Source organism: Streptomyces sp. NPDC052023 (genome assembly GCF_044548465.1).
In the GTDB taxonomy this organism is placed as follows: domain Bacteria; phylum Actinomycetota; class Actinomycetes; order Streptomycetales; family Streptomycetaceae; genus Streptomyces.
In genome coordinates, this window is record NZ_JBIUBW010000001.1 from 794964 (window position 1) to 851518 (window position 56555).

General features: G+C 70.3%; 53 protein-coding genes and 1 pseudogene (2 of these 54 cut by a window edge). 17 read left to right on the plus strand and 37 right to left on the minus strand.

Annotated features, from left to right (window positions below; translation table 11 throughout):
- The 5 genes from rsfS to ACIHCM_RS03700 form a co-directional block, all read right to left on the minus strand.
- A protein-coding gene (rsfS, locus tag ACIHCM_RS03680) for a ribosome silencing factor (RefSeq protein ID WP_393112441.1) crosses the window boundary here: on the minus strand, positions 1-322 show its 5' portion. The gene continues 125 nt to the left of window position 1, outside the view; 322 of the gene's 447 nt are visible here — the first part of the coding sequence; its start codon is at positions 320-322; the stop codon falls past the left edge of the window.
- A gap of 70 nt (positions 323-392) precedes the next feature.
- Complete coding sequence (locus ACIHCM_RS03685) at positions 393-2105, minus strand: LCP family protein (RefSeq protein ID WP_399888472.1); 1713 nt, start codon at positions 2103-2105, stop codon at positions 393-395.
- Positions 2106-2121: 16 nt separating this feature from the next.
- On the minus strand, positions 2122-2748 hold the full coding sequence (nadD, locus tag ACIHCM_RS03690) for a nicotinate-nucleotide adenylyltransferase (protein ID WP_385382452.1): 627 nt from the start codon (positions 2746-2748) through the stop codon (positions 2122-2124).
- Positions 2749-2780: 32 nt separating this feature from the next.
- Positions 2781-2945, minus strand: a complete 165-nt coding sequence (locus ACIHCM_RS03695; protein ID WP_399888476.1) for a hypothetical protein — start codon at positions 2943-2945, stop codon at positions 2781-2783.
- Between the two features lie 110 nt (positions 2946-3055).
- Positions 3056-3205, minus strand: a complete 150-nt coding sequence (locus ACIHCM_RS03700; protein ID WP_399888479.1) for a hypothetical protein — start codon at positions 3203-3205, stop codon at positions 3056-3058.
- 124 nt (positions 3206-3329) lie between these two features.
- Between ACIHCM_RS03700 and ACIHCM_RS03705 the strand changes: the two genes are divergently transcribed.
- Positions 3330-4496: a M48 family metallopeptidase gene (locus ACIHCM_RS03705; protein WP_399888737.1), complete on the plus strand. Its 1167-nt coding sequence runs from the start codon at positions 3330-3332 to the stop codon at positions 4494-4496.
- 6 nt (positions 4497-4502) lie between these two features.
- Here ACIHCM_RS03705 and ACIHCM_RS03710 read toward each other — a convergent pair whose 3' ends face one another.
- From ACIHCM_RS03710 to ACIHCM_RS03740, 7 genes are all read right to left on the minus strand, one after another.
- Entirely contained in the window at positions 4503-5573 is a 1071-nt protein-coding gene (locus ACIHCM_RS03710; protein WP_399888481.1) for a hypothetical protein, read from the minus strand.
- 111 nt (positions 5574-5684) lie between these two features.
- Positions 5685-6320 carry a hypothetical protein gene (locus ACIHCM_RS03715; protein WP_399888484.1) on the minus strand — a complete coding sequence of 212 codons (636 nt, stop codon included), beginning with the start codon at positions 6318-6320 and terminating at the stop codon, positions 5685-5687.
- A 31-nt stretch (positions 6321-6351) separates the two neighbouring features.
- On the minus strand, positions 6352-7638 hold the full coding sequence (locus ACIHCM_RS03720; protein WP_399888487.1) for a glutamate-5-semialdehyde dehydrogenase: 1287 nt from the start codon (positions 7636-7638) through the stop codon (positions 6352-6354).
- Between the two features lie 72 nt (positions 7639-7710).
- The gene (locus ACIHCM_RS03725) at positions 7711-8226 is read right to left on the minus strand and encodes a hypothetical protein (protein WP_399888490.1); all 516 of its coding nucleotides are present in this window, start codon (positions 8224-8226) and stop codon (positions 7711-7713) included.
- A 136-nt stretch (positions 8227-8362) separates the two neighbouring features.
- Positions 8363-9469, minus strand: coding sequence for a glutamate 5-kinase (proB, locus tag ACIHCM_RS03730; RefSeq protein WP_399888740.1), 1107 nt, complete (start codon positions 9467-9469; stop codon positions 8363-8365).
- Between the two features lie 166 nt (positions 9470-9635).
- The gene (locus ACIHCM_RS03735) at positions 9636-11711 is read right to left on the minus strand and encodes a hypothetical protein (protein ID WP_399888493.1); all 2076 of its coding nucleotides are present in this window, start codon (positions 11709-11711) and stop codon (positions 9636-9638) included.
- 66 nt (positions 11712-11777) lie between these two features.
- Complete coding sequence (locus tag ACIHCM_RS03740) at positions 11778-13277, minus strand: SDR family NAD(P)-dependent oxidoreductase (protein ID WP_399888496.1); 1500 nt, start codon at positions 13275-13277, stop codon at positions 11778-11780.
- A 699-nt stretch (positions 13278-13976) separates the two neighbouring features.
- Between ACIHCM_RS03740 and ACIHCM_RS03745 the strand changes: the two genes are divergently transcribed.
- The gene (locus tag ACIHCM_RS03745) at positions 13977-14264 is read left to right on the plus strand and encodes a hypothetical protein (protein ID WP_399888757.1); all 288 of its coding nucleotides are present in this window, start codon (positions 13977-13979) and stop codon (positions 14262-14264) included.
- Here the strand turns inward: ACIHCM_RS03745 and ACIHCM_RS03750 are convergent.
- The 7 genes and pseudogenes from ACIHCM_RS03750 to ACIHCM_RS03780 form a co-directional block, all read right to left on the minus strand.
- Positions 14231-14838: pseudogene (locus tag ACIHCM_RS03750) on the minus strand (alkaline phosphatase D family protein); the annotation flags it as partial. The gene ACIHCM_RS03745 and the pseudogene ACIHCM_RS03750 overlap by 34 nt on opposite strands.
- A gap of 236 nt (positions 14839-15074) precedes the next feature.
- The gene (gene obgE / locus ACIHCM_RS03755) at positions 15075-16511 is read right to left on the minus strand and encodes a GTPase ObgE (RefSeq protein ID WP_399888499.1); all 1437 of its coding nucleotides are present in this window, start codon (positions 16509-16511) and stop codon (positions 15075-15077) included.
- Between the two features lie 106 nt (positions 16512-16617).
- Complete coding sequence (rpmA, locus tag ACIHCM_RS03760) at positions 16618-16872, minus strand: 50S ribosomal protein L27 (protein WP_014672692.1); 255 nt, start codon at positions 16870-16872, stop codon at positions 16618-16620.
- Positions 16873-16886: 14 nt separating this feature from the next.
- Positions 16887-17207 (minus strand): 50S ribosomal protein L21, encoded by a 321-nt coding sequence (rplU, locus tag ACIHCM_RS03765; protein WP_004931419.1) that lies wholly within the window; start codon positions 17205-17207, stop codon positions 16887-16889.
- Positions 17208-17741: 534 nt separating this feature from the next.
- Complete coding sequence (locus ACIHCM_RS03770) at positions 17742-22082, minus strand: Rne/Rng family ribonuclease (RefSeq protein ID WP_399888503.1); 4341 nt, start codon at positions 22080-22082, stop codon at positions 17742-17744.
- Positions 22083-22330: 248 nt separating this feature from the next.
- Positions 22331-23170, minus strand: a complete 840-nt coding sequence (locus ACIHCM_RS03775) for a TIGR03936 family radical SAM-associated protein (protein ID WP_399888506.1) — start codon at positions 23168-23170, stop codon at positions 22331-22333.
- A gap of 48 nt (positions 23171-23218) precedes the next feature.
- On the minus strand, positions 23219-24328 hold the full coding sequence (locus ACIHCM_RS03780; RefSeq protein ID WP_399888509.1) for a hypothetical protein: 1110 nt from the start codon (positions 24326-24328) through the stop codon (positions 23219-23221).
- A 121-nt stretch (positions 24329-24449) separates the two neighbouring features.
- Between ACIHCM_RS03780 and ACIHCM_RS03785 the strand changes: the two genes are divergently transcribed.
- The 13 genes from ACIHCM_RS03785 (at position 24450) to ACIHCM_RS03845 (ending at position 33481) form a co-directional block, all read left to right on the plus strand.
- The gene (locus ACIHCM_RS03785) at positions 24450-24737 is read left to right on the plus strand and encodes a gas vesicle protein (protein ID WP_399888512.1); all 288 of its coding nucleotides are present in this window, start codon (positions 24450-24452) and stop codon (positions 24735-24737) included.
- The gene (locus ACIHCM_RS03790) at positions 24734-25201 is read left to right on the plus strand and encodes a gas vesicle structural protein GvpA (RefSeq protein WP_399888515.1); all 468 of its coding nucleotides are present in this window, start codon (positions 24734-24736) and stop codon (positions 25199-25201) included. Before ACIHCM_RS03785 ends, ACIHCM_RS03790 begins: the two co-directional genes overlap by 4 nt.
- A 3-nt stretch (positions 25202-25204) precedes the next feature.
- Positions 25205-25918 carry a GvpL/GvpF family gas vesicle protein gene (locus tag ACIHCM_RS03795; RefSeq protein ID WP_399888518.1) on the plus strand — a complete coding sequence of 238 codons (714 nt, stop codon included), beginning with the start codon at positions 25205-25207 and terminating at the stop codon, positions 25916-25918.
- A gap of 42 nt (positions 25919-25960) precedes the next feature.
- On the plus strand, positions 25961-26215 hold the full coding sequence (locus ACIHCM_RS03800) for a gas vesicle protein GvpG (RefSeq protein WP_399888521.1): 255 nt from the start codon (positions 25961-25963) through the stop codon (positions 26213-26215).
- Positions 26212-26805, plus strand: a complete 594-nt coding sequence (locus ACIHCM_RS03805; RefSeq protein WP_399888524.1) for a hypothetical protein — start codon at positions 26212-26214, stop codon at positions 26803-26805. The genes ACIHCM_RS03800 and ACIHCM_RS03805 overlap by 4 nt, the downstream gene beginning before the upstream one ends.
- Complete coding sequence (locus ACIHCM_RS03810) at positions 26798-27928, plus strand: SRPBCC family protein (RefSeq protein WP_399888527.1); 1131 nt, start codon at positions 26798-26800, stop codon at positions 27926-27928. Before ACIHCM_RS03805 ends, ACIHCM_RS03810 begins: the two co-directional genes overlap by 8 nt.
- Before the next feature lie 43 nt (positions 27929-27971).
- Entirely contained in the window at positions 27972-28463 is a 492-nt protein-coding gene (locus ACIHCM_RS03815) for a gas vesicle protein (RefSeq protein ID WP_399888530.1), read from the plus strand.
- Between the two features lie 3 nt (positions 28464-28466).
- Entirely contained in the window at positions 28467-29288 is an 822-nt protein-coding gene (locus tag ACIHCM_RS03820; RefSeq protein WP_399888533.1) for a GvpL/GvpF family gas vesicle protein, read from the plus strand.
- Complete coding sequence (locus tag ACIHCM_RS03825) at positions 29285-29542, plus strand: gas vesicle protein (RefSeq protein WP_399888536.1); 258 nt, start codon at positions 29285-29287, stop codon at positions 29540-29542. Before ACIHCM_RS03820 ends, ACIHCM_RS03825 begins: the two co-directional genes overlap by 4 nt.
- On the plus strand, positions 29539-29955 hold the full coding sequence (locus ACIHCM_RS03830) for a gas vesicle protein K (protein ID WP_399888539.1): 417 nt from the start codon (positions 29539-29541) through the stop codon (positions 29953-29955). Before ACIHCM_RS03825 ends, ACIHCM_RS03830 begins: the two co-directional genes overlap by 4 nt.
- Positions 29956-30083: 128 nt before the next feature.
- The gene (locus tag ACIHCM_RS03835) at positions 30084-30782 is read left to right on the plus strand and encodes a DUF899 domain-containing protein (protein WP_399888542.1); all 699 of its coding nucleotides are present in this window, start codon (positions 30084-30086) and stop codon (positions 30780-30782) included.
- Positions 30783-30879: 97 nt separating this feature from the next.
- On the plus strand, positions 30880-31710 hold the full coding sequence (locus ACIHCM_RS03840; RefSeq protein ID WP_399888545.1) for a class II glutamine amidotransferase: 831 nt from the start codon (positions 30880-30882) through the stop codon (positions 31708-31710).
- 196 nt (positions 31711-31906) lie between these two features.
- Positions 31907-33481 (plus strand): recombinase family protein, encoded by a 1575-nt coding sequence (locus tag ACIHCM_RS03845; protein ID WP_399888548.1) that lies wholly within the window; start codon positions 31907-31909, stop codon positions 33479-33481.
- A gap of 412 nt (positions 33482-33893) precedes the next feature.
- Here ACIHCM_RS03845 and ACIHCM_RS03850 read toward each other — a convergent pair whose 3' ends face one another.
- The 14 genes from ACIHCM_RS03850 to ACIHCM_RS03915 all read right to left on the minus strand — a co-directional run bounded on the left by ACIHCM_RS03850 (position 33894) and on the right by ACIHCM_RS03915 (position 50469).
- Positions 33894-34277, minus strand: coding sequence for a DUF6879 family protein (locus tag ACIHCM_RS03850; protein WP_399888743.1), 384 nt, complete (start codon positions 34275-34277; stop codon positions 33894-33896).
- A gap of 73 nt (positions 34278-34350) precedes the next feature.
- A complete protein-coding gene (locus tag ACIHCM_RS03855) occupies positions 34351-34497 on the minus strand; it encodes a hypothetical protein (protein ID WP_399888760.1) in 147 nt (48 codons plus the stop codon).
- 169 nt (positions 34498-34666) lie between these two features.
- A complete protein-coding gene (locus ACIHCM_RS03860) occupies positions 34667-34828 on the minus strand; it encodes a hypothetical protein (RefSeq protein ID WP_399888551.1) in 162 nt (53 codons plus the stop codon).
- Between the two features lie 29 nt (positions 34829-34857).
- Positions 34858-36783: a TIGR03960 family B12-binding radical SAM protein gene (locus ACIHCM_RS03865; protein WP_399888554.1), complete on the minus strand. Its 1926-nt coding sequence runs from the start codon at positions 36781-36783 to the stop codon at positions 34858-34860.
- Between the two features lie 98 nt (positions 36784-36881).
- Positions 36882-38384: a CHAD domain-containing protein gene (locus tag ACIHCM_RS03870; RefSeq protein WP_399888557.1), complete on the minus strand. Its 1503-nt coding sequence runs from the start codon at positions 38382-38384 to the stop codon at positions 36882-36884.
- 66 nt (positions 38385-38450) lie between these two features.
- A complete protein-coding gene (gene rodA / locus ACIHCM_RS03875) occupies positions 38451-39650 on the minus strand; it encodes a rod shape-determining protein RodA (protein ID WP_399888559.1) in 1200 nt (399 codons plus the stop codon).
- Positions 39647-41923: a penicillin-binding protein 2 gene (gene mrdA, locus ACIHCM_RS03880; RefSeq protein ID WP_399888562.1), complete on the minus strand. Its 2277-nt coding sequence runs from the start codon at positions 41921-41923 to the stop codon at positions 39647-39649. The genes rodA and mrdA overlap by 4 nt, the downstream gene beginning before the upstream one ends.
- A 116-nt stretch (positions 41924-42039) precedes the next feature.
- Positions 42040-42717 carry a rod shape-determining protein MreD gene (mreD, locus tag ACIHCM_RS03885; protein WP_399888565.1) on the minus strand — a complete coding sequence of 226 codons (678 nt, stop codon included), beginning with the start codon at positions 42715-42717 and terminating at the stop codon, positions 42040-42042.
- 14 nt (positions 42718-42731) lie between these two features.
- Positions 42732-43766, minus strand: coding sequence for a rod shape-determining protein MreC (gene mreC, locus ACIHCM_RS03890; RefSeq protein WP_399888568.1), 1035 nt, complete (start codon positions 43764-43766; stop codon positions 42732-42734).
- A 165-nt stretch (positions 43767-43931) separates the two neighbouring features.
- On the minus strand, positions 43932-44951 hold the full coding sequence (locus ACIHCM_RS03895; protein WP_393110170.1) for a rod shape-determining protein: 1020 nt from the start codon (positions 44949-44951) through the stop codon (positions 43932-43934).
- Between the two features lie 323 nt (positions 44952-45274).
- Positions 45275-45688, minus strand: a complete 414-nt coding sequence (ndk, locus tag ACIHCM_RS03900) for a nucleoside-diphosphate kinase (protein WP_399888572.1) — start codon at positions 45686-45688, stop codon at positions 45275-45277.
- A gap of 68 nt (positions 45689-45756) precedes the next feature.
- Entirely contained in the window at positions 45757-46098 is a 342-nt protein-coding gene (locus tag ACIHCM_RS03905; RefSeq protein WP_399888575.1) for a DUF4233 domain-containing protein, read from the minus strand.
- An 8-nt stretch (positions 46099-46106) separates the two neighbouring features.
- Positions 46107-47627, minus strand: coding sequence for a bifunctional folylpolyglutamate synthase/dihydrofolate synthase (locus tag ACIHCM_RS03910; protein ID WP_399888578.1), 1521 nt, complete (start codon positions 47625-47627; stop codon positions 46107-46109).
- A gap of 217 nt (positions 47628-47844) precedes the next feature.
- Entirely contained in the window at positions 47845-50469 is a 2625-nt protein-coding gene (locus ACIHCM_RS03915; RefSeq protein ID WP_399888582.1) for a valine--tRNA ligase, read from the minus strand.
- A gap of 136 nt (positions 50470-50605) precedes the next feature.
- On the opposite strand from ACIHCM_RS03915, the gene ACIHCM_RS03920 reads away from it, so the two are divergent.
- Positions 50606-51523: a hypothetical protein gene (locus ACIHCM_RS03920; protein WP_399888585.1), complete on the plus strand. Its 918-nt coding sequence runs from the start codon at positions 50606-50608 to the stop codon at positions 51521-51523.
- A 177-nt stretch (positions 51524-51700) separates the two neighbouring features.
- On the plus strand, positions 51701-52147 hold the full coding sequence (locus tag ACIHCM_RS03925; protein ID WP_399888587.1) for a hypothetical protein: 447 nt from the start codon (positions 51701-51703) through the stop codon (positions 52145-52147).
- Between the two features lie 88 nt (positions 52148-52235).
- On the opposite strand, the gene clpX is transcribed toward ACIHCM_RS03925, so the two are convergent.
- From clpX to tig, 4 genes are all read right to left on the minus strand, one after another.
- Entirely contained in the window at positions 52236-53522 is a 1287-nt protein-coding gene (clpX, locus tag ACIHCM_RS03930; RefSeq protein ID WP_399888590.1) for an ATP-dependent Clp protease ATP-binding subunit ClpX, read from the minus strand.
- Positions 53523-53712: 190 nt separating this feature from the next.
- Positions 53713-54393, minus strand: coding sequence for an ATP-dependent Clp protease proteolytic subunit (locus ACIHCM_RS03935; RefSeq protein ID WP_399888593.1), 681 nt, complete (start codon positions 54391-54393; stop codon positions 53713-53715).
- A gap of 76 nt (positions 54394-54469) precedes the next feature.
- Positions 54470-55078, minus strand: a complete 609-nt coding sequence (locus tag ACIHCM_RS03940; RefSeq protein WP_030779489.1) for an ATP-dependent Clp protease proteolytic subunit — start codon at positions 55076-55078, stop codon at positions 54470-54472.
- Positions 55079-55281: 203 nt separating this feature from the next.
- Positions 55282-56555, minus strand: partial view of a trigger factor gene (gene tig, locus ACIHCM_RS03945; protein ID WP_399888596.1) — the 3' portion only. The gene runs 142 nt beyond the window's last position; the window shows 1274 of its 1416 coding nt (coding positions 143-1416); its start codon lies off the right edge, out of view — the gene reads right to left on this strand; the stop codon is at positions 55282-55284.

Sequence of the window (56555 nt, forward strand, 5' to 3'; positions counted from 1 at the left end):
GCCGCTCCAGGGCGTAGAAGACACGCTCCTCGCTGTGCTGCACGTGCACGACGATGTCGACGTAGTCGAGCAGGATCCAGCGGGAGTCGCGGTCGCCCTCGCGGCGCACCGGCTTGGCGCCCAGCTCCTTCTGGAGCCGTTCCTCGATCTCGTCGACAATCGACTTGACCTGGCGGTCGTTGGGCGCGGAGGCGAGCAGGAACGCATCCGTGATCGACAGCACGTCGCTCACGTCGTACGCGATGACGTCGTGCGCGAGCTTGTCGGCGGCCGCCTGGGCGGCGGTGGTGATGAGTTCGAGGGAGCGGTCTGTTGCGGTCACTACGCGGCTTTCCGTCGGCGGTCACTTGTATCACCAGGGTCTCACGGACCGCCGACGGCGCCTTCACGCATTACCCGGCGGGGGCCGGCTCGTAGTCCTGGCCGAGGACCACGGAGACGTTCGCGTTGGCGGAGACGTCTCCCTCGGCCACGGCGCTCTCGGGCAGGCCCAGCGTCTTGGCGACCTCGGTGGCGTTCTCCTTGTCGGCGGCGTCCGCGTAGGTGACCTCGGACGAGGGCCGGGCACCGCTCGCCGCGCCCCCCTCCAGGAAGGTGAAGCCTCCGTTGAGGAGCACCACGCGCGCCTTCTCGGTGTTGTCCTTCACACCACTGGCGTTCTGCACCGAGACCCGGACGGCGGCGTCCTGGTCGGGGCTCTTCGCGGTGCCGCCGAGGATGTCCTTGACCACGCCGGCGCCCGCCTGGGCGCTAAGCGTGCCGTCGGTCTGGACCGGCAGCACGGCGGTCTTGTAGTCGCCGCTCTTGGCGAGGTCGGACAGCTTGGCGAGGAAGGTGCCGAGGTCCTTGTCGGTCAGCGACGGGTCGAGGATCTGCGCCAGTGTCTGGACGGTGGTCGTGGCGGCCTGCGGGTCGGACGACAGCTTGCGCAGCACCCCGTGCATCACCTGCCCGAACCGCTCCAGCTGGGCGTTCTGGTCCTCGCCCGGGGCGCGGTAGGTGGCGTAGGCGACGGCCATCTTGCCGCTCAGGGTCTGGCCCTCGCCCTTGCTGACCAGCGGCGCCTCGCCCTTCTTCTTGGCGGCCGGGTCGGGCACGTCGGCGTCGGTGTCGACCTCGACGTTGCCGACGAGGTCGACGAGGTTCTGCAGGTACGGGGTGTCCAGGCGCCAGGTGCCCTGGATGGAGGTACCGAGGACGGTGTCCAGGGCCTCCCGGGTGCCGGAGGAGCCGTCGTCGTCGACCGACTTGGCCAGTGTGGTCGTACCGTCGTCGCCGGACAGCCCGAGCGCGTTGGGCAGCAGGACGGTGGTGCCCTGCTGGGTGGTGGCGTTGTCGACGAGCAGCGCCGTGGAGGTGCCGCCCTTCTTGGTGTCATGCAGGTGTACGACGATCACGTCCCGCTTCTGCGCCGCGGAGGACGTCGTACCGCCCTTGCTGTCCTCGGGCGAGGACAGGCCCGGCAGCTTTCCGGCGTACCAGAGGTAGCCCACCCCTCCGGCGGCGACCAGCGCGAGGACGACGACCAGGGCGACCAGGCGGCTGCGGGCGCGGCGCTTGGCCTCCTCGCGGCGCTCGGTGCGGTTCTCGGTGAACGCCAGCCAGTCGATGACGTCCTCGGAGTCCTGGTCGGGCTCCTCGACGAAGGCGAACTGCTCCGTCCGGTAGTCGCGGTCGTGGTGGCCGTCATTGCCGTCGCGGCCGTCCCCGGGGCCGGAAGCGCCTCGCGCCTGCTCCTGGCGCTGACCGGGATCGGCCGGCCGGGCCTGCTGCGGGATGTACGCGGTCTGCTCGGCGACGCGGGGCTGCTGGCCGCTGGTGGCGGTCTGCCCGTAGGGGTCGTACGTCTCGTAGGAGTCGTACGAGGTCACGGGCGGCTGCTGGCCGGTGCCGTAGGGGTCGTACGGCGGCACCGGCTGCTGCCGGCCGGTGGCGTACGGGTCGTAGCCGTAGCCCTGCTGCTGCGCGTAGGGGTCGTAGTGCTGCTGGGCCTGCTGCTGGGCGGGCACCTGCCGGTACACCGGCTGCCCGTACTCGTCGTAGCCGACGAGTTCGTACTGGTCGGCGCCGTATCCTGCGGCCCCCGCGTCGTATCGGTCGTTCACCGGTGCCCCTCTCGGCTCACTCGCCGCGGTACAGCTGTCGCTTTGCGATGTAGCGCACGACTCCGTCCGGCACCAGATACCAGACGGGGTCGCCCTTGGCGACTCTCGCACGGCAGTCCGTGGAGGAGATGGCGAGGGCGGGAACCTCGACCAACGAGACGCCGCCCTCCGGAAGCCCGGCGTCGGTCAGGACATGGCCCGGCCGCGTGACCCCGATGAAGTGCGCGAGGGAGAACAGCTCCTCGCTGTCGCGCCAGGTCAGGATCTGGGCGAGGGCGTCCGCGCCGGTGATGAAGAACAGGTCCGTGTCGGGATTGAGGGAGCGCAGGTCACGCAGGGTGTCCACGGTGTACGTGGGGCCCCCGCGGTCGAGGTCGATACGGCTCACCGAGAACTGCGGGTTCTCGGCGGTCGCGATGACCGTCATCAGATAGCGGTCCTCGGCCGGGGAGACGCTGCGGTGGGTCTTCTGCCAGGGCTGCCCGGTCGGTACGAACACCACCTCGTCGAGGTGGAACTGGGCGGCGACCTCGCTGGCCGCCACCAGGTGCCCGTGGTGGATCGGGTCGAACGTCCCGCCCATGACGCCGAGCCGGCGCTTGGCCGGGGTCGACGGGCCGGTAGGCATGTCCTGCTCTCCCATGCGTGCAGACCCTACCGGCCCTGACCGTGGAGTCAGCGGTCGCGGTTGAAGCGGGTGGTGATCCACAGCAGCAGCATCAGGGCGATGAACGCGCCGCCGCCGGTGAGCAAAGGGCTGAGGCTCTCGTGGTTGCCGCCGTGCTCCTCGCCCTCGGCGGCGAGAGTGACCAACTGGGCAGCGGCGCTGTGGAAGCTCATCTTCGGCAGAACCTATCGCGTGTGGGCGGGATAAAGACGTCGGCTCATCGTAAGCGGGGGCCTCGGCCGCGCTCACGCCGACTCCGCCGTCGAGCAACCTTCCCGGGCCCTCAGTCGTCCTTCCGCCTGTAACCCCGAAGCAGCAACCATCCCGTCAGCACACAGCCGACGACCATCACGATCAGCACGACCCGGAGGAGATTCCCCGCCCCCTGCTCCGGTGCGGCGCTGAGCCAGTCGGTCGCGGCGATGTGCTCCATGGTGCGGGACTCCTTCGTCGTACTGCCCGTCCACGGTATCTCCGCCTAGGCTGGGGCTGGCTTCGGGGGCGTACAGGAAAGCGCGAAGCGAACACCAGGCACACCGACGCACATGGGGGACCACATGTCCGACGACGGCCACCAGCAGGACGGGCACGAGAGGGTGCCGAGCAGGCAGCGCAGGCGCTTCCCGGAGATCTCCTCGCGCGCGTACGAGCACCCGGCGGACCGCTCCGCGCTGGTCGCGCTGCGCAAGCTGAGCGGCTTCGACACGGTCTTCAAGGCGCTCAGCGGCCTGCTGCCCGAGCGAAGCCTCAGGCTGCTGTTCCTGTCCGACTCGGTGCGCGTCTCAGACCGTCAGTTCGCCCATCTCAACGACATGCTGCGCGACGCCTGCTACATCCTGGACCTGGAGAAGGTCCCGCCGATGTACGTCAACCAGGACCCGCTGCCCAACGCGATGTGCGTCGGTCTGGACGAGCCGATCATCGTCGTGACCACGGGGCTCGTCGAGTTGCTCGACGAGGAGGAGATGCGGGCGGTGATCGGCCACGAGGTGGGCCACGCCCTGTCCGGCCACTCCGTGTACCGCACGGTGCTGCTGTTCCTGACCAACCTCGCCCTGCGGGTCGCGTGGATCCCGCTGGGCAATGTCGCGATCATGGCGATCGTGACGGCGCTGCGCGAGTGGTTCCGCAAGTCGGAGCTGTCCGCCGACCGCGCCGGGCTGCTGGTCGGGCAGGACCTCCGGGCCTCGATGCGCGGACTGATGAAGCTCGCCGGCGGCAACCATCTGCACGAGATGAACGTGGACGCCTTCCTGGAGCAGGCCGAGGAGTACGAGGCGGGCGGCGACCTGCGCGACTCCGTGCTGAAGATCCTCAACGTGCTGCCCCGCTCCCACCCGTTCGCCACGATCCGCGCCGCCGAGCTGAAGAAGTGGGCGGCCTCCCGCGACTACCAGCGGATCATGGACGGCCACTACCCGCGGCGCGGCGAGGACAAGGACACCTCGGTCACCGACTCCTTCCGCGAGTCGGCGGCGAGCTACGCGGGGCAGGTGCGGAACAGCAAGGACCCGCTGATGAAGCTGGTCAACGACATCGCGGGTGGCGCGGGGGACCTCGGCAGCCGGGTGCGGCGGGGCTTCGGCGGCTTCGCGGCCGGCGGCGCGGGTTCCGGTGCGGGTGCCGCGGGCGCGCCGGGCTCCGCGGGCACGACGGGCTCGACGGGCACCAATGGTTCGGGCGGCTCCACCGGGTCCACGGAGCCGCCGCGCGACGAGGACTGACCCGCTTCAGGCCCTCGGCTGCGCGCTGTCCGCCAGCGTCCCGCACAGCGCCGCCGTGCCCTGCGGCGCGTACGGGTCGGTGCCGGCCGGGCCGCCCGCCTTGGGGGTCTGGCCGGCGAGCAGCGGGCGCAGGTGGCCGGTGGCGTCGTCGGCGCAGGACAGCGGCCCGGCCTGGAGCGAGGAGCCGACCAGCTCTGCCTGGTGCAGCCGCAGGTCGTCGCGGTCGAAGCGGAAGTGGAGCTCGCGCCGGACGGTGAACAGGGAGACCTGGGTGCGCTCACCGGCGCCGGCCGGTCGCAGCGCGTACACGAACGTGTGGTCCGAGGTGACCTCCAGGGTGGAGGTGTCGGCCTCGACGGCCTCCAGCGAGCCCTGCACCCGGATCTTGCGGTCGGCGAGCTCGGCCCGTGAGGGGTCGAAGCGCACCAGCCAGCCGATGGGGGCGTGCCGGCCGTCGGCGGCCGGATGCGCGAAGCTCCGGTCGAACTGCTCGAGTTGGTCGGGGTCGAGCAGCACGCGCACGGGCCTGGTCTGCCCGCCGGTGAGCACGTCGGGGTAGAGCGAGGAGCGCACGAGGTAGTCCTTCGCCGTGGTCAGGGCGGTGACGACCTGGGCGTCGGAGAAGTTCGCGGTGCGCCGGGCGGCCGGGAGCGTGATGCCCTCGGCGCCGACACGGAACTGGGCGGCCGGACTGCCGGCGTAGAGCCGGTCGGCGTCGGCGCCGCCGGGGACCCTGCCCCGTGGCGTGAGCGGGATGACGGTCATTCTCAGCGGATCGGCGAGGCGGCCGGCCTGCGGGGTCTGGTAGGGGTGCCGTACGCCCATGTAGAGCGCGGTGCCGAAGGCGATCGCGATGAGGACGACCAGGAGCAACGCCTGCCGGGACAGGCCCCGGCGCGTGGGCGTGCGGCGGCGGACGGCGGGCGCGTGGTCGGCCAGGCGCTCCTGCGCGGAGAACTCCTGGAGAGGGGCAGCGCGGATGAACGACTCGTCGAACACGACGGATCGGTATTCGTCGTCCGCACCGTTGGAGGCGCCGTCGGGTGTCCCCTCAGGTGGTTCTCCAGGCCCGCCCATATCTTCAGAGTAGGTCTCCGGAAGCCCGGGTAAACGCCTCGCTGCACGACAACTTCTGACAGGTACTCACCAAGTACGGGAGCCTCTGTGCGGGCGGTCGGAACCGGCCTCTCAGGGGGTGCGCGGGACCGCCGAGACGGCCGGCCGGGAGTGGTCGGCGGAGGCGGAGGGCGCCGTCGGCGTGCCGTGCTCCAGGCCGGTCGAGGCGGGCGGCGGGACCTGGTCCTGGCGGTGGGACGAGGCGCCCCGGTAGACCGCGGCGAAGGCCAGAGCGATCATGCCGACGCCCATCAGGAGGGCGAGCAGCCAGGCCACGGGCCGGTGCCAGCGGACCTGTTTGCCGTACGCCCCGTCGTGGTCGTCGAGGACGTCGCATTCGTCCAGGTCGTCGAGGTCCGGGTCGCGGCCGAATTCGCCGGGGTCGTCGGGGCCGTACGCGTCGTCGTAGCGCTCGCGCCTGCCGTGCGCCCGGCGGGCCTCCGCCTCGGAGGCCTCGGCTCTGGCCTGCGCGGCGGCCACGAGGCGCTCGACTGCGGTCGGCTCGTGCACCGCGGCCGACCGTACGAAGGCCTCGTCGAAGACCACGGAGGCGAACTCTTCGTCCGACACCCCGTGGTCGTGGTCGTCGTCGGGCTCCCAGCCGTCAGGGAACGGCGTGCCCCCCACGTCCTCCGGCACGGATCCAGAGTAGACCTGGGGGGTCAATTTGGGCAGACGGTATGGAAATTCATCCGCCTGCGGGGACATCTCCCGGCCGCGCGCGCCGGGGGCGTGCGCCTCAGCGCCGTACGTGCCCGTCGCCGGTCACGATGTACTTCGTGCTGGTCAGCTCCGGCAGCCCCATCGGCCCGCGGGCGTGCAGCTTCTGCGTGGAGATGCCGATCTCGGCGCCGAAGCCGAACTGGCCGCCGTCGGTGAACCGGGTCGAGGCGTTCACCGCGACGGTCGTGGAGTCGACCAGCTGGGTGAAGCGGCGCGCGGCCTGCTGGGAGGTGGTCACGATGGCCTCGGTGTGGCCGGAGGTCCACAGCCGGATGTGCTCGACGGCTTTGTCCAGGGAGTCCACCACCGCCGCGGCGATGTCGTAGGACAGGTACTCCGTCTCCCAGTCCTCGGCGGTCGCCTCGACGACGGTCGCCTTGCTGTCCCCGGCGTACGCCATCACCCGCTCGTCGGCGTGCACGGTCACCCCGGCCTCCGCGAGGGCGTCCAGGGCGCGCGGCAGGAACCGGTCGGCGATGTCCCGGTGCACCAGCAGCGTCTCGGCGGCGTTGCACACGCTGACCCGCTGGGCCTTGGAGTTGATCAGCACCTCGACGGCCGTGTCCAGGTCGGCGTCGGCGTCGACGTAGACGTGGCAGTTGCCGGTGCCGGTCTCGATCACCGGCACGGTGGACTCCTGGACCACCGTGCGGATCAGCGAGGCCCCGCCGCGCGGGATCAGCACGTCGACCAGGCCGCGCGCCCGCATCAGCTCGCGCACGCTCTCGCGGCTGTCGCCGGGCACCAGCTGCACCGCGTCGGCGGGCAGCCCGGCGCCGCCGACGGCGTCGCGGAGCACCCGCACGAGCGCGGTGTTCGACTCGTACGCGGAGGCGGAGCCGCGCAGCAGGACGGCGTTGCCCGACTTCAGGCAGAGCGCGGCGGCGTCCACGGTGACGTTCGGCCGGGCCTCGTAGACGATCCCCACCACGCCCAGCGGGACGCGGACCTGGCGCAGGTCGATGCCGTTGGGCAGGGTCGAGCCACGGACCACCTCACCGACGGGGTCCGGCAGCGCGACGACGTCACGGACGTCGGAGGCGATGGCCCGCACCCGCTCCGGGGTCAGGGTCAGCCGGTCGACGACGGACTCGCTGGTGCCGGCCTCACGGGCCTTGGCCACGTCCTTGGCGTTGGCCTCGACGATCTCGCTCGTACGGACCTCCAGGGCGTCCGCGACGGCGAGCAGCGCGTCGTCCTTCACGGCCCGCGGCAGCGGCGCGAGGTCGGCGGCGGCGGCCTTGGCGCGGTAGGCGGCCTGGGTGACCGGGGTCATGGAGTCGTACGGCGAAAGCGTGGTCATGAGGGAAGGGTAGTGCGCGGCGCGGAGGGCTTCACCGGTCATCCCAAACCCCGAGACACGGGCGCAAACCTCTCAAAACGGGTGCACGCCCACGGGTGACGCGGGCGGCGGGCCGTATCCCTCGGAGATGCGCTGGTGGTAGGTGACCCGGTCGATGACCTCAAGGCCGACGATCTCCCAGGGCGGCAGCCCGGCGGTCTGCCGGTGCTCGCCCCACAGCCGCAGCGCGACAGCGGCCGCGTCGTGCAGGTCGCGGGCTTCCTCCCAGTACCGGATCTCCGCGTGGTCGTCGGCGTATCTGCTGGTCAGCAGGAAGGGATGGTCGTGGGCGAGCTGTTCGAGGGCACGCCGGACCTCCGGCAGCGGGGCCGCCTCGCCGGAGACGCTGAGGGTGACGTGCCACAGCCGGGGCAGGTCCTCGGGCTCCTCGCCCGGGTAGCGGTCACCGGCGGCGACGCTCGTGAGGGCGCGCTCCTCGCCCGCCGGGCGGGGGGAGGCTCCACCGGCACCGCCGCGGGACGCTGCCCCAGGGCGCACTCGTCTCACGACGGCCTCCTTTACACGATGGTCGAGCAGGGGTCGAGCCATGCTCGTGCGGAATCTGCCTGTGAAACAAAGTTGAGCAGGCCCCGCGGGATCGCGGGGCGGTTTTGCGGAACGTCCACCTCAGGGCGGCGGCATTTGCGGGGCGTTCCCCCTGTTTTCGGCCGCGCGCCAACCCGTGTCAGTGGTGCAGGATCACCAGATCGTCCCGGTGGACGACTTCACGCTCGTACGCCGGCCCCAGGTCGCGCGCCAGCTCCCGGGTGGAGCGGCCGATCAGCAGCGGGATCTCCTTGGCGTCGAAGTTGACCAGCCCGCGCGCCACGGCGTGACCCGTGCCGTCCCGCAGTTCGACCGGGTCGCCGGCGCTGAACTCGCCCTCGACGGCGGCGATTCCGGCCGGCAGCAGCGAAGTGCGGCGCTCCACGACCGCGCGTACGGCTCCGTCGTCCAGCGTCAGCGCCCCCTGCGGGGCGGAGGCGTGCTGGAGCCACAGCAGGCGGTCGGCGGAGCGCTTGCCGGTGGGGTGGAAGAACGTGCCGGTGTCCTGGCCGGTCAGCGCGTCGGCGGCGTGGACGGCGCTGGTGAGGACGACGGGGATGCCCGCGGCGGCGGCGATCCGGGCGGCCTCCACCTTGGTGACCATGCCACCGGTGCCGACACCGGCCTTGCCGGCGCTGCCGATCTCCACACCGGAGAGGTCGTCCGGGCCCCGTACCTCCGCCATCCGCGAGGTGCCCGGCCTGCTGGGGTCGCCGTCGTACAGGCCGTCCACGTCGGAGAGCAGGACCAGCAGGTCGGCGTGGACCAGGTGGGCGACGAGCGCGGCGAGCCGGTCGTTGTCGCCGAAGCGGATCTCGTCGGTGGCGACGGTGTCGTTCTCGTTGACGATCGGCAGGGCGCCCATCGCGAGGAGCTTGTCCAGGGTGCGGGAGGCGTTGCGGTGGTGGGCGCGGCGGCTCATGTCGTCGGAGGTGAGCAGCACCTGGCCGACGCGGACTCCGTAGCGGGCGAAGGAGGCGGTGTAGCGGGCGACGAGCAGTCCCTGGCCCACGCTGGCGGCCGCCTGCTGGCGGGCCAGGTCCCGGGGGCGGCGGCGCAGGCCCAGCGGGGCGAGACCGGCGGCGATGGCACCGGAGGAGACCAGCACGATCTCCTTCTCACCACCGCTGCGGATCTTGGCGAGGACGTCGACGAGCGCGTCGACCCGGTCCGCGTCCAGCCCGCCGGAGGCGGTGGTAAGCGACGAGGAACCCACCTTGACGACGATCCTGCGGGCCTCGTGCACGGCCTGCCTTGCCCCTGCCACCTTGCTGTCTGTCCCCTCGCGTAGGTCCGGTGCCCCGGAACCGCAATCTACGCGAAGCGGATCGTCCACCGCGCGCCGGTCCAGCGTCCGGGACAGGGGCGTGACGAGAAGGCGGGAAAGCCGGGCAGGCGGGCGCGGTGGTGTCTCAGACCGCCGGCTGTCCGGCGTCCTCCGGCTCGACCTCCTCCACGGCCCCGGCCGCGACATGCGACTCCTGGGCGAGGCTGCGGGTCCGGGCCTTCCGCGCCAGGTCCGCCACCGCCGCGTTGAACTGGTCGATCGGCCTCGGCTCGTCCGGGCCCAGCAGATACCGTTTCAGCTCCTCGCGGTCCCCGGCCAGCGGGTCGGCCGCCGGATCGCGGACCGCCGCCAGCAGGCCGTCCAGCTCGGCGGCGCCGTTGCCGAGGATCACCGCGGCGCGCACGGCGGTGTTCTGCCGCTTGAACTCCTCGGCACCGAGCTCGGCCGAGTCCGTCACCGCGTACGGCTTGCCGCTGGCGATGAAGTCGGAGACCACGCTGGAGACGTCGGAGACCATCGCGTCGGAGACGTTGAAGCAGTCGTACAGGCGCGGCTCGGCACCCGTGACGACGCGGTGCTCGTACGACGGGACGGAGCGCCAGTAGGCGTCGTTCCGCCCGGCGCGCAGCCGGGCGATCTCCTGGTGCCTGGCGAGGTCGGTCATGCCCTCACGGGTCGCCTCGGCCTCGTCGCCCCTCGCCGCGGCGGTCGTGCCGGACAACTGGGTGAGCCGCGCCTCGATCCGGGCCAGCTCGGCCTGGGCGGCGCTCCGCGCGGCGGCGTCGTCGGTGAAGGCCGGGTCGGCGGCGCGCTCCGCGGCCGCCTGCCCGACCAGGGCCGTGATCCGCCGGTGCGCGGCCTTGGCCGCGGCGCTGCGGGTGCCGGTGAAGGGGTGCGGCTTGTACAGGACACGTACCGGCGGGTCGGCCGTGACCAGGTGCCGCACGATGTTCTCGCCCGCGAGCAGGATCGAGGTGTTGCCGGGGTTGTCGTCCCAGCCCTCCCAGGTCGGGGCGTACAGCACCGTGGGCATACGCCCGTCCGGCACGCCCTGCCAGGTCCGGATCGGCGCCAGCTGCGGGCGGCCCACCTCCACGATGTCCTCGTCGCGGACACCGACGTCGGCGAGGGCGTAGCGGTCGCGGCCCGCCCGGCCGGCGGTCCACACCTCGTCGTACACCTTGCTGAACGGGTTGACGCTGGCCAGCTTGTCGCTGTCGCCGTGGCCGATGAAGACGTGCTTGATGGTCGGGACCCGCAGCATGTGGATGTTCTTGCCGACGTTCGCCGCGTACAGCGCGACCCGCACGGTGGACAGGTCCATGTTCATCAGGTGCACCCCGCCGGGCACGCAGACGACGGGGACCGTGGTGGGCGCCAGGTTCTGCAGGATGACCCGCTCCCGCAGGATGATCAGCGGCCTGGTGTCCAGCCGCTCCATGGTCTCCAGCCACATGTTGACCTGGTAGGCCGAGTCCTTGGAGCCGGAGAAGTACAGCACCGTCTCCGGACGGTACTCGCGCAGCCAGTCGTCCACCGCGGCCAGCACGGCGTCGGGGCGGGACGGCACCCGCCGGCCGCGCACGTACGGCATCAGCGCGAGGGCATAGCCGCAGCCCAGCACGAGGGTCACGGCGATGCCCGCGAACCCGGCGGCGGCCGAGTCGGTGGCCGCGGCGACGAGCACGCCGACGACGGCGGCGAGGTCGAGGTGCAGCATCTTCTCCGCCGAGCGGTGCAGCAGCCGGCGGGGCGGGGCGTCGGGGACGCGGACGCGCGACGCGAGGTCGACGTTGCGGGTGGCGACCGGCAGCCTGCGGCGGTTGCGGATCAGGGTGACCAGGGCGCCGTGCGGGGCCTGGAGGCCGTAGAAGGCGATGAAGCAGCCGACCGCGCCGTAGAAGAGCGGGTTGTCCGAGAGCGAGAGCCGGGCCAGCAGCAGGACCAGCAGCAACTGCCGGATCAGGAAGCGGATCGACAGACCGGCACGGACCTTGCTGAGCCGGTTGACCAGATAGCTGCCTCTGCGGTGCAGGTAGTGGTCCGCCAGATACGTCACGGCGGCCGCGGCCGCGAAGGCGGGGACGCTAGGGGCGAGAGCGGCGAGCATGAGGCAGGGATAGCCCAGCAGCATGAGGGCCGCCGCGGCCAGCTCGGCCGCGCTGCCCACCCGGGCGACGCGTATGGCGGTGGAAATCACGAGGAACCTGTTCTGTGGGAAGGGGACCGGTCTGGGCTGCGTCTCCGTACGGCTACCGGTGGGCGATCAGGCCACGTCGTCCTGGCGGTCGAGGACCCTGGCCAGCGCCTGCTCGAAACCGGAGGCCTGGCCGGCGCCCGCCGTCGGGTCCTGCTGGCGGACGTCGATGACATGACCGGTCAGCTCGGACAGCAGCACGTCGAGCGAGGTACGCGCCACCGCCTCGGACGAGAGCAGCGAGCCGGCGGGCTCGTCGCCGAAGGCCTTGGTCCGCATCGGTGTCGCGGTGCGCTCCGGGTTGATGCAGTTGACGCGGATGCCGTCGCCGGCCCACTCGTCGGACAGGGCCTGGGTGAGGTTCACCATGGCTGCCTTGGTCGAGGAGTAGAGGGAGTACTCGGCGCGGCCGCGGGTGTAGCTGCTGGAGGTGTAGAGCAGCAACTGCCCCTCGGTCTCGGCCAGGTACTTGTACGCCGCACGGGCGATCTGCACCGGCGCCAGATAGTTGACCTTCAGCGCCTCCTCGATGGCGGCGTTCCCGGTCTCGGCCAGCTTGCCGATGCGCAGTACACCCGCGGTGTTGACGACGTGGTCGATCCGGCCGGTCTCGGCGTACGCCTTGGCCAGCGCGTCGTCGACCTCCTCCGGGTTCTCGACATGCGTGCCGGTCGTGGAGCGGCCGAGGGCGTACACGTGCGCGCCGTAGGACTCGGCGAGTTCGGCGATGTCCTTGCCGATGCCGTACGAGCCGCCGAAGACGACGACGGTCCTGCCGGTCAGCAGTTCGCGGTAGTCGTCCGCGCCGATCTGCTCCGGCGCCGCCGTGGAGCCCAGCTGGAACAGCTTGTCGGCGATGAAGACGTCCACGGGCTGGGTGACCTTCATGTTGTACTCGTCACCCGCGACGACGTGGATGGGCACGTCCGGCAGATAGCGCAGGACGACCGAGCAGTCGTCCGTGGCCTGGAAGTTGGGGTCGCCGGCCGCCACCTCGTAGGCTCGCTTGATCGTGGAGAGCCTGAAGGCCTGCGGGGTCTGACCGCGGCGCAGCCGGGCCCGGTCGGGGATCTCGGTGATGAACTCGCCGTCCTCACCGTGCGTACGCGTGACGATGATGGTGTCCGCGGACGGGATGGCCACGTCGACCGCCTGGTAGCGGTCCAGCGCGCCCACGCACTCACCGATGACGCGCTGCGACAGCAGTGGCCGTACGGCGTCGTGGAAGAGGACGTTGAGGTCCTCGCCCTCCGCCAGGCCCTCGCCCAGCGCGGCGATGGCGCGCTCGGTCGTCTCGTTGCGCGAGGAGCCGCCCTCGATGACCCGGGAGACCTTCCTGAATCCGGCCCTGGCGACGATCTTCTCGACGTCGGGCACATAGCCCGGCGCCATCAGCACGATGACGTCGTCGATGGAGTCGGCCTTCTCGAAGGTGGTCAGCGTGTGCTCGATGACTGCCTTGCCGGCGATCTTCAGCAACTGCTTGGGGATCGACAGACCCACGCGCTGACCGGTACCACCGGCAAGGATCACTGCGGTGGTTCGGGGCTTGGCTATGTGCTGTGACACAGGTGACCTACCTCGTGGCGACTGGGAACTTGCAAAGGGTCGCACTTGCGGTTACCGCCATGCAAGGCGAAGGACCGCGGCCGAAAATGTACACGCAACCTGCCATTCACCTTGCATGACCCGCGGCCCTGGCGGACGTTTCGTGGACATGCGTGCAAATGTTGTGAGTAACCGCACAGGGATTTGCGATCGGCGGGTGAGGGGCGCCACTCCGCGTAAGTCCCGTATAAGTGAAGGCGTATCGGCCCGGCGCCGCCGGAGCCGTTTCACACAGCGCTTCCCGAGGACCTTCACCAATTCCCTGGAAGGCGCGTGAAGACGTGTGGTGCACCGTGCGGACGTGGTGGGCGCGGTGCGCCGCAAGGGCGCGGCGGCGACCAGCAGGGAGGAGTCCGTGAAGCGCGCGCACCGCGGAGTGCGGATCTTCACATCCCGCGAAGATGGGGTGCACGCGTTCTTCATATACGTCACGACACCACTGCGAACTAGTCTGGAATACGGCTCGCCAGGGCATCCTATTGCGCCGGAATTACCTGCTGGCATTCCGCGGCATTTCGGTCTTCGCGAGCGTGAGTGATCGATTCACCGTATCCCGGACAGGCGACGGCGAGTTCTCCGGATGACCGGGGAGTTTCTCAAACGTGCGTCTCCTGCCGTGCCGGCCACAGGCGTTCACAATCACAACCACTGGGCTCTCGCGTGACGGCCGGACGCGCGACGGGGCGTCACACCACCCGCACCCCGGGCCGCCCCGCGTCCACCCGCAGTCCCGCCGGCGTGCTCGGCGTGGCCCGCGGCTTCAGCACCGTGTCGATGATCCTCACCCGCGCGTCGATGCCGTCCGGGCGGATGTCGAAGGCGCGGGCGGGTCACGCATCCGTCGAGCAGCCACCGCTTCTGGCGGGCGCCGAGCAGGGTGAGCCCCGGGTTGTGCGCACCGGCCTGGCTGGTGGCCTGGTCGCCGCGGTACTGGGCGTGGACTCATAGATGTACTCGCCGACGAAGAGGACGACGGGGGTCCTGGGCCGGCATGTCGGCGTACGGCGTGAAGTAGCCGTGCTGCCAGTTCTGGCAGCACGCGAGCGCGACGCCCAGGGTGCCGCCGGAGCTGCGCGGTGGGGCGCGGTGCGGGCGCGGCCGACGAGCGAGAGCCTGCCACCGGCGCGGAAGCGGTACCAGTACGCGGCCCGGGCGCAGCCCTCGCTCCTCCACCTGAACGCTGTGCCCGTACTCGGGCCGGGCCTGCGCGACACCGCGCCGCAGCGGCCTTTCGAGCCGCTCGCTGTCGCCGATCTCGCACTCCCCCGGCACCGCGCGGCCGGGCATGCCGCCGCCGTTTCGCGGGTCGCGGCGCGAGCCGGGTCCACAGCACGACGCCGTCGGGGAGCGGATCGCCGGAGGCCACACCCAGGCTGAACACGCCCTCGGGCAGCGGTGTCCCGGCGGCCCGGGCGGCGGACGGCAGCGACGGCTGGGCGGAGGCTGCGACGCCGGCCACCGCGGCCGAAGCGGTCAGAAAACGGCGCCTACCGGGCGAAACGGGTCCGGTCACTTCGGTCATCCGGCGGAACCCCGTTGCCCCGGTGGCCCCTTGGACACTTCGGAAGCTCCACGCCCCGCTGGTCCGCCCGCTGCACTCAGGGACGCGCGCGCATGACAACCGGGCAGACAGAAACGGACCCGTTGCGGCACGGGAACGACGCGTCGAACGCCGCCTTGCCGCAACGGGTCCTGCAGATCATCAGGCGACTGCCGTCGCACCGACGTCCGCTATGAGGCCCGGTCCGTCCCGGCCGTCTAGAACGGCTCGAAGTCGTCGAACGCGTGCTCGATCTCGTCCCGTTCGGCCTGCCGGTCCCGGCGTCGCTGCACCGCGGGACGCTGCTCCTCCATGCGGTGGTCCTCACCACGGCGGCCCAGCATCTCCGCACCGGCCATGACGCTCGGCTCCCAGTCGAACACCACGGCGTTCTCCTCGGGACCGATGGCCACGCCGTCCCCGGAGCGCGCGCCGGCCTTCATCAACTCGTCCTCGACACCGAGCCGGTTGAGCCGGTCGGCGAGATACCCGACCGCCTCGTCGTTGTTGAAGTCGGTCTGCCGCACCCAGCGCTCCGGCTTCTCGCCCCGTACCCGGAACAGACCGTCGTCCTCACGGACGACCGTGAAGCCCGCGTCGTCCACGGCCTTGGGCCGGATGACGATCCGCGTCGACTCCTCCTTCGGCCGGGCGGCCCGCGCCTGCGCGACCAGGTCGGCCAGCGCGAAGGACAGCTCCTTCAGCCCGGTCCGCGCCACCGCGGACGCCTCGAACACGCGGTAACCGCGCTCCTCGAGGTCCGGCCGGACCATCTCCGCGAGATCCTTGCCGTCCGGCACGTCGATCTTGTTCAGCACGACGATCCGCGGCCGGTTGTCCAGCCCGCCGTACTCCCGCAACTCCGCCTCGATGACGTCGAGGTCGGAGGCCGGATCGCGGTCGGACTCCAGGGTGGCGGTGTCCAGGACGTGCACCAGCACACTGCACCGCTCGACGTGCCGCAGGAACTCCAGGCCGAGCCCCCTGCCCTGGCTGGCGCCGGGGATGAGTCCGGGGACGTCGGCGATGGTGTAGACGGTCGAACCGGCGGTGACGACACCGAGGTTCGGCACGAGCGTGGTGAAGGGGTAGTCGGCGATCTTCGGCTTGGCGGCGCTGAGCACGGAGATCAGCGAGGACTTGCCGGCGCTCGGATACCCCACGAGCGCCACGTCGGCGACGGTCTTGAGCTCCAGTACGACGTCCTGGAGGTCGCCCGGCTCACCGAGCAGCGCGAAGCCGGGCGCCTTGCGCCGGGCGGACGCCAGCGCGGCGTTGCCGAGGCCGCCCCGGCCGCCCTGCGCGGCGACGAACGAGGTGCCGTGCCCGACCAGGTCGGCCAGCACGTTGCCCGCCTTGTCCAGCACCACGGTCCCGTCCGGCACCGGCAGCACCAGGTCCTGGCCGTCCTTGCCGGAGCGGTTGCCGCCCTCGCCGGGCTTGCCGTTGGTGGCCTTGCGGTGCGGGGAGTGGTGGTAGTCGAGCAGCGTGGTGACCGACTGGTCGACCGTGAGGATCACATCCCCGCCGCGGCCGCCGTTGCCGCCGTCGGGTCCGCCGAGCGGCTTGAACTTCTCACGGTGGACGGAGGCACAGCCGTGGCCCCCGTTACCCGCGGCGACATGCAGTTCGACGCGGTCCACGAAGGTGGTCATGGTCTGGTGCCTCCAGTTACGTACGGGAATGTCTCTTGAGCAACACGCGAAAGGCGGACCCGCTTCCCCGTGAGGGAAGTGAGGTCCGCCTCGCGAAAGCTTCCGGTCAGGCGACCGGAACGATGTTCACGACCTTGCGGCCACGGTGGGTGCCGAACTGCACCGAACCGGCCTGCAGCGCGAACAGCGTGTCGTCGCCGCCACGGCCGACGCCCGCACCCGGGTGGAAGTGGGTGCCACGCTGGCGGACCAGGATCTCGCCCGCGCTCACGACCTGACCGCCGAAGCGCTTCACGCCGAGGCGCTGAGCGTTGGAGTCACGACCGTTACGGGTGGACGATGCGCCCTTCTTGTGTGCCATCTCTCCTCAGTCCCTTACTTCGCAGCCGCGGGGATCTCAGTGACCTTGATCGCCGTGTACTGCTGGCGGTGGCCCTGACGACGGCGGTAGCCGGTCTTGTTCTTGTAGCGCAGAATGTCGATCTTCTGGCCCTTGTGGTGGTCCACGACCTCGGCCTGGACCTTGATGCCGGCCAGCACCCACGGGTCGCTGGTCACAGCGTCGCCGTCGACGACGAGCAGGGTCGAGAGCTCGACCGTGTCGCCAACCTTGGCGGTGGAAATCTTGTCAACCTCAACGATGTCGCCGACAGCAACCTTGTGCTGGCGGCCACCGCTGCGCACGATGGCGTACAAGCGGATCTCACTCTCTCGCTCGGGAACGGCACCCCCGCAGTCCAGCCACCCGACATACGAAGCGGCCTCTCCGAGACGCCCGGCGTCCCGGAGGAAGAGGTTTACGGGGATGTGGCGCGCCACTCGACACGCCGACGGTCAAGGTTACGGGGCCCGGCTTGAGGGGTCAAACCGGGCCCCGCGCGGTGCCGACCACATCACCGCATTCACCTTCTCGATGGCTTGGTCTTGCCGTCGGCGAGCAGCCCTTCGTGCCGGGCAGGAAGCTGCGCTTCCCCGCGACCGGGCAGGAGCCGCTCTCCTCGTTCTTCCTGCGTTTCTTGCGCGCCTCGGCCGCCTATTTCTTGGCGTCCTTCAGCTTGGTCCTCGGCCTTCGAGAGACCGGCCCTGGCCTTGCCCAGCGCCTTGCTGGCGTACCAGAGGTCCCTGGCCCCGCCGATCGTGGCGAACGTCAGTCGCACAGCGCGCACGCACGAGCGCGGGGCACCCCGTGACATCGGGTGCCCCGCGCTCGACTGCTTGTCCGAGGGGCGGTCAGTCCTCGGTCGAGACCGACACGCCCGGCTGGGACTGCTCCGCCGCAGCCGTCTTCTTCGACGCCGTCTTGGCGGTCTTCGCGGCGGTCGCCTTGGCCGCGGTGGACTTCGCCGCCTTCTTGGCCGTCGCCTTCTTCGCGACCGTCTTCTTGGCCGCGGTCTTCTTGGTGGCGGCCTTCTTCGCCGTGGCCTTCTTCGCCGTCTTGCGGGCCGCGGTCTTCTTGGCCGGGGCGGACTCGGCCTCCTCGGTCCCGGCGACGGCCTCGTGGGCGGCCTCCCTGGCCTCCACGAGGGCCTGCTCGGCCTCGTGGGCGGCCTGCTCCGCGACCGGCGCCTGCGTCTCCGCCGACGGCACGACCGTCACGGCCTCCTCCTCGGACGCGGTCGGCGCGGTGGCCTTGCGGACCGCACGGCGGCGCGGACGGGCGGGGGCGGCTGCCTCGGCGGGCACCTCGGCCTGCTCCGGCTGCGCCGTCTCAGGCACCTCCGGCGTCTCCGGCACGGCCGGTGCGGTCTCGGCGACCGTCACCACGGCCGCCTCGGCCGACGCGGGCGAACCGGCAGGCGCGCTCACCTTGCGGGTCGCGCGACGGCGCGTACGGCCCTTGGGCGCGGCCTCCTCGGCGGGAGTCTCCGCCGGGGCGGCCTCGACCACCGGGTCCTCGACGGCCATCGGCTCGGCGTGGGCCGCCGCGGCCGGCTCGGGCTGCACCGGACGCGCGGCCTCCTCCTCGGCCGTCACGTCCTGGGCCGTGGGCACCGCCGTACCGGCTCCGTCCGCCTCGCTCTTCAGCGCGGGCGCGCCCGCCGGAGCGGACACCCGACGGCTCGACCGGCGCCGCGAACGACCGCCGCGGGAGGCCGCGGCCTCGGCCTCGGCGACGCTGCTGTACAGCTCCTCGTCCGGCGCGAACTCCGGTGCGGGCAGCGCCACCGGCTCGGCGACCTCGGCCGCGACCTCGGACTCGGTCTCCGCCTCCTCCTCGACGGTCTCGCCGGTCTCGACGATCGCGCCGGCCACCGTCTCGTGGGTGTGCTCCGGCTGCTCGGCACCGGCCCGCGCGCGCTTCTTGCGCTTGCCGCCGCCACCGATGGCGGCCGGCTGGTCCAGGTGCACGATGACGCCGCGTCCGTTGCAGTGGACGCAGGTCTCCGAGAAGGACTCCAGCAGACCCTGACCGACCCGCTTACGGGTCATCTGGACCAGGCCGAGCGAGGTGACCTCGGCGACCTGGTGCTTCGTGCGGTCCCGGCCCAGGCACTCCAGCAGGCGCCGCAGCACCAGGTCCCGGTTGGACTCCAGGACCATGTCGATGAAGTCGATGACGATGATGCCGCCGAGGTCGCGCAGCCGCAGCTGGCGGACGATCTCCTCGGCCGCCTCCAGGTTGTTCCTGGTGACCGTCTCCTCCAGGTTGCCGCCCTGGCCGGTGAACTTGCCGGTGTTGACGTCGACGACGACCATCGCCTCGGTCCGGTCGATCACCAGCGAACCGCCGCTGGGCAGCCAGACCTTGCGGTCCAGCGCCTTGGCGAGCTGCTCGTCGATCCGGTACGTGGCGAAGACGTCGACCTCGGAGGTCCACTTCTGCAGCCGTTCGGCGAGATCCGGCGCGACGTGCGAGACGTAGCCGTGGATGGTCTGCCAGGCGTCGCCGCCGCTGACGACGACCTGGGAGAAGTCCTCGTTGAAGATGTCGCGCACGACGCGGACGGTCATGTCCGGCTCGCCGTACAGCAGAGTCGGCGCGTTGCCGCTCTTGGCCTTCTTCTGGATCTCCTCCCACTGCCCCTGCAGCCGCTCGACGTCCCGGCGCAGCTCGTCCTCGCTCGCGCCCTCGGCGGCGGTGCGCACGATGACGCCCGCGTCCTCGGGGACGATCTTCTTGAGGATCGTCTTCAGCCGCGACCGCTCGGTGTCGGGCAGCTTGCGGCTGATGCCGGTCATCGAGCCCTCGGGCACGTACACGAGGTAGCGGCCCGGGAGGGAGACCTGGCTGGTCAGACGGGCGCCCTTGTGCCCGATCGGGTCCTTCGTGACCTGCACGAGCACGGACTGGCCGGACTTCAGGGCGGATTCGATGCGGCGCGGCCCGTTGGCCATGCCCAGCGCCTCGAAGTTGACCTCGCCGGCGTACAGCACCGCGTTGCGGCCCTTGCCGATGTCGATGAAGGCGGCCTCCATCGACGGCAGCACGTTCTGCACCTTGCCGAGGTAGACGTTGCCGACGTACGAGGTGGACTGCTCCTTGTTGACGTAGTGCTCGACGAGCACGCCGTCCTCCAGGACGCCGATCTGCGTACGGTCGCCGTGCTGGCGGACGACCATCACCCGCTCGACGGCCTCGCGCCGGGCCAGGAACTCGGCCTCGGTGATGATCGGCACCCGGCGCCGGCCCTGTTCGCGGCCCTCGCGGCGGCGCTGCTTCTTGGCCTCCAGACGCGTGGAGCCCTTGATGGACTGCACCTCGTCGGACGGCTCGCCGCCCTTCTCCCGCGCGGGCCGCGGCTCGCGGACCTTGACGACCGTGCGCTCGGGGTCGTCGGCGGACGGCTCGGCCTCCGTGCCGGAGTCCCCGGCCCGGCGGCGACGGCGACGGCGACGGCGGCTGCTGGAGGACGAGCCCCCGGAGTCCGCGGCGGACCCGTCGTCCTCGTCGGCGTCCTCCTCGACCTGCTCGGCGGTGTCCTCGGCGTCCTGCGCGGCCTGCTCGGCGGCGAGTTCCTCGCTGTCACCGTCGGCGTAGTCCCCGGACTCGCCCCGGCGACGGCGGCGGCCACCCCGGCGGCGACGGCGACGGGACCCGGACTCCTCGCCCTCGTCGTCCTCGACGGTGCTGCCGGCGGCCTCCTCGGCCTCCTCCGCCTCTTCGTCCACGGCGGTCTCGGCGGCCTGCGTCTCAGGCTCCTCCGCGGCTCCGGCACCCCGGCGCCGGCGACGACGCCGCGCACCGGCCGGCTCCTCCTCGGGGAACTCCTCGGCCTCGGGGGCCTCCTCGGCGGCCTCGGCGGCCGCTTCGGCGGCGGCCCGCTCGGGCGTCTGGAACCTCGGCTCGGTGAACACCGGCGGCTGGAACACCGCGACCGCGGGCCGTGCGGGCGGACGCACCGCCTCGCCCTCGGCGGCCTCGGACTGCGCGGGCGCGGCGAATCCGGTCGCCGCCTTGCGCACGACCCGGCGCCGCGCACGACGCGAGGCACCTCCCTGGTCGGCGGAGGCCTCGGCGGGCTCGATCGCGGCGGTCTGCTCGGGCTCGGCGGCCTGCTCGACGGCGGCCTGCTCGACGGCGGCCTCGGCGGACGCCTCGGCCACGGCACCCCGGCGGCGACGCGTACGACGCGGCGCGCCGGCCTGCTCATCGGTGGCCTCGGCGACCTGCTCACCGGCGGTCTCGGTGGCCTCCTCCGGGGCACTGTCCACCGTCTCGGCGGGTGCCGTCACCCGGCGCGTGGCCCGGCGGCGGGTCCGCCGCTCAGCGGCGTCACCGGCCTCCTCGGCGGCGCTGTCCGCGGGCGTCTCGGCAGCGGGAGCGAGCTCGTCCTGCGGCAGCGCCTCGGCGGCGGGTACGACGTCCTCCTGCTGCGCGGCCTCGGCGGCGGCCGGCGCAGCGGCCGGCGCGGACACCCGGCGGGTCGCCCGGCGACGCGTACGCCCGGCGGGCGCGGCCTCCTCGGCGGGCGCGACGGCGGCGGGCGCCTCCACGCTCACGGACGCGGCAGCGGCACTCTCGGCGGGTGCGGCACTCTCGGCGCCCTCCACGGTCACCGGCGCACCGGCGGGCGCGGACACCCGGCGCGTGGCCCGGCGGCGGCGCGGCGCGGCGGGTTCCTCGACGACGTGGGCGACGGGGCTCTCGTCCACCGGCTCGGTGGTGGGGGCGCCAGCCGGCACCACGGTCTCGGCGGCCTCGGCGGCGGCCGGCGCACCGGCGGGAGCGGACACCCGGCGGGTCGCCCGGCGACGCGTACGCCCGGCGGGCGCGGCCTCCTGGGGAGCCGCGAGCTCCTCGGCGGTCTCGTCGGTCTCCTCGGCGCCGGCGACCTCTTCCGCCTCGGAGGCCTGGACGGCCTCCTCGACATCACCTGCCTCCTCGGAAGCGGCGGAGGAGAGGTCGGTCGCAGCGAGGTCGGCGGCCTCGGCGGCCGGCAGATCGCCGGTGGCCAGGTCGGCGGCGTCGGCGGCCGGTATGGCCGGCTCGACCGTCTCCGCGGGCGCCGCGGACGTGGCGGCGGGCGGTCCCGCCGGCCGGGAAGCGGCACGGCGCCGACGACGCGGCGGCAGGGTGTCGCTGGGTGTATTGAGTTCGGAACCCTCGGTGGGTTCGATCGGCTCGAGCATGCGGGCGTTTCTCCCGTCAGGCTCCCGGGCGCCGCACCTGGTCCGGCAGTGATGCCGGTGACGTCCGCGGCTCGCGCGATGCGCTGCTGCCGCCGTCCGGGGCGCGGGCGCCGCACGGGAGCTCTCTGTTGTCCTGTCTCGCCGGTTCCGTACGCCGTGTTGCGTACGGCCTGGCGAAAGTCTTCTGGTCGGTGCGCCGCCCGACCCAGGTGGCTCCCGAGTACAAGGGCTGCGCTACGACGTCCGTCCTACGCGGGACCTGCCTCGCGGTCAGGCGCGAGCGGGTCTGTCACCGTGCCGGTCTCTTCATCGAACAGCCCCTGCGCCAGCCTGGTCACCGCTGCGGGGACCGGCGGCGCCAGGTCGGCCACGGCGCGGAGACCGGACAGGACGTCGTCGGGTCGTACGGCAGGCGTCACGTGCCGAACAACCAGCCGCAGTATCGCACAGGGCTGGTCGGTCGGCCTATCAGCCTGCGGATCCTGCGTTTCCGAGGTCGCACGGCTGTCACGGCTTTCACTGTTTTCAGTGCGTTCGAGACGCCCGGGATCTCCGCCGCCCTCGGCACCCGCGGCATCGCCGAGGTCCACGAGGCCGTCGGTGCTGTGCAGACTCACCACGGCCGGGCGGGCGTCGAAGGTGCGGACGCCGTTCTTGGTCATCCGCTGCACCTCGACGACCTCGGCCGCGTTGAAGGCGGCGACGGCGCGTGCGGCGTCGGCCGGGTCCACGCCGTTCAGCCGCAGCTCCCAGACGGAGGCCGTCAGCCGGTCGGCGAGCCCCGACGTGCGGGCCTCGACCGCGTCGACGATGTCGAGGCCGGTGGGCAGCGACTCGTCGAGCAGGATCCTGAGCTTCTCCGGATCGCGCGGCGCGGTGAGCGCGATCTCCAGATACTCCGCCTCACTGCCCGTGCCGGTGGGTGCGGCATTGGCGTACGACACCTTCGGGTGCGGGGTGAACCCCGCCGAGTAGGCCATGGGCACCTCGGCGCGGCGCAGCGCACGCTCGAAGGCGCGCTGGAAGTCACGGTGGCTGGTGAACCGGAGGCGGCCGCGCTTGGTGTAGCGCAGTCGGACGCGCTGCACCGCGGGTGCAGGCGGCGGGCCTTCGGGCTGTCGCTTGCCCAGTGTCGTTCAATCCTTCGTGAGAGCGGTCGTACTGCTACCAAGAGTACGTGTCCCGGCGGCCGTAGGTTCCCGCCGGACGGCCGTCCGCCCCGGCCGCGGCCCGCCGAAGAGCATCCGCCGGAAGTCGGCCCGCGCCTGCCGCACGCTCGCCCGTGCGGACGCCAGCGCCTGCCGCGAGGCCCGCCCCACGGCACGCAGCGCCTCACCCACCGGCCGCAGCACAGCGTCCCGGACCAGATGACCGGCAGGCGTGAGCACGCGCGCGTAGACCCATCGCACCGGTTCCACGAAGATCCACCGGAAGAGGCTCGCGAGGAACCGGCCGACGGTGAGCGAGATGTGCCCCGCGACCCGCCAGGCGTGCCCCAGCGCGGCCCCGATCTCGCGCCCGACGACCGCCAGTACGTGCCCGGCGGGCACCAGGATCCAGCGCCACACGGCGAGCGCGGGCAGCACGAGCAGGATCCGGCAGGTCCAGTACAGGGCCATGCCGATGCCCGTGACGATCATGCGCACCACCCAGGCGAGCCCGTTCAGACACCACACCAGCGCCCGTCCGGCCGGCGCGAGAACCCACTCGTAGAGCCGGACGGCGGGCACCACGAGGAGGTGGCGCACCAGCCATGCCACCGCGGTGAACACTCCGCCGCCGACGACCGCGAGCACCGCGCCGACGCCTGTCAGGACCCACATGATCCCGATCCCCACGGGGGTGAGCACGCGCGCGTACAGCCACCCCAGCCCGGCGGCGATTCCCCGCCCGGCCCAGGCGAGCGCGTGCCCGAGGGGCGTCAGGGCGTATCGGTACAGCCACAGGCACGGCGCGACGACGAGCACGTTCATGAGCCAGGCCAGCGCCCGGCCCAGGGGGACCAGGACCCAGCGCCACAGCGCGACGAACGGCCACACGAACACCGCCCGCCCCAGCCACAGCAACGCCCGCCCGGCCGGCCTGAACACCGTGTCGTGGAGGAACCGCGCCGCGACGGCCAGCGCGTCCCACGCCATGCGCACGGGGAGGACGACGAGCAGCATCACGATCCGCACCGGAACGCGGATCGCGACCACGAGGCACCCGTCAGGTGGCTGGTGAGCAGGCGGTTTTTCCAAGTCCATACCGGCGTAGACGCCACAGGCGGCGCTCCGGATCCACACCGGCACCCGAAAACCTGCTGACCGGAGCGATAAAGGCGGAGGTTTTGGGAGACACGGGTGATTGACAGTAGTTGGTGATGATATGCCTGGAAACGAGAGAGTCTCGGCCGCCGAGGCGATGCGGCAGGCGTCCGACCAGCTCGCGGAGCTGCTGGGCCGACGACCGGAATCCGTCTCCGCGCTGAAGCCCACGGAGGACGGCTGGGAGGCCGAGGTCGAGGTCGTCGAGCTGGAGCGCGTGCCCGAGACCACGAGCGTGATGGCCAGCTACGAGGTCGCGATGGACCCGGCCGGCCAGCTGCTGGCCTACAAACGCAGGCGCCGCTACACGCGCGCCCAGCTCGACCGGAACGGAGGGAGCAGATCGTGACTGTGACGCCGGGCGGTGGCGCGGTCCCCGCCCCCAGCTCAGGCTCCGGGAACCTCTACGACGTACTGGAGTTGGTCCTGGACCGCGGTCTGGTGATCGACGCTTTCGTACGGGTCTCCCTCGTCGGCATAGAGATCGCCAAGATCGACGCCCGCATCGTCGTGGCCAGCGTGGACACCTACCTGCGCTTCGCCGAGGCCTGCAACCGGCTGGACCTGGAAGCGGGCCGCAAGGCCCCGGCCCAGCTGCCCGACGTGATGGAACGCGTCACCGAGGGCGGCGCCAAGGGCAAGAGCAAGGGCGCGCTCAGCGGCGCCGTGGAAGCCTTCACGGAATCCCTCCAGGGCGGCCGCGACGAGATGGAGAGCGGTGAACGGCCCCGGCGCGGCAGGGAGGAACGGCGGGAGCGCGAACCCGTCGAGCGCCGGTCCGAGCGCCGTTCCTCCAAGGACCGCGAGGAGTGAGTGATGTCGCTGTACGTCTATGCCATCACCGAGGCATCACACCCCTTGCGTCTCGACGACCTCAAGGGCGTCGGAGAGGGGCCCTCCGAGTTGCGCGTGGTGCGCGGCGACTCACTGTGCGCCGTGGTCAGCGAGGCCCCGGAGGATCTGTCCGTCGCCCGGCGGGACTTGGAGGCACATCACGCCGTGCAGGAGCGGCTGTGGTCCGACGGTGTCTCCCTGCCGCTGGGCTTCGGGTTCGTCGCCCAGAACGACGAGGCGGTACGCGCCGTACTGGAACAGGGCGCCGACCAGTACGCCCAGCGGATGGCCGAACTCACCGGCCGGGTGGAGTTCAACGTCAAGGGTGTGCAGGACGAGGACTCGCTGCTGCGGCGGATCATCGAGGACTCCGACCGCGTACGTGAGTTGAACGAGGCGACCCGCGACGGCCGCGGCAGCCCCGAGCAACGCATGGAGCTCGGCCAGCTCGTGGCCCAGGAGGTGCAGGCCCGCGAGGAGGCGCTCGCCACGCAGATCGTCACCGCGCTGCGGCCGTTCGTGCACGCGGAGAGCCTGTCGCCGGGCTCCGAGCAGTATTTCGTCAACGCGTCGTTCCTCGTGGACGACGACAAGTCCCAGGACTTCACCGACGCCTGCGCCGAGCTGACCGGGCAACTGCCCGACGGAGCCGAGCTGCGGCTTCGCGGTCCTCTGCCGCCCTACAGCTTCGCCTGACACCCATCGACGGCACCGAGCCGCACGACACAAGGAGGCACCGTGGGACTGGTCTACGAGGTCCTGGCACTGCCCTTCGCTCCGGTGCGAGGCGTGGGCTGGGTGCTCGACAAGGTCGTTCAGGCCGCGGAGAACGAGTACTACGACCCCACCCCCATCCAGGCGGCGCTCGCCGACCTGGAGCGGGCGCGCACGGAGGGCCGTATCGACGAGGAGGACTTCGCGGCACGCGAGGAGGAACTGCTGGGACGGCTGGAGGAGATCAGGCTGTACCAGCTCAGGAGGTCGGCATCATGAGCAACGCCAAGATCGGAGCCGCCCTCGTCGGCGGCTATCTGCTGGGCCGCAAGAAGAACGCGAAGGCCGCCCTGGGGCTCGCCATGGCGATCGCCGTGAAGCGCGCGAAGGCCGGAGACCTCGCCGAGGTCCTCGCACCCGTGCTCGGCAACCTCAACCAGCAGGCCCGCAACGAACTGGCCGGCGCGACCAAGGCGGCGGTGGGTTCCGTACTGAACGCGCAGGCCGGTCACCTCGCCGACGCGCTGCACCAGCGCACCGAAGGGTTGCAGGGGCAGGACGGGCAGCGGAGCCGGCAGCAGGACGAGGACCGCGAGGAAGAGGAGCCACGCGAGGAGGAGGAGCCACGCGAGGAAGAGGAGCCCCGCGAGGAAGAGGAGCCCCGCGAGGAGGAAGAGCCCCGCGAGGAGGAAGAGGAGCCCCACGAGGAGGAGGAGGAGGAGCCGCGCGAGGAAGAGGAGGAACGGCCCAAGGCCCGGAAGACGGCACGCCGGCCCTCGTCGAAGCCGAAGTCCGGCAGCGGGGCGTCGCGCAGGACGTCCTCCAGGTCAGGCGGTTCCTCGCGAAAGAGGGAGACGGACGATGACTGACGGCAAGACGTCCGGGCAGGGCTCGCCGGGCGGTACCGGACTCCTGAAGAACCCGGGCACGAACAAGCTGGTGGAGGAACTGGGCAAGTACGCCGAGGCCCGCCTCGAACACATGCTGACCGGCGTGGGAAACAAGGTGGGCGACGCGGCGAACCGGATCGGCTCCGCCCAAGTGGGCCCCGGCCCGCTCGTCCACGCCCTCGGCAAGGGCGGCAAGCTGCTCGGCGGGCAGGTCGCGTCCCAGGCCAAGGGCACCGCAGCGCACGCCAAGGACGCCGTGACGGACAAGATCAAGGAAGCCACCGGGCAGCGGCACGGGGCGTCGCACGGCGGCGGAGGCAAGAGCATCACCATCATCGAGGACATCGACGTCGGCGTCCCGGTGCGTGAGGCGTACGACCAGTGGACGCAGTTCACGGAGTTCGGACGGTTCACCAAGGGCGTGGTCAGCGTCGAGCAGAAGGACGACACCACGACCCAGTGGCAGGTCAAGATCGCCAAGGCGAGCCGGGCCTGGACCGGAACGATCACCGAGCAGGTGCCCGACGAGCGGATCGCCTGGACCTCCGAGGGGGCCAAGGGCACCACACGGGGTGTGGTCACCTTCCACCCGGTGGCCGAGAACCTCACCAAGGTCCTCCTGGTCCTCGACTACTTCCCCAAGGGACTGGTCGAGAAGACCGCGAACGTCTGGCGGGCCCAGGGCCGCCGCACCCGGCTCGACCTCAAACTCTTCCGCAAGTTCGTGATGCTGCGCGGCGAGGCGACGGGCGGCTGGCGCGGAGAGATCCGCGAGGGCGAGGTCGTCCGCGGCCCGGACGAGGCCGAGGAAGAGGACCGCGAGACCCGCGGGGAGGAGAGGGACCGGCCCGGCGACGAGGACGAGGGCGAAGAGGCGCAGCCCGAGGACCGCTACGACGAGCGGGACGAAGGCGGCAGGGGCCGCTCGAAGGACGAGCCCCGGGACGAGGACGAAGAGGACGAAGACGAGGACGAGGACCAGTACGACGACTACGACGAGGAGGACGAATACGAGGACGAGGACGAGGAGGACGAGGACGAAGGACCCGAGGACCGCGACGACGAGGAAACCCCGGCCGAGAGCCGCCGGCGCAGCAGGTAGCCGGCGACGCCGAGCCGCTTCCAGGAACGAGGTCGAGGACGCTGTGACCGAGCCCCCATCTGCCGGCCCCTCCCCTGCGCGGACGCTTCAGCCGTACAACCAGGGAACCAGTGCCAACCTCGCCGACATACTCGAGCGCGTGCTCGACAAGGGCATCGTCATCGTCGGCGACATCAAGATCGACCTGCTCGACATCGAACTGCTCACCATCCGGCTCCGCCTGCTGGTCACCTCGGTGGACAAGGCCAAGGAGATCGGCATCGACTGGTGGGAGCGCGACCCGGCCCTGTCGTCCCGCGCGGACGGCACCCGTGACCTGGAGGAACAGAACGCCCGCCTGCGCGACGAGGTCGAGCAGTTGCGCAGGCAGATGGCCCGGTCGCAGACGGAGCTGCCGGAGGGCACCCGTGGCCGCCGCCGTCCCCGCGAGCGCGACCCCGACCCGGCGCGGGAACGGGACCGGGATCGCGAGCCCGGCACCGAGCCCCGGCGCAAACGCGGCAGGAGCGCCGAGGACGACGAGGGCCGGAGTTGACCCATGGACGACCAGCTCAGCTACGTGTACGCCGTGCTCCGCCCCGGCACCTCCCCGGAAGGCGAGGCGCTCACCGGCGTCCTCGGGGTCACCGACGCGCCCGTCGCGCTGGTGCGCCACGGCGATCTGGCGGCGGCGGTCAGCCCGGTGCCCGAGGCGGACTTCTCCGAGGCCGCCCTCAAGGCTCACCTGGAGGACCTGGACTGGCTGGAGGACGTGGCCCGCTCCCACCACCACGTGGTCGAGACGCTGGGCGCGCACACCACGGTGCTGCCGCTGCGGCTGGCGACGGTGTACCTCGACGACAACCGCGTCCGCGACATGCTCGCCGAGCGACGGCAGACCCTCACCGCACTCCTCGACCGGCTCGCCGACCACGTCGAATGGGGCGTGAAGGTCTACGCCGACGCCTCCTCCGCGGACGCGCGGCCGTCCACGTCACCCCCCGAGGGCGCCGCGGACGAGCCCGACCCCGGACGCGCCTACCTGCGGCAACGCCGGCACCAGCGACACGCGCGCGAGGACGCCTGGTCGTCCGCCGCCGAGGCCGTCCGCCGTATCGAGGAACAGGCCGGGAGCCTGGCCGTGGCCCGCGCCCGGCACCGGCCCCAACAGGGCCGCCTGGCCGGCACGACCGGGGAGAACATCGCCAACGACGCCTATCTCGTCCCGCGCGGCCGGGGCGAGGAGTTCCGCGAACGGGTCCTGGACGCCGCCGAAGGGCTTCCCGGCGTACGGGTGGAGGTCACCGGGCCCTGGGTGCCGTACTCCTTCGCCCAGGTGCCGCAGACCCAGGCCGCCCCGGAAGGAGCGCGACAGCGGTGACCGTCCACGAGGATCCCCCGCTCGCCCAGCGCCAGGTTGCCCTGATCGACCTGCTCGACCGGCTGCTGAGCGGTGGTGTCGTGCTCACCGGTGACGTCGTCCTGTCGATCGCGGACATCGACCTGGTCAGGATCTCGCTGCGGGCGGTGATCGTCGCCGTTCAGGAGCAGCAGTGGGAGGTGGCCCTTCCAGGGGCCGGGCCCTCGGGAGAGGTGCTGCCGGGAGACACGCGCGTCGAAGGCGGCGGCCCATGACGGACCCCGCTGACCGCCCGCCGCGCTCCGACCGCCTGGACGAGGTGGCCGACGCCGCGGCACGCGCTTTCGCCCTGCTCCCCGCCCGGCCCGACGAAGTGCCGCCGCCCCTCGGCGACCAGGACGAGGGATCCCCGGTCGCCCACCGGCTCCGGACCGACCCCGAGACGGTGGAGCGCGACCTCATCAAGCTGGTGCTCACCATCGTGGAGCTGCTCCGCCAGCTCATGGAACGTCAGGCCCTGCACCGCGTCGACCAGGGCGGCCTCACGGAGGACCAGGAGGAGCGCCTGGGCCTGACCCTGATGATCCTCCATGACCGTATGACGGAACTGTGCCGCCGCTACGACCTCACCATGGACGACCTCAATCTCGACCTGGGCCCCCTGGGACCCCTGCTGCCGCCGCCCTGACGCCGGCGGAATGCACCCGCCTGCGTCGCGATCCTCGGCCCCACCAGACCGGCGGGCGATGAGTTCCAGGGCCGGCCGGAGTCCACCTCATGACAGGCGGAACCCGCGCACGAGCCCTGTGAGGAACCATGACCACCCAAGCGCTACCACCCGTCGTCGACACCGAGACCTGGGAGCAGCGACTCCGTACGCTGCGCGCCCGGGAGAAGGCCGCGACCCGGGAGCTCGACGCCATCGCCGCCGAGCGCCGCCGGCTGCCGATGGTCGAGATGCCCGACTACGTCCTCGAGGGCGAGGACGGCCACGTCCGGCTCGCGGACGTCTTCGGCGGCAAGAGGCAACTGATCACCTACCACCACATGTGGTTCCCCGGCGAGGAGTGGCAGTGCCGGGGCTGCACCGGCTTCACCTCGCAGTACACCCGCCTCGAGTTCCTGGACAGCTACGACGCCCGGTTCGTCGTCGTCACCCAGGGACCGATCGACGAGGCACTCGCCTACAAGCGGCGGGTCGGCAACCGGATGACCTGGTACTCGACCGCCGGCAGCTCGTTCGGGGCCGACGTCGGAGCACCCCCCGGCGGCGGCTTCGCGGTCAATGTGTTCCTGCGTGACGGCGACACCGTTTACCGCACCTGGCACACCGACGGCAGGGGCACCGAGCAGCTCAGCCACACCTTCGCCCTGATCGACCTGCTGCCGTACGGCCGCCAGGAGGAATGGCAGGACTCCCCCGAGGGCTGGCCCCAGTCACCCACCTACAGCCGCTGGCCGGCCTCCAAGGACATCGCGGCCGCCTACGGCCCGGAATCCCAGGGTGCGACGTGAGCACGTGAACCGAGCCGGGCGTGCCGCGAGTGCCCTGGCAGCCGATACCTGTCGCAGGGGTGTCGCCGTCCTCCGCCAGAGGAAGGTGGGTGCGCGTATGTGCCGCTGGATCGCCTACTCCGGCACGCCTGTGCTGCTCAGCCACGTCCTGTTGGAGCCACAACACAATCTGATCGACCAGAGCCTGCACTCTCGCATGGGAGTGGAGACCACCAACGGCGACGGCTTCGGCATCGGCTGGTACACACAGGACCTCACCACACCGGCGATTCTTCGGGACGTGGGCCCGGCCTGGAACAACCAGAACCTGCAGGAGGTCGCTCACCACGTACGCTCAGGTCTGTTCTTCGCCCACATCAGGGCGACGACCGGAACAGCCGTGCAGCAGACCAACTGCCATCCCTTTCGAAAAGACCGCTGGCTGTGGATGCACAACGGTGAGATCAGCGAATTCCACCGGCTCAAGCGTGACCTCGCGCTGGCCGTGGACCCCGCCCTCTACTCCGGAATCGAGGGTTCCACCGACTCCGAACTGATGTTCTTCCTGGCCCTCACGTTCGGTCTCACCGAAGATCCGCCGGGTGCCGTGGCGCGGATGGCCGGCCTGGTCGAGGAGACGGGACACCGACACGGCGTGCGACACCCCCTGCAGATGACCCTCGCCGTGGCCGACGGTGATCGCCTCTGGGCCTTCCGCTACTCCAGCGAGGGCTCCTCGCGGTCCCTGTACTACAGCACCCGAGTGGATGCTCTGCGCGCCCTTCACTCGGACGCCGCATTCCTGCGGGGGATCGGCGACGAGACCCGCCTTGTCGTGTCCGAACCCCTGGGCAACCTCCCCGGGTCATGGAGCGAAGTGCCCGAGAGCAGTTACGGCATCGTCCAACCGGGCGGGGACGCGCTCCACGCCTTCCAGCCCCGCAGGTGAGCTCGCTCGAGCTCACCACCCACCCACAAAGAGGCGAGCCCTGCGAGAATTCCTGACCTCGCAGGCTCATCCACCGATTACTTGTTCACCACCGTAAGAGGCAGAAGCTTCTTACCGGTCAGGCCGATCTGGATCTGCGTGTCCATCTGCGACCATAACGAGAAAGTTCAACATCCAGCCTGTACGCTCCGCGACCATGAAGACGTACGACATCGAGAGCGAGTGGACCACCTCGGACCTGGCCCTCCTGGAGGACCTGAAGCGGGCGGAGGCACTGCTCCCCGAGGACGCCCCGCGCGCACTCCTCTCCGTCCGCCTGTCCGTACTTACGGAGGACACGACATCGCCGGTGCGGCAGGAACTCGACCTGCGTCTCCTGGCCAGAGAGAAGGGGTACCGCGTCGTCGGCGTCGCCTCCGATCTCAACGTGTCGGCGACGAAGGTTCCGCCGTGGAAGCGGAAGGAGCTCGGGGAGTGGCTCAACAACCGGGCCCCGGAGTTCGATGCTCTGCTCTTCTGGAAGCTCGACCGCTTCATCCGTCGCATGACGGACCTGTCCACGATGATCGAGTGGTGCGAGCGGTACGGGAAGAACCTCGTGTCGAAGAACGACGCGATCGACCTCAGCACGACCGTGGGCCGAATCATGGTCACGCTCATCGGCGGCATCGCGGAGATCGAGGCGGCGAACACGTCGACCCGCGTGACGTCGTTGTGGGACTACGCACGCACGCAGGACTCATGGCTCGTCGGCAAGCCGACCTACGGCTACGTCACGACGAAGGCGGACGGCAAGCCGGCACTCGCCATCGAGCCGAGCGCACACAAGGCACTGCACTGGGCCCGGCGCATGGCACTCCGGGGCGTCTCCGCCCGCCGCATGGCCCTCTGTCTCGTCCGCTCCGGCCTCATGTCGGCAGGACTCACCACGTCGACTCTCCTCCGCCGCCTTCGTAACCCCGCACTCATGGGGTACCGGGTCGAGGAGAACAAGCAGGGCGGGAAGCGACGGAGCAGACTCGTGCTCGGCAACGACGGGAAGCCGATACGAGTCGGCCCTCCGATTTTCACCACGGAGGAGTTCGAGACCCTTCAAGCGGCACTCGACCGCCGGGGCAAGAACCAGCCCACCCGGCAGACGGGCGGAGCGACACAGTTTCTGGGAGTCCTGATCTGTGTCGACTGCTCGACCAACATGACCGTGCAGAAGAACATGAGCAACGGCCGGAGCTACACCTACCTGCGCTGCGGCAAGTGCAAGGGCGGCGGCCTCGGAGCACCCAACCCGCAGGACGTGTACGACGTCCTCGTGGGCGACGTGCTCCGCGTCCTCGGCGACTTCCCCGTCCAGGTCCGGGAGTACGCGAAGGGAGCCGAGGCACGCGCGGAAGTGAAACGGCTCGAAGATGCCGTCTCCTACTACATGGCGGAGCTCGAACCAGAGGGCCGCTTCTCGAAGACACGGTTCACTCGCGAGCGAGCGGAGAAGACGCTCGACAAGCTCACGGAAGAGCTGAACGCCATCGATCCCGAGACCACGCAAGACCGTTGGGTCCTCGTGCACAACGGCAAGACCTTCCGGGAGATGTGGGAAGCGGGCGGCATGGAGGCCATGGCCGAGGACCTTCGCCGCGTGGGCGTCACGTGCGCGGTGACTCGCACGAAGGTCAAGGGGGTGCGCGCCCCGTCCGTACACCTGCGGCTCAAGATCCCGCGCGACGTCCGCGAACGACTGGTCATCAAGGGTGACGACTTCGCCGCAAGGCTCTGACGAGGGAGCAGGGACAGCCATCTCCGGGCGGCTCGGTCAGCCAGACCCGGAGGTGTTCCGGCTTGACGGCCGGTGCGGGCTCCGGATTAGAAGACTCTCCCGCTCCTTCTGGGAGCGGACACCGTAGCTCCCGCCGTTCAGCGGCGGTAGAGCTGGCCACTCCGTGAGGGGCCGCGACCCCGCGGGGCTCGCAGTGACGTCGAGGACATCCCGAAGCGCAGACGGTACTGCGCGACTTCCACCCAACGCTGAGGCGCGGCTCCGTGCTGCCCTCGGCCAGCGCCAGGAGTCGCCAGCCCTTGAACATCACGATCGAAGTCGTCTGGACTTGTGAGGTCTGCGCCCCCCTCGTCGAGGGAGAGACGCACGACTGCGGCCGTGCCCCGCAGGAAGAGGGTGCGACCGGTGGCTATCAGCTTCGGCCATGACCGCTCGTGGGGCGCAGTCTCCCAGCACGAGTACCGGCGCATGGCGCAGAACCCAGGACACACTCTCGCCTACCGCGTGCACTTCGCCGCCATCGGATGGGCGGACAGGCAGGGACACGCAGGCTTCGAGCCCGGCCGGCTGGCCACCCTGCTGGGCAAGAGAGCGGTCGAGTCAAGACGTGCACTCGCCCCTTGCTCTTGCCCTCGCCGCGCAACCGCTTCAGGTCTTCCGTGTACGCGGACGAGTAGGCGTGCGGGTCGACGCGCTTGCCTGCCCGGAAGGCTTCGAGCTCTTCCGCCTCCTGCGGCACGAGGTACTGGGGCAGGGTCTCCAGCCGCCACGCTTCGGACTGGAAGCCCCGGAGCATCGCCCGCCACTCGTCACCATCCAAGAGCACCAACGGCCTCCCGAAGAACGCTCTCGGGGATCTCCACGAGCCCTTACCCCTGCGGGGGAGTGAAGGCGTCGGACACGTCGCCCTGAACCACGATGGAGCCGGACGCGGTGCGGTAGACGTTCGGGCAGTCGTCCTCTCCACACGTGCCGTTGCCGTTGCCAGTCAGCCGAGACAGTTCTTCGCGTGCCATGCGGAACTTCCCCTTGACTTGTCGGCCCGGTCCGGCGCCGGAGAGGACCGTACGGGGGCCGCTCGCGGCCGTCCATGCACAGACGTGACTCATGCACGTTGTCGCATAAACAGGACCCCACGAACGCCGAGAGGCGCCCGGACCAGATCGTCCGAACGCCTCTCTTCGCCTACACCCACTCGACCGCCGAGACGATGCCCGGGTCACGCCGAGGGGCGGGAAGCGGCGTGCGCCGCTTACGGCGGGGAGCCTGCTCGCGCTCCGTCGCGCCGAGCCCTCGGAGGGCTTCGATGCGGTCCGCCTCGGGTAACTCGGCAAGCGCCTCAGCCATCCGCTGGATGGCATCGCCGCTGGTCACGGCTACTTCTTGACCGTGAGCGGGAGCAGCTTCTTGCCGGTGGGGCCGATTTGTATAGCCGTGTCCATCTGCGGACACACCCCGCAATCGAAGCAAGGAGTCCACCGGCAGTCCTCGACCTCGGTCTCGTCGAGGGCGTCCTGCCAGTCCTCCCACAGCCAGTCCTTGTCGAGGCCGGAGTCGAGGTGGTCCCAGGGCAGGACCTCCTCGTACGTCCGCTCGCGCGTCGTGTACCAGTCGACGTCCACGCCGAACTGGACCAGCGCCTTGTCCGCGCAGCCCATCCAGCGGTCGTAGGAGAAGTGCTCGCGCCAGCCGTCGAAGCGGCCGCCGTCCTCGTAGACCGCGCGGATGACGGCGCCGATGCGGCGGTCGCCGCGGGAGAGCAGGCCCTCGACGATGCCGGGCTTGCCGTCGTGGTAGCGGAAGCCGATGGAGCGGCCGTACTTCTTGTCGCCGCGGATCTTGTCCCGGAGCTTCTCGAGCCGGGCGTCCGTCTCCTCCGCCGAGAGCTGCGGCGCCCACTGGAACGGCGTGTGCGGTTTGGGTACGAAGCCGCCGATCGACACCGTGCAGCGGATGTCGTTCGAACGGGAGACCTCGCGGCCCTTCTGGATCACGCGCGTCGCCATGTCGGCGATCTGGAGGACGTCGTCGTCGGTCTCGGTCGGCAGACCGCACATGAAGTACAGCTTCACCTGACGCCAGCCGTTGCCGTAGGCCGTCGCGACGGTCCGGATGAGGTCCTCTTCCGAGACCATCTTGTTGATGACCTTGCGGATGCGTTCCGAACCGCCCTCGGGGGCGAACGTCAGGCCCGAGCGACGGCCGTTCCTGGTCAGCTCGTTGGCCAGGTCGATATTGAAGGCGTCCACGCGGGTCGACGGCAGCGACAGTCCGATCTTGTCGTCCGTGTAGCGGTCGGCGAGGCCCTTGGCGATGTCGCCGATCTCGCTGTGGTCGGCCGACGACAGCGACAGCAGGCCGACCTCCTCGAAACCGGTCGCGTTCAGTCCCTTCTCGACCATGTCGCCGATGCCGGTGATCGAGCGCTCCCGCACCGGGCGGGTGATCATGCCGGCCTGGCAGAAGCGGCACCCGCGGGTGCAGCCGCGGAAGATCTCGACGGACATCCGCTCGTGGACGGTCTCCGCCAGCGGCACCAGGGGCTGCTTCGGGTACGGCCACTCGTCGAGGTCCATCACGGTGTGCTTGGACACCCGCCACGGCACGCCCGACTTGTTGGGTACGACGCGCGCGATCCGCCCGTCCGGCAGGTACTCGACGTCGTAGAAGCCCGGAACGTACACCCCGCCGGTCCTCGCCAGCCGGAACAGCAGTTCCTCGCGGCCGCCGGGGCGGCCCTCCGCCTTCCAGGCGCGGATGATGTCGGTGGCCTCCAGGACGGCCTGCTCGCCGTCGCCGATCACCGCGCAGTCGATGAAGTCGGCGATCGGCTCGGGGTTGAAGGCCGCGTGGCCGCCGGCCATGACGATCGGGTCGTCGACGGTCCGGTCCCTGGCCTCCAGCGGGATCCCCGACAGGTCCAGCGCGGTCAGCAGGTTCGTGTAGCCGAGCTCGGTGGAGAAGCTGACGCCGAGCACGTCGAAGGCCTTCACCGGGCGGTGGGCGTCCACGGTGAACTGCGGGACGCCGTGCTCCCGCATCAGCGCCTCCAGGTCCGGCCACACGCTGTACGTCCGCTCGGCGAGAACGCCCGCACGCTCGTTGAGGACCTCGTAGAGGATCATGACGCCCTGGTTGGGCAGGCCCACCTCGTAGGCGTCCGGGTACATGAGCGCCCAGCGGACATCACAGGCGTCCCAGTCCTTGACGGTGGAGTTGAGCTCACCACCGACGTACTGGATCGGCTTCTGCACGTGCGGGAGCAGGGCTTCGAGCTGCGGGAAAACCGACTCGACAGACATCGTGGGACTTTCGTGAGCTGACTGGGGGTACCCCCGGCCGGAGGCTGGGGGCGGGGTGACCATCAAGCCTAACGCGGCCGGGGCACCCGTTCGCACGCTCAGATCCCGGCCGCCCCCCTCGTCGCCTTCCACACCCCCGGCAGCTCCTCCTCCACCTGCTCCGCGCGCCGCTGCTCCGCCGTGTACAGCACGCCGTACGTGAACGAGTGCTCACCGGCCGCGTGTGCCTGCTCGGCAAGCTCCTTCAGGGCCTCCCGGCCCATCACGCTGTCCTGGTGCTCGCCGAGCAGCTTCTGCAGGTCCTTCATCGAGGACTTCAGCTTCGACGCCGGCTTGCCAAGCCCGGGGGCCGCCGCCTCGGCCGCGTACCGCGCCCGCTTGGCCTTCTTGCGCGCCTCGTGCAGTGCCACGTCGCGGTCCTTCCCGGGCGGGGTGACGAGGGCGTGGTCGACCAGTCCGGCCAGCACGTCGTAGGCCTTGCGCACGGCCTTGGCCAGTTCCTTCGACGGCTGGCCGGCCGCGGCCGCTCGCAGCGGGGGGTCGGCGAGGAGCGCGTCCAGCGAGGTGAGCAGCGCGAGGTAGCGCGGCCCGTTCAGTACGTCGATGATCTCCCGCCGCGCGTCCTCGCTCCGCGCCGTCGACCAGGAGCGCAGTCGGTTACGGACGGGTCCCACGACCAGGGCGGGCGGCAGTTCCCGCACCGCGTCGCTGATCCGCTCGGCCAGTACTTCCTGGTCGCGGCCCGCGCCCAGCTCACCCGCGAACCATTTCAGCTCGTCACCCACCGGGTCGGTGACGGCCCGGTCGAGGATCTTTCGGTACGACTTAAAGGTGCTGCGCATCCGTCGGGTGGCGACCCGCATGCGGTGGACCGAGTCCTCCACGTCCCGGCGCACGGCGGGGTCGAGCTCGACGATGACGTCCCGCTGGGCTCGGACGTAGGCGAGCACATGGTCACCGGCGGTGACCGGCTCGGCGCGGTCCTCATGGCGGGGCTGCCCCTTCCCGCCGGTCTCGGCCAGCGCCCGGGCGAGTTTCGAGGGGGCCTCGGAGGGCCGTACCCCGGCCTTGCGCAGCCGCTTGTCGACCTTGTCGAGGAAGGCCGGGTCGCCGCCGTCGGCGAGCTCCACCTCGATCTCGGTCCACTCGGCCTTCCCGCCGCTGCCGGTGAGCCGTTCGGCCTGCACGGAGTCCACGCTGACCTCGGCGAGCAGGTGTCCGTCGAGGTCCACGAGATGGCGTACGTCGCGCGTGGTCCGCAGCCGTACGACGGGTGCGAGGTCGTCGTCGCGTACCCGGGAGCGGACCAGGGCGCCCAGCGTGGACGGCACCCTGTCGGACAGGGGCGCGTGGATCTCGTCCCGCACGCCGCTCGCCACCGGGAACTTCAGGTGCCATCCGGCGTCCGAGCCGCCGGTGCGGCGGCGCAGGGTGATGGAGGAGGCCGCCAGGCGTTCGTCGGCGGTGTCGTAGTAGGTGGCGTCCAGGTCGGCGACGCCCTGGTCGAGGACTGCCGCGACTCCGGCGACGCCGGTCAGGTCGGGCAGTCCGCTGTCGTCGGACTCGTACTTGCGCTCGATCTCACGCTTCGTATCCGCCATGAACCGAATCTAATGGGAGTCGGAGCACCACGGCAGGGCGACAACGAGGTTAATTCGGGAGAAACCTCACGCCGACATCGGTCTTTGGACCCGAATGGACTGCAGCAGCCCGACCGCCACCCAGATCGCGAACATCGACGATCCTCCGTAGGAGACGAACGGCAGAGGCAGACCGGTGACCGGCATGATCCCCAGGGTCATCCCGATGTTCTCGAAGGACTGGAAGGCGAACCAGGCCACGATCCCGGCCGCGACGATCGTGCCGTACAGCTCGGTCGTCTCCAGCGCGATCCGGCAGGCCCGCCACAGCACCACGCCGAGGAGAAGGATTATCAGCCCGCCTCCGAGAAAGCCGAGTTCCTCGCCCGCGACGGTGAAGACGAAGTCCGTCTGCTGCTCCGGCACGAACTGCCCGGTGGTCTGCGAGCCCTGGAAGAGGCCCGAGCCGGTCAGCCCGCCCGAACCGATGGCGATGCGCGCCTGGTTCGTGTTGTAGCCGACGCCCGCCGGGTCGAGGTCCGGGTTGGCGAACGCGGCGAACCGGTTGATCTGGTAGTCGTCGAGGATGTGCAGCTGCCAGACGGCGACGGCTCCGATGGCACCCGCGCCAAGCAGCCCGAAGACCCAGCGGTTCGACGCGCCGGAGGCGAGCAGCACGCCCAGCACGATCACCACCATCACCATGACCGAGCCGAGGTCGGGCATGAGCATCACGATGAGCATGGGAACGGTGGCCAGGCCGAGCGCCTGGAGGACCGTGCGGTGGTCCGGGTACTGCTTGTCCCCCGCGTCGACCCGGGCCGCCAGCAGCATGGCCATGCCGAGGATGATCGTGACCTTGACGAACTCCGACGGCTGCAGCGAGAAGCCGCCGCCGACCGCGATCCACGAGTGGGCGCCGTTGACCGTGGTGCCGAGCGGGGTCAGCACGAGCAGCACCAGGAAGACCGACGCGCCGTACAGGATCGGCACCGCGCCGCGCAGGGTGCGGTGGCCGAGCCAGACCGTGCCGATCATCAGGGCGAAGCCGATGCCGGTGTTCAGCAGGTGGCGTACCAGGAAGTAGTACGGGTCGCCCTGGTTGAGTTCGGTGCGGTTGCGGGTCGCCGAGAACACCAGCATCGCGCCGATCAGGGACAGGGTCAGCGCCGACAGCAGTATCGGCCAGTCGAGCCGCCGGGCCAGCGAGTCACGGGCGAACAGCCGGGTCCAGCCCGCGCGCTCGGGTCCGTACCCGGAGACCTGGAAGCTGTTCGCGCCCGTCATGTGAGCATCCTTCGGCTGAGCGACCCACGGCGGCTGCGGGGGCCCCGGCGGCGCTGCCGCCGGCGGGTGTTGCGGTTGCCCTCGGGCGAGGGCGGCACGGTCGCCGCCGTCTGCACCTGCCCGCCCTCGTCCTCCGGGACCTTCTGGCTGGCCTGCTGTTCCTTCGCCGGGTCCTTGGGGATCTTCGGCGCGATGATCGAGCCGTCGGCCTGGATCTTCGGGAGTTCCTTCTGCGGGGTGGGCAGCAGGGCGTTCTTCTGGTTGATGGTGCCGTCGTCGGAGATGCCGTACAGCGCGTCGTAGATGTTGCGCACGGCCGGGCCGGAGGCGCCCGAACCCGTACCACCCTGGGAGATGGTCATCACGATCGCGTAGTCGTCGGTGTAGGTGGCGAACCACGAGGTGGTCTGCTTGCCGTAGACCTCCGCCGTACCCGTCTTGGCGTGCATCGGGATCTTGTCCTGCGGCCAGCCGCCGAACCGCCATGCCGCCGTACCCCGGGTGGCGACGCCTTCCAGGGCGTCGTCCATCTGAGCCAGCGTCTGCTGGGTGACCGGCAGCTTGCCGTGTGCCTTGGGCTTGATGGGCGAGACCCGCTTGCCGTCGGGGCTGATGATCGCCTTGCCGACGGTCGGGTCGTAGAGCGTGCCGCCGTTGGAGATGGCGGCGTAGATCGTCGCCATCTGGATCGGCGTCACCAGCGTGTCGCCCTGGCCGATGGAGTAGTTGATCTCGTCACCGGCGCGCATCTTGTTGCCTTCGAGGCAGTTCTCGTAGGAGATGCGCTGGACGTAGTCCCCGTCCTTCTTGCCGGTCTTGCACCAGGCGTCCTTGTTGGCCTCCCAGTACTCCTGCTTCCACTCGCGGTCGGGGACACGGCCGGTGACCTCGTTGGGCAGGTCGATGCCGGTCTCCTTGCCGAGGCCGAACTGGTGGGCGGCCTTGTAGAAGTGGTCCTTGGGCTGCCCCTTCTTGGGGTTGATGCCGCCGTCCTTCTTCCACTCGTTGTGCGCGAGCTGGTAGAAGACGGTGTCGCAGGAGACCTCCAGGGCGCGGCCCAGGCTGATCGGGCCGTGGTTCTGCGACTCGAAGTTCTTGAAGACCTGGCCGCCGACCGAGTAGGCGCTGGAGCAGTTGTAGCGGCCGTCGAACTCGTAGCCGGCCTGGACCGCGGCCGCGGTGGAGACCACCTTGAAGATCGAGCCCGGCGCTGCCTGACCCTGTATGGCCCGGTTGAGCAGCGGGTAGTTGGACTGCTTGCCGGTGAGCCGGGTGTAGTCCTTGGCGGAGATGCCGCCGACCCAGGCGTTGGGGTCGTAGGTCGGGTTGGACGCCATAGCGACGACGCGGCCCGTCTTGGCCTCCATCACCACCACCGCGCCGGAGTCGGCCTTGTACCGCTCGTTGGTGTTGCGGTCCCATTCCTTGCGGGCGGTCTTCATCGCCTCGTTCAGCTCGAACTCGGCGACTCGCTGTACGCGGGCGTCGATGCTGGTGACCAGGTTGGAGCCGGGCTGGGCGGCGTCCGCCTCGGCCTGACCGATGACCCGGCCGAGGTTGTCCACCTCGTAGCGGGTGACGCCGGCCTTGCCGCGCAGCTCCTTGTCGTAGGTGCGCTCCAGGCCGCTGCGGCCGACCTGGTCGGAGCGCAGGTAGGGCGAGTCGGTGTCCTGGGCCTGCTGGATCTCCTGGTCGGTGACCGGGGAGAGGTAGCCGAGCACCTGGGCGGTGTTGGCGGCGCCGGGGCTCGGGTACCGGCGGACGGCCTGGGGCTCGGCGGTGATGCCGGGGAAGTCCTCGGCGCGTTCGCGGATCTGCAGGGCCTGGCGGGGGGTGGCCTCGTCGGTGATGGGGATCGGCTGGTACGGCGAGCCGTTCCAGCACGGCTGCGGCGTCTCGGCGTCGCACAGCCGCACCTTCTCCATGACCTCCTTGGGTGTCATGCCCAGCACGCCCGCGAGCTTGGTGAGGACGGCCTTGCCGTCGTCCTTCATCTTCAGCAGGTCGGTGCGGGAGGCGGAGACCACCAGCCGTGTCTCGTTGTCGGCGAGCGCCACTCCGCGGGCGTCCAGGATGGAGCCGCGCACAGCGGGCTGGACGACCTGCTGGACGTGGTTGCCCGACGCCTCCTTGGCGTACGCCTCGCCCTCGCGGATCTGGAGGTACCACAGCCGGCCGCCGAGGGTGGCCAGGAGGGAGAGGACGAGGATCTGGATGACGACGAGCCGGGTCTGGACGCGTGGGGTCCGTCCGGTCTCGGGGATGTTGGTCACTGCGGCTGCCTCCCCCTCTCAGAGCGCGTACGAGTGTGCGGGTACGAGTGATGAACGGCCGGGCAGTGAGACCGGGTTCCGCCTCAGCTCCCCCGTTCGGGTGAACTGCCCTGCCGTCACAGCCGCTTGACCCCCTTGATGCGCCCGGCGCGGGCCACCCGTGCTCTGGCCGCCTTCACCTTCAGGCCCCCGAGCCCGCCGCGCTGGCCGCCGATGCGCAGTCCGGTGCCGGAGGAGAGCCAGCCGGAGGAGATGACGGCCGCCTTGGCCGACGAGCCGGTCTCCAGCGGGTTGTTGTCCGCGCGCCGGGCCAGCGTCATCAGGCCGGGGACGACGAAGGGGGCGAGCAGCAGGTCGTACAGGGCGGCCGTGAACAGCAGGCCGGGCAGGCCGACGTGGCGGGCGGCGGTGTCGCCGACGAGGGCGCCGACCCCGGCGTAGAGCAGGGTGCTGCCGACCGCGGCCGCGACCACCACGGCCATCGGGCCGGTGGCCGACTTCAGCTGGCCGTTCTCCGGCTTGACCAGGCCCGCCAGGTAGCCGATGACACACAGCACCAGCGCATAGCGGCCGGCGGCATGGTCGGCGGGCGGGGCGAGGTCGGCGAGGAGTCCGGCGCCGAAGCCGATCAGGGCGCCGCCGACATGACCGTAGACCAGCGCGAGGGCCAGCACGGTGAGCAGGACGAGGTCGGGGACGGCACCCGGCAGGTGCAGCCGGGCGAGGACGCTCACCTGGAGCACCAGGGCGACGACGACCAGCGTGGAGGAGAGCAGAATCCTGTTGAAGCGCATGGGTACAGCTCCCCCTACTGGTCTTCCTCTTGCTGGGACTGTCCGTCGTCGGGTGACGGATCGTCGGTGGCCGAATCGCCGTCGGTGGCCGACTCACCGCCCGTGCCCGCGTCGCCCTCGGCGGACGTGCCGGCGTCCTCGGCGCCCGGCGTCACGGTCACCGTCACGGTCGGCGTCGGTGTCGGCCGGGGCTTGGCGGGCAGCACCGTGTCGCGCGGGTCCCGCTGCGGGGTCTGGACGACGACACCGACGATGTCGAGCTTGCTGAAGCTGACGAACGGCGTGACGTACAGCGTGCGCGTCAGGTCGCCCCCGGAGGGGTCGACGCGCGAGACCACGCCGACCGGGACGCCGGGCACGAACGGCTTGTCGGCCTGCGAGCCGAACGTCACCAGGCGGTCGCCCTTCTTGATCTGCGCCTTGCCGTTGAGGAGTTCGACGCGCAGCGGGCGGTCGCCCTGGCCGGAGGCGAAGCCGAGTTCGTCGCTGCCTTCCATGCGGGTGCCGACGGTGAAGTCGGGGTCGCTGGCGAGCAGCACGGTCGCGGTGTTCGGTCCGACGGTGGTGACACGGCCGACCAGACCGTCACCGTTGAGGACGGTCATGTCGCGCTTGATGCCGTCGTTGGCACCGATGTCGATGGTGATGGTCCAGGAGAAGCCCTGAGCCGCTCCTATGGCGATGACTTCGGCGCCCTTGATGCCGTACTGGCCCTGGCCGGCGATCTTCAGCATCTTGTCGAGTTGCTTCAGCCGGCTGCGGTTGCGGTCGTCGCTGCCGAGCTTCGCCTTCAGGTCCGCGTTCTGCCGCTCCAGTTCGGCGAGCCGGTCGTGCCGCTCGCCCGAGTCGCGGATCGCTGCGATCGCGTTGCCCACCGGGTCGACCGCCGACGACACGCCGTTCTCGATCGGGCCGAAGGCGGCGGCCGCGGCACCACGGGCACCGTCGACCGGTGAGTCCTCCCCGCCGCGAATGTCCACCGTGATCAGCGCGAACGCGATGGCGACCAGCAGCACCAGGAGCAGCCGGCTCTCTCGTGTGTCCCTCACGTGCGGCGGCCGTGCCCTTCCTCGTAGGAATCCGGGAAATCGGGTGGCCCGCCGGGAATCCGGACGGCGGATTCCCACGGGCTGTTTGTGGCAGCTTATGCCTCTATATCAACGATCCGCCGTACGAGAGGCGATGGTCTCGTACGGCGGAATCGAAGAGTTACCTCATCTGCGCGGCTGGGCGTCCAGAACCTGCTGGAGCGCCTCGAACTCCTCGACGCACTTGCCGGACCCGAGCGCCACACTGTCCAGCGGGTCCTCGGCGATGTGGATCGGCATTCCGGTTTCCCGGCGCAGCCGCTCGTCCAGCCCGCGCAGCATCGCGCCGCCGCCGGTCAGAACGATTCCGCGGTCCATGATGTCGCCGGACAGCTCCGGCGGGCACTTGTCGAGCGTCGTCTTCACGGCGTCCACGATCGCGTTGACGGGCTCCTCGATCGCCTTGCGTACTTCGGCGGCGGAGATGACGACGGTCTTGGGCAGCCCGGAGACGAGGTCCCGGCCGCGGATTTCGGTGTGCTCGTCGGTGTCGAGGTCGTACGCCGAACCGATCGTGATCTTGATCTGCTCGGCCGTGCGCTCACCCAGCAGGAGCGAGTACTCCTTCTTGATGTGCTGGATGATCGCGTTGTCCAGCTCGTCGCCCGCGACCCGGATGGACTGGGCGGTGACGATGCCGCCGAGGGAGATGACCGCGACCTCCGTGGTGCCGCCGCCGATGTCCACCACCATGTTGCCCGTGGCCTCGTGGACCGGCAGACCGGATCCGATGGCCGCCGCCATGGGCTCCTCGATGATGTGCACCTGACGGGCGCCGGCCTGGGACGACGCCTCGATGACGGCGCGGCGCTCGACGCCCGTGATGCCCGAGGGCACACAGACGACGACCCGCGGACGAGCCAGATAACGCCGCTTGTGGATCTTCAGGATGAAGTAGCGGAGCATCCGCTCGGTGATCTCGAAGTCGGCGATCACGCCGTCCTTCAGCGGACGTACGGCAACGATGTTGCCGGGCGTGCGCCCGATCATCTTCTTCGCTTCGGCACCGACCGCGAGGATGCCACCGGTGTTGGTGTTGATCGCGACGACGGACGGCTCGTTGAGTACGATCCCGCGACCCCTGACGTACACCAGCGTGTTGGCGGTCCCGAGGTCGACAGCCATGTCACGGCCGATGAACGACATTGAGTTCCCCATCAGGATTCGTCTGGCCTTCCCACAGAGCTTTTGAGGGCTTTTCAGGTCGGCGAGGTGGGTGCTGTGACGTGAAGGCTTCCATCGTAGACGCGCCTTCGCGAACACTGCGCGAGGGTCTTCGCCATTGTCATCAGATGGCGTGCCGCCTCGCTCGTGGAGACGGGCCATCGGGGGCGATGGTTCCCCCGATCGGCACGGATATGCGGCGGGACGGCCGGAAATGCGCGACCGTCCCAGGTCAGACGGTTTGAAAGGGTGACGGTCCCTCAGAAGGCCCCGCGGTGAATTCGTTCCGCTTCTTCGGCGGCGTGTCAGGCACGACCGGGGAAGAAGATCTTCACCTCGCGTTCGGCCGACTCCTCGGAGTCGGAGGCGTGGATCAGGTTCTCGCGCACGATCACGCCGTAGTCACCGCGGATCGAGCCGGGCGCGGCGGCGATCGGGTCGGTCGGGCCGGCCAGCGCCCGCACACCCTCGATGACCCGCTCGCCCTCGACGATCATCGCGACGACCGGGCCGGACGCCATGAACTGCACCAGCGGCTCGTAGAACGGCTTGCCCTTGTGCTCGCCGTAGTGCTGCTCGAGGGTCTCCTGGTCCAGGGTGCGCAGCTCCAGCGCGGTGATCTGCCAGCCGGCCTTGCGCTCGATGCGACTGATGATCTCGCCGGTCAGGCCGCGACGGACGGCGTCGGGCTTGAGGAGGACGAGGGTGCGCTGGGTCACGACGGAGCTCCTTCAGGGGTCACGCGATGTGCGGGGTGTTGAGGCTACAGGGCCGACCCGGACCTTCGTCACGCAGTGTCAGCCTGAGCGGCGAATCGGGCCTTGGCCTCGTCGATCTTCCTGCCGTAGTGCACGGAAGCCCACCACAACGCGGCGAACATCGCCCCCAGGAAGAACATCGTGGGGACGAAGAAACCGGAGGCGATGAGCCCGAGCTGCAGCGCCCAGCCCATGGCCACACCGCCCGGCCGGGTCACCAGGCCGCACAGCACCAGGCACAGGAACATGGCGATGCCGCTGACCGTCCAGACCGTCGCCATCGCCAGGCCGGGGTCCTTCATCGCGACCAGACCGGCGAAGCCGATGACGAAGAACTCGCCGATCAGGGTGGAAGCACAGAGAGTACGCATCGTGGGGTTCAGCCCCTTCCCAGGAGCAGTCGGGCTTCGCCGACGGTGATGACGGATCCGGTGACGAGCACACCGCCGCCCGCGAACTCGCCCTCCTCCTCGGCGAGCGTGATCGCCGCCTCCAGGGCGTCCGGCAGCCGCGGCTCCACCTGGACGCGGTCCTCGCCGAACACCTCGACGGCGACGGCCGCGAGCTCGTCGGCGTCCATCGCGCGGTGGCTGGAGTTCTGGGTGACGACGACCTCCGCGAACACCGGCTCGAAGGCCTCCAGCAGCCCGCGTACGTTCTTGTCGCCGCTGGCGCCGACGACCCCGATGAGCCGGCTGAACTGGAAGGCCTCTCCGACCGCCTCGGCGGCGGCCCGGGCGCCGGCCGGGTTGTGCGCGGCGTCGAGGACGACGGTGGGCGACCGCCGTACGACCTCCAGCCGCCCGGGCGAGGCGACCGCGGCGAAGGCCTTGCGTACCGTGTCGATGTCGAGCGAGTCGGGCCGCTGCGCGCCCACGCCGAAGAACGCCTCCACGGCGGCGAGCGCGACAGCCGCGTTGTGCGCCTGGTGCGCGCCGTGCAGCGGCAGATACACCTCGGTGTACTCGCCGCCGAGCCCGCGCAGCGTCAGCAGCTGCCCGCCGACGGCGACCGTCCGCGCCACGACCCCGAACTCCAGCCCCTCGCGGGCCACGGTCGCGTCGACGTCCACGGCCTTCTTCAGCAGCACCTGGGCGGCGTCCACGGGCTGCTGGGCCATGATCACGGTGGCGCCGGGCTTGATGATCCCGGACTTCTCACCGGCGATCTCACCGGGCGTCCCGCCGAGCCGGTCGGTGTGGTCGAGGTCGATCGGCGTCACGACGGCCACGTCGGCGTCGATGACGTTGGTGGCGTCCCAGCTTCCGCCCATGCCCACCTCGATCACGCCGACGTCCACGGGCGCGTCGGCGAAGGCGGCGTACGCCATCCCGGTCAGCACCTCGAAGAAAGACAGCCGGTAGTCCTGCTGGGCGTCGACCATCTCGACGTACGGCTTGATGTCCTGGTACGTCTCGACGAACCGCTCGGCGGAGATCGGCGCTCCGTCGAGGCTGATCCGCTCGGTGATGGACTGCACGTGGGGCGAGGTGTACCGCCCGGTCCGCAGCTCGAAGGCGCCGAGCAGCGCCTCGATCATGCGGGCGGTGGAGGTCTTGCCGTTGGTGCCCGTGATGTGGATCGAGGGGTACGACCGCTGCGGCTCGCCCAGCACGTCCATCAGCGCGGAGATGCGCGTGACGGACGGCTCCAGCTTGGTCTCGCCCCAGCGTGTCGCGAGCTCCGCCTCGACCTCGCGCAGCGCCTTGTCGGTCTCGGGGTCCTCGGGCCGCGCCGGCGCATCGGCCTCCGGCGGGCCGCCTTGCGTCCGCAGGGTCCGGCTGCCGGCCTCGATCACCGCGAGATCGGGGTCGCGCTCGGTCTCGGCGGCGATGATCTCGTCGAACGACTCACCGGGGTCGGACTGGTCGCTGCTGTCGTGCGGGGGGAGCTCACTCACGGGGCCCAGTCTACGGAGGGGGGCGGACAGCGCGTGCGGTGGCTTGTCTCTTCCGCGAGGGGGGTCGTCGGGCGGGTGCGGGTGGGTGAGTGGGTGGGTGGGGGGCCGGTCGCGCAGTTCCCCGCGCCCCTGACCGGCGTGCACGTTCCGTGCGTCGATCGGGCACCCGGGTCCCCGGTGCCCTGCGGCACCGGGGACCCTCGCGCAGGTGGTGCCGTCAGGCCTGCGGCAGACGCTCCAGCTGGGACTGGATGCGGGCGATGTCCTCGTCCGCCTTGGCGAGGCGCGTGCGGATCTTGTCGACGACGTGGTCCGGGGCCTTGGCAAGGAACGCCTCGTTGCCGAGCTTGGCCGTCGCCTGGGCCTTCTCCTTCTCGGCGGCGGCGAGGTCCTTGGCGAGCCGCTTGCGCTCCGCCGCGACGTCGATCACGCCGGAGAGGTCCAGCGCGACCTCGACGCCCGCCACCGGCAGCGTCGCCGTCGCCGCGAAGCTCTCACCCTCCGGCTGGAGACGCAGCAGCTGGCGGATGGCCGGCTCGTGCGGGGCCAGCGCCGTGCCGTCGAGGCTCAGGCGCGCGGGGACCCGCTGGCCGGGCTGAAGCCCCTGATCGGCGCGGAAGCGGCGGACCTCGGTGATCACCGACTGGAGCGTCTCGATCTCCCGCTCCGCGTCCGTGTCACGGAAGCCGCTGTCGGCGGGCCACTCGGCGATGACGACGGACTCGCCCCCGGTCAGCGTGGTCCACAGGGTCTCCGTGACGAAGGGGACCACCGGGTGCAGCAGGCGCAGGGTGACGTCCAGGACCTCGCCCAGGACCCGCTTGCTGACCTCGGCGGCCTCGCCGCCGGCCTGGAAGGTGGTCTTGGACAGCTCGACGTACCAGTCGAAGACCTCGTCCCAGGCGAAGTGGAACAGCGCGTCGGACAGCTTCGCGAACTGGTAGTCCTCGTAGTACGCGTCGACCTCGGCGACCACCGAGTTCAGCCGGGACAGGATCCAGCGGTCGGTCGAGGACATCTGCGACGCATCCGGCAGCGGGCCCTGCACCGTCGCGCCGTTCATCAGCGCGAAGCGGGTGGCGTTCCAGATCTTGTTGGCGAAGTTGCGGGAGCCCTGGACCCAGTCCTCGCCGATGGGCACGTCGACGCCCGGGTTGGCGCCGCGGGCGAGCGTGAACCGCAGCGCGTCGGAACCGTACTTGTCCATCCAGTCCAGCGGGTTGACGACGTTCCCGAAGGACTTGGACATCTTCTTGCCGTTCTGGTCACGGACCATGCCGTGCAGCGCGATGGTGTGGAACGGCGGGGTGCCGTCCATCGCGTAGATGCCGAACATCATCATCCGGGCGACCCAGAAGAAGAGGATGTCGTAGCCGGTGACCAGGACGGAGTTCGGGTAGAACTTCGCGAGCGACTCGGTCCGCTCCGGCCAGCCGAGAGTGGAGAAGGGCCACAGGCCGGACGAGAACCAGGTGTCGAGGACGTCGGAGTCCTGACGCCAGCCCTCACCGCTCGGCGGCTGCTCGTCGGGGCCGACACAGACGACCTCGCCGTCCGGGCCGTACCAGACCGGGATGCGGTGGCCCCACCACAACTGCCGTGAGATGCACCAGTCGTGGAGGTTGTCGACCCAGTCGAAGTACCGCTTCTCCATCTCCTGCGGATGGATCTTGACCTTGCCGTCGCGGACGGCGTCACCGGCGGCCTTGGCGAGCGGGCCGACCTTGACCCACCACTGCATGGACAGGCGCGGCTCGATGGTGGTCTTGCAGCGCGAGCAGTGGCCGACGGAGTGGACGTAGGGCCGCTTCTCGGCGACGATCCGGCCCTCGGCGCGCAGCGCGGCGACGATGGCGGAGCGGGCCTCCAGCCGGTCCAGGCCCTGGAAGGGGCCGTGGGCGGTGATGACGGCGTGCTCGTCCATGACCGTGATGGCGGGCAGGTCGTGGCGCTGGCCGATCTCGAAGTCGTTCGGGTCGTGCGCCGGGGTGACCTTGACGGCGCCGGTGCCGAACTCGGGGTCGACGTGCTCGTCCGCGACGACCGGGATGGAACGGTCGGTCAGCGGCAGCTTGATGAGCTTGCCGACGAGGTGCTTGTAGCGCTCGTCCTCGGGGTGGACGGCGACGGCGGTGTCACCGAGCATCGTCTCGGCGCGGGTGGTGGCGACGACGATGGTCTCGTCCCCGTCGCCGTACTTCATGGAGACGAGCTCGCCGTCGTCGTCCTGGTACTCGACCTCGATGTCCGAGATGGCGGTCAGACAGCGGGGGCACCAGTTGATGATGCGCTCGGCGCGGTAGATCAGCTCGTCGTCGTAGAGGCGCTTGAAGATGGTCTGGACGGCCTGGGACAGGCCCTCGTCCATCGTGAAGCGCTCGCGCGACCACGCGACGGCGTCACCGAGGCGGCGCATCTGCCCGGAGATCTGCCCGCCGGACTCGGCCTTCCACTGCCAGACCCGCTCGACGAACGCCTCACGGCCCAGGTCGTGCCGGGACTTGCCCTCCTTGGCCAGCTCCCGCTCGACGACGTTCTGGGTGGCGATGCCGGCGTGGTCCATGCCGGGCTGCCACAGCGTCTCGTAGCCCTGCATGCGCTTGCGGCGGGTCAGGGCGTCGATGAGCGTGTGCTCGAAGGCGTGGCCGAGGTGCAGGCTGCCGGTGACGTTCGGCGGCGGGATGACGACGGTGAACGGAGGCTTGTCGCTCTTGGCGTCGGCCTCGAAGTAACCCCGCTCCACCCAGCGCTCGTACAGCGGCCCCTCTACGTCGGCCGGCGCGTACTGGGTCGGCAGTTCGGAGTCGGGCGCTGGTGGCTGCTGCTGAGCGTTCTCGGTCACGGGCTCAGTTTAGGGGTGTCCCCGGGTGGTCCCGAAACTCGATACTTCTGTAACGGTGATGACCCCGATGCGGTGCGTTTCCAGTGACTGCGCCAGGATGTCGTGAACACATAAGCATCTGGAGGGGAACCCAGGAATGAGCTACAACCAGCCGGGCCCGTACGGCGGGCAGCCCCAGCAGCCCGGTCCGTACGGCCAGCCGGGTCCGTACGGCCAGCAGCCGCAGGCCCCCCAGCCCGGCTACGGCTACCCCCAGCAGCCCGGCCAGCCGCAGCCGGGGTACGGCTACCCGCAGCAGCAGCCGCAGACCCCTCCGTACGGCCAGCAGCCGCCCTACGGCCAGGCCCCCTACGGCGCCCCGATGCCACCGGCCCCGAGCGGCGGCAAGAAGAAGACGGGCCTGATCATCGGCGCGGTGGCCGTCGTGGCCGCGATCGCGGTGGGCGCGTACTTCGTGATCGGCGGGGGCGGCGGCGCGGGCCTGGAGGACGACGGCCCGCACAAGCTCACCGCTCCCGCCTCGCTGTTGTCCGACAAGTACAAGCGCATGGGCGACTCGAAGGAAGAGGAAGCGGACTCGACCGACGCGAAGGATCTCGCGAAGGCCGGCGTCAGCGATGCCACGTCGATCGGTGCGATCTACTCGACGATCGACCTGACCGCCATCGACACCAGTGACCCGGGGGCGCTGGAGAAGACGCAGACCGCCGAGAACGTCACCTACTTCGGTGTCTACGGCGAGGTGAAGGACCCTCAGCAGGCACTCGACACCACAATCGCCCAGATGAAGAAGGAGTCCGAGGAGGACGTCAAGCTCGTCGGAGACGCACAGTCCGTCACCCCGGACGGCTTCGAAGGCGCCGTGATGAAGTGCCAGCAGGCCGAGAGCAAGAACCTGGTCACGGACAAGACCCAGCAGACCTACCTATGCATCTGGGCCGACTACAGCACGGTGGGTGTGGTGGAACCCACTGCCGGCGCCAAGTCGTACACGCTGGACGAGTCAGCTCAGATCGCCGCCGACGTACGCAAGGAAGTGCGCGTCAAGTCCTGATCCGCCCGCTGACGGCGCACAGGCTCCGGTCTCCCCGATCGGGGCCCTTTTCATGCACATCGACGAGGCGAGCAATCGGCCACGCAGCGCGCGCAATTGGCCCGAAATGACAAACCGCTCCGATCGGAACGGCTGTACCATGATCGCGCGTAATTCGAACACTTGAAGGGGGATTCGGTGCGCAGACGCGTCTCTCTGGTCATCGCGGCATCAGCGGCGTCGCTGACCATACCCGTGATCGCGAGTCCCGCGGCCGCCTACGAAGCCGCAAGCAGTTGCTACTCCCAGCAGCCCGGTGGTGTGGTCATACCGGACGGCGGGCGGGCCATCGGCTCGTGGAACTGGGCATCCGCCACCTCGCTGACGAGCGTGCACTTGGAGGCCAAGGATCTGCGAGCTGACGGCTACAGCTCCGCCGTCCGGCTCATGACCAAGCAGCGCGACGGCAGCACCCGCGCATGGACCTGGCGCAAGAACACCCAGGGGTCCGGGACCACCAAGGCCTGGGACACCTCGGCAGCGGACCACGAGGGCATCGAGTACGCCTGGGTCCAGGGAGGCCTCTTCAACGGGTCCACCCTGATCGGCTACTGCAACGGCCCGTCGCGGTCGAACCCGGACTGACGGGGCTTCTGAAACATCCTCGGGCAGGCAGCCGTCCGAACGGAGAGGGGCCCCGATCTATTGATCGGGGCCCCTCTCCGTCGTACTGCTACGCCGACTTCTGTTCGCCCGTCCCCCGCCCCCGCGCGTCGCGCGGGATCAGGGTCGGGTTGACGTTGGAGTGGACGACGTCCGCGGTGACGACGACGCGGGCGACGTCCTTGCGGGACGGGACCTCGTACATCACGGACATCAGGACCTCCTCCATGATGGCGCGCAGGCCGCGGGCGCCGGTCTGGCGGAGGATGGCCTGGTCGGCAATGGCTTCGAGGGCCTCGCGCTCGAAGTCCAGCTCCACGCCGTCGAGTTCGAAGAGGCGCTGGTACTGCTTCACCAGGGCGTTGCGCGGCTCGACCAGGATCTGGAGCAGGGCCTCGCGGTCGAGGTTGTGGACCGAGGTGATGACGGGCAGACGGCCGATGAACTCGGGGATCATGCCGAACTTGACCAGGTCCTCCGGCATGACGTCCTGGAACTGGTCCTTGGCCTCGAGCTCACGCTTGGAGCGGATCGTCGCGCCGAAGCCGATGCCCTTGGCGCCCGCCCGGGACTCGATGATCTTCTCCAGTCCGGCGAAGGCGCCGCCCACGATGAACAGCACGTTCGTCGTGTCGATCTGGATGAACTCCTGGTGCGGGTGCTTGCGTCCGCCCTGCGGCGGCACGGAGGCGGTGGTCCCCTCCAGGATCTTCAGCAGGGCCTGCTGCACGCCCTCGCCGCTCACGTCCCGTGTGATGGACGGGTTTTCACTCTTCCGCGCGACCTTGTCGATCTCGTCGATGTAGATGATCCCGGTCTCGGCCTTCTTGACGTCGTAGTCGGCCGCCTGGATCAGCTTCAGCAGGATGTTCTCGACGTCCTCGCCGACGTAGCCCGCCTCCGTCAGCGCCGTCGCGTCGGCGATGGCGAACGGGACGTTCAGCATGCGCGCCAGCGTCTGCGCGAGCAGGGTCTTGCCGGAGCCCGTGGGGCCCAGCAGCAGGATGTTGGACTTCGCCAACTCGATGGCGTCGTCGCGGCCTTGGGCGCCGCCGTTCTCCCCGGCCTGGACGCGCTTGTAGTGGTTGTAGACGGCGACGGAGAGGGCCTTCTTCGCCGCCTCCTGGCCGACCACATAGCCCTCGAGGAACTCGTAGATCTCGCGCGGCTTGGGCAGTTCCTCCCAGCGCACCTCGCTGGTCTCCGCGAGCTCTTCCTCGATGATCTCGTTGCAGAGATCGATGCACTCGTCGCAGATGTACACACCGGGGCCTGCGATGAGCTTCTTGACCTGCTTCTGGCTCTTGCCGCAGAACGAGCACTTGAGCAGATCGCCGCCGTCACCGATGCGTGCCACGGTGTGCTTCCCCTTCGCCTGGGAGACGACTGGACACCTGGTCCAGCCTCTCCTGGTGCTGCCTTATGTCCGACGGTACCTTGCCGAGCCCCCCGTTCGGGCCCCCCTTGGCACGGTTCACTTTGACGTGCACCTTGCCACGCACAGTGTCACACCGTGCCAAGGAGCGGCGTACATTACCGGATCCTCGTCAGCGGACCGACGAGTTGTTCATCTTGCGCGTCGAGATGATCTGGTCGATCAGGCCGTACTCCAGCGCGTCCTCGGCCGTGAGGATCTTGTCGCGCTCGATGTCCTCGCGGATCTTCTCGATCGACTGGGTGGAGTGCTTGGACAGCATCTCCTCCAGCTGCGAGCGCATCCGCAGGATCTCGTTCGCGGCGATCTCCAGGTCGGAGACCTGACCGCGGCCGGTCTCGCTGTACGGCTGGTGGATCAGCACGCGCGCGTTCGGCAGCGCCATGCGCTTGCCGGGCGTGCCAGCGGCCAGCAGCACGGCCGCGGCGGAGGCCGCCTGGCCCATGCAGACCGTCTGGATGTCCGGCTTCACGAACTGCATCGTGTCGTAGATCGCCGTCAGCGCGGTGAAGGAGCCACCGGGGCTGTTGATGTAGACCGAGATGTCCCGGTCGGGGTCCATCGACTCCAGGCACAGCAGCTGCGCCATGACGTCGTTGGCGGAGGCGTCGTCGATCTGGACGCCGAGGAAGATCACACGCTCCTCGAAGAGCTTCGCGTAAGGGTCGTACTCACGGATGCCCTGCGAGGTGCGCTCCACGAAGCGCGGGATCACATAGCGGGACTCGGCCTGCGGGCCGGTGTACTCGGCGTGCGTACGGTCGTAGAGGCCGCTGCCGGGGAAGTCGTTCACGGTGTCTCCTGAAAGGGGCTGGGGCGGTGGCTGGGGGCTCTGGGCGGCATACGGGCCTGAAGGGGCCGTACGGGCCCTAGGCCGCCCCGGTGCCGCCGCCGCCCGGCATGCCGGCGGCCGTGGGGATGACGTCGTCGATGAGGCCGTACTCCTTGGCCTCGAAGGCGTCGAACCAGCGGTCGCGGTCCGAGTCGCGGGTGATCTGCTCGACCGACTGGCCGGTGTGCTGGGAGGTCAGCTCGGCCATGCGCTTCTTGGTGTGCAGCAGCCGCTCGGCGTGGATCTTGATGTCCGAGGCCGAGCCGGCGAGGCCGGCGGAGGGCTGGTGGATCAGGATCTCCGCGTTCGGCAGCGCGAAGCGCTTGCCGGGCGTGCCCGCGCTGAGCAGGAACTGACCCATCGAGGCCGCCAGGCCCATGGCGATGGTCACCACGTCGTTCTTGATGAACTGCATGGTGTCGTAGATCGCCATGCCGGCCGTGATCGAGCCGCCGGGGCTGTTGATGTAGAGGTAGATGTCCTTGTCCGGGTCGGCGGCAAGGAGCAGCAGCTGTGCAGTGATCTTGTTGGCGATGTCGTCGTCGACCGGCTGGCCGAGGAAGATGATCCGCTCGCCGAGCAGCCGGTTGTAGACCTGGTCGCCGAGGCCGCCACCGATGGAGGGCTCGCCGGCGGCGGAGGGCATCAGATTCGTCACGTATCCACCTGCTCGTCTTGCGACGGCGCGGGGCCGTCTCACGTGTCGTATTCAAGGACCCTAACGCGCGGGTCCCTTCGGGGAATCCCGGAGACGGGAGTGTTCGCCGGGGGCGTAGCGCCGTGACCTGAGGTGCGGCCGTATGGCAAAGGGCCCCGGGCGTGATCGCCCGGGGCCCTCTCCAAGGCTGTTTACGCCTCGTCGTCCTTCTTGTCACCCTCGGTGACCTCGGCGGACTCGGTCTCGGCCCCGGCGGCCTCGGTCTCGGCCTCGGCGGCCTCGGCGGCCTCGTCCTCCTCGTCGTCCAGGTCGACGACCTCGCCGTTGGTGTCCTTGACCGTGGCGGCCTCGACGACGACCGCGAGGGCCTTGCCGCGGGCGACCTCGCCGACCAGGAGCGGGACCTGGCCCTGCTCGACGACGGCCTGGGCGAACTGGTCGGGGGACATGCCGGAGGAGGCGGCGCGCCGCATCAGGTGCTCGGTGAGCTCGTCCTGGCTGACGTTGAGCTTCTCCTGCTTGACCAGCTCGTCGAGGACGAACTGGGTCTTGATGCCCTTGACCGCGGCCTCGCGGGTCTCGGTCTCGAACTCCTCCTCGGTCTTGCCCTGGATCTCCAGGTACTTCGCGAGGTCGAGGCCCATCTGGCCGAGCTGGTGGTGCTCCAGGTTGTGCTTCCGGGTGTTGATCTCGTCCTCGAGGAGCTTCTCGGGGACGGGCACCTCGACGAGCTCCAGCAGCTTCTCCAGGACGCGCTCCTGGGCCTGCGTGGCCTGGTCGAACTGCTTCATGTTCTCCAGGCGCTTACGGCTGTCGGCCTTCAGCTCGTCCAGCGTGTCGAACTCCGAGGCGAGCTGCGCGAAGTCGTCGTCCAGCTCGGGCAGTTCACGCTTGGCGACCTGGGTGACCTTGACGGTGACCTCGGCCTCGCGGCCGGCCGCGGAGCCGCCCTTGAGCTCGGAGGTGAAGGTGGCCTCGCCACCGGCCTCCACACCCGTCACGGCGTCGTCGATGCCGTCCAGCAGCTCACCGGAGCCGATGGTGTAGGACACGCCGCTCGCGACGCCGTCCTCCAGGACCTCGCCGTCGACCTTGGCCTCCAGGTCGATCGTGACGACGTCGCCGTCCTCGGCGGCACGCTCGACCGGCGTGGTGGAGGCGAAGCGCTCGCGCAGCTGCTCGACCGACTTCTCGATGTCCTCGTCGGTGACCTCGACGGCGTCGACCTCGACCTCGATGCCGGAGTAGTCCGGGATCTCGATGGCCGGGCGGATGTCCACCTCGGCGGTGAAGGACAGCAGCTCGTTGTCCTTCAGCTCGGTGATGTCGACCTCGGGCTGGCCCAGCACACTGAGCTCGGCCTCGTTGACCGCCTCCGTGTAGAACTTCGGAAGCGCGTCGTTGACGGCCTCCTCCAGCACGGCGCCACGGCCGAACCGCTGGTCGATGACCCGGGCGGGGATCT

Bases quoted from the DNA above. Each gene is read 5' to 3' on its own strand.
- ACIHCM_RS03770 (WP_399888503.1), bottom strand. From the start codon at position 22,082: ATGCTCGAGCCGATCGAACCCACCGAGGGTTCCGAACTCAATACACCC.
- ACIHCM_RS03795 (WP_399888518.1), top strand. From the start codon at position 25,205: ATGTCGCTGTACGTCTATGCCATCACCGAGGCATCACACCCCTTGCGT.
- ACIHCM_RS03905 (WP_399888575.1), bottom strand. From the start codon at position 46,098: ATGCGTACTCTCTGTGCTTCCACCCTGATCGGCGAGTTCTTCGTCATC.
- ACIHCM_RS03940 (WP_030779489.1), bottom strand. From the start codon at position 55,078: ATGCCCTCCGCCGCCGGCGAGCCCTCCATCGGTGGCGGCCTCGGCGAC.
- ACIHCM_RS03865 (WP_399888554.1), bottom strand. From the start codon at position 36,783: ATGTCTGTCGAGTCGGTTTTCCCGCAGCTCGAAGCCCTGCTCCCGCAC.
- mreD (WP_399888565.1), bottom strand. From the start codon at position 42,717: ATGCGCTTCAACAGGATTCTGCTCTCCTCCACGCTGGTCGTCGTCGCC.
- ACIHCM_RS03845 (WP_399888548.1), top strand. From the start codon at position 31,907: ATGAAGACGTACGACATCGAGAGCGAGTGGACCACCTCGGACCTGGCC.
- obgE (WP_399888499.1), bottom strand. From the start codon at position 16,511: ATGACCACCTTCGTGGACCGCGTCGAACTGCATGTCGCCGCGGGTAAC.
- ACIHCM_RS03810 (WP_399888527.1), top strand. From the start codon at position 26,798: ATGACTGACGGCAAGACGTCCGGGCAGGGCTCGCCGGGCGGTACCGGA.
- rpmA (WP_014672692.1), bottom strand. From the start codon at position 16,872: ATGGCACACAAGAAGGGCGCATCGTCCACCCGTAACGGTCGTGACTCC.
- ACIHCM_RS03705 (WP_399888737.1), top strand. From the start codon at position 3,330: ATGTCCGACGACGGCCACCAGCAGGACGGGCACGAGAGGGTGCCGAGC.
- ACIHCM_RS03895 (WP_393110170.1), bottom strand. From the start codon at position 44,951: ATGTCGTTCATCGGCCGTGACATGGCTGTCGACCTCGGGACCGCCAAC.
- ACIHCM_RS03700 (WP_399888479.1), bottom strand. From the start codon at position 3,205: ATGGAGCACATCGCCGCGACCGACTGGCTCAGCGCCGCACCGGAGCAG.
- nadD (WP_385382452.1), bottom strand. From the start codon at position 2,748: ATGGGAGAGCAGGACATGCCTACCGGCCCGTCGACCCCGGCCAAGCGC.
- ACIHCM_RS03710 (WP_399888481.1), bottom strand. From the start codon at position 5,573: ATGGGCGGGCCTGGAGAACCACCTGAGGGGACACCCGACGGCGCCTCC.
- ACIHCM_RS03835 (WP_399888542.1), top strand. From the start codon at position 30,084: ATGACCACCCAAGCGCTACCACCCGTCGTCGACACCGAGACCTGGGAG.
- ACIHCM_RS03725 (WP_399888490.1), bottom strand. From the start codon at position 8,226: ATGGCTCGACCCCTGCTCGACCATCGTGTAAAGGAGGCCGTCGTGAGA.
- rodA (WP_399888559.1), bottom strand. From the start codon at position 39,650: ATGACGGGCGCGAACAGCTTCCAGGTCTCCGGGTACGGACCCGAGCGC.
- ACIHCM_RS03715 (WP_399888484.1), bottom strand. From the start codon at position 6,320: ATGTCCCCGCAGGCGGATGAATTTCCATACCGTCTGCCCAAATTGACC.
- ACIHCM_RS03840 (WP_399888545.1), top strand. From the start codon at position 30,880: ATGTGCCGCTGGATCGCCTACTCCGGCACGCCTGTGCTGCTCAGCCAC.
- ACIHCM_RS03920 (WP_399888585.1), top strand. From the start codon at position 50,606: ATGAGCTACAACCAGCCGGGCCCGTACGGCGGGCAGCCCCAGCAGCCC.
- ACIHCM_RS03820 (WP_399888533.1), top strand. From the start codon at position 28,467: ATGGACGACCAGCTCAGCTACGTGTACGCCGTGCTCCGCCCCGGCACC.
- ACIHCM_RS03850 (WP_399888743.1), bottom strand. From the start codon at position 34,277: ATGCTCCGGGGCTTCCAGTCCGAAGCGTGGCGGCTGGAGACCCTGCCC.
- ACIHCM_RS03870 (WP_399888557.1), bottom strand. From the start codon at position 38,384: ATGGCGGATACGAAGCGTGAGATCGAGCGCAAGTACGAGTCCGACGAC.
- ACIHCM_RS03830 (WP_399888539.1), top strand. From the start codon at position 29,539: ATGACGGACCCCGCTGACCGCCCGCCGCGCTCCGACCGCCTGGACGAG.
- ACIHCM_RS03785 (WP_399888512.1), top strand. From the start codon at position 24,450: ATGCCTGGAAACGAGAGAGTCTCGGCCGCCGAGGCGATGCGGCAGGCG.
- ACIHCM_RS03860 (WP_399888551.1), bottom strand. From the start codon at position 34,828: ATGGCTGAGGCGCTTGCCGAGTTACCCGAGGCGGACCGCATCGAAGCC.
- ACIHCM_RS03805 (WP_399888524.1), top strand. From the start codon at position 26,212: ATGAGCAACGCCAAGATCGGAGCCGCCCTCGTCGGCGGCTATCTGCTG.
- ACIHCM_RS03780 (WP_399888509.1), bottom strand. From the start codon at position 24,328: ATGGACTTGGAAAAACCGCCTGCTCACCAGCCACCTGACGGGTGCCTC.
- ACIHCM_RS03695 (WP_399888476.1), bottom strand. From the start codon at position 2,945: ATGAGCTTCCACAGCGCCGCTGCCCAGTTGGTCACTCTCGCCGCCGAG.
- ACIHCM_RS03855 (WP_399888760.1), bottom strand. From the start codon at position 34,497: ATGGCACGCGAAGAACTGTCTCGGCTGACTGGCAACGGCAACGGCACG.
- ACIHCM_RS03720 (WP_399888487.1), bottom strand. From the start codon at position 7,638: ATGACCACGCTTTCGCCGTACGACTCCATGACCCCGGTCACCCAGGCC.